This window comes from Paenibacillus abyssi, assembly GCF_014640295.1.
GTDB lineage: Bacteria > Bacillota > Bacilli > Paenibacillales > Paenibacillaceae > Paenibacillus_D > Paenibacillus_D abyssi.
The window spans coordinates 1-57,671 of the sequence record NZ_BMGR01000021.1; the positions used below are offsets into that span (position 1 = coordinate 1).

General features: G+C 50.2%; 61 protein-coding genes and 2 riboswitches (1 of these 63 running past the window's edge). Of the genes, 58 read left to right on the top strand and 3 right to left on the bottom strand.

Annotated features, from left to right (window positions below; genetic code table 11):
* Window positions 1-150: 150 nt before the first annotated feature.
* Window positions 151-681, bottom strand: coding sequence for a transposase (locus tag IEW11_RS23055; RefSeq protein WP_188533448.1), 531 nt, complete (start codon window positions 679-681; stop codon window positions 151-153).
* A gap of 235 nt (window positions 682-916) precedes the next feature.
* Here IEW11_RS23055 and IEW11_RS23060 point away from each other — a divergent pair, with 235 nt between their 5' ends.
* The 10 genes from IEW11_RS23060 (at window position 917) to rsmI (ending at window position 8,346) form a co-directional block, all read left to right on the top strand.
* A complete protein-coding gene (locus tag IEW11_RS23060; protein ID WP_188533449.1) occupies window positions 917-1,102 on the top strand; it encodes a sigma factor G inhibitor Gin in 186 nt (61 codons plus the stop codon).
* A gap of 96 nt (window positions 1,103-1,198) precedes the next feature.
* Window positions 1,199-2,677 carry an aminotransferase class I/II-fold pyridoxal phosphate-dependent enzyme gene (locus tag IEW11_RS23065; RefSeq protein WP_188533450.1) on the top strand — a complete coding sequence of 493 codons (1,479 nt, stop codon included), beginning with the start codon at window positions 1,199-1,201 and terminating at the stop codon, window positions 2,675-2,677.
* A gap of 95 nt (window positions 2,678-2,772) precedes the next feature.
* A complete protein-coding gene (gene tmk, locus IEW11_RS23070) occupies window positions 2,773-3,429 on the top strand; it encodes a dTMP kinase (protein WP_188533451.1) in 657 nt (218 codons plus the stop codon).
* 41 nt (window positions 3,430-3,470) lie between these two features.
* The gene (darA, locus tag IEW11_RS23075; RefSeq protein WP_188533452.1) at window positions 3,471-3,800 is read left to right on the top strand and encodes a cyclic di-AMP receptor DarA; all 330 of its coding nucleotides are present in this window, start codon (window positions 3,471-3,473) and stop codon (window positions 3,798-3,800) included.
* A 16-nt stretch (window positions 3,801-3,816) separates the two neighbouring features.
* Window positions 3,817-4,260 (top strand): YaaR family protein, encoded by a 444-nt coding sequence (locus tag IEW11_RS23080; RefSeq protein WP_188533453.1) that lies wholly within the window; start codon window positions 3,817-3,819, stop codon window positions 4,258-4,260.
* A gap of 63 nt (window positions 4,261-4,323) precedes the next feature.
* Complete coding sequence (gene holB, locus IEW11_RS23085) at window positions 4,324-5,301, top strand: DNA polymerase III subunit delta' (protein ID WP_188533512.1); 978 nt, start codon at window positions 4,324-4,326, stop codon at window positions 5,299-5,301.
* A 4-nt stretch (window positions 5,302-5,305) separates the two neighbouring features.
* Window positions 5,306-6,109 (top strand): PSP1 domain-containing protein, encoded by an 804-nt coding sequence (locus IEW11_RS23090; RefSeq protein WP_188533454.1) that lies wholly within the window; start codon window positions 5,306-5,308, stop codon window positions 6,107-6,109.
* A gap of 35 nt (window positions 6,110-6,144) precedes the next feature.
* Window positions 6,145-6,525 carry a DNA replication initiation control protein YabA gene (gene yabA, locus IEW11_RS23095; protein WP_188533455.1) on the top strand — a complete coding sequence of 127 codons (381 nt, stop codon included), beginning with the start codon at window positions 6,145-6,147 and terminating at the stop codon, window positions 6,523-6,525.
* Between the two features lie 121 nt (window positions 6,526-6,646).
* On the top strand, window positions 6,647-7,420 hold the full coding sequence (locus IEW11_RS23100; RefSeq protein ID WP_373289384.1) for a tRNA1(Val) (adenine(37)-N6)-methyltransferase: 774 nt from the start codon (window positions 6,647-6,649) through the stop codon (window positions 7,418-7,420).
* Window positions 7,417-8,346 carry a 16S rRNA (cytidine(1402)-2'-O)-methyltransferase gene (gene rsmI, locus IEW11_RS23105; protein ID WP_188533457.1) on the top strand — a complete coding sequence of 310 codons (930 nt, stop codon included), beginning with the start codon at window positions 7,417-7,419 and terminating at the stop codon, window positions 8,344-8,346. The genes IEW11_RS23100 and rsmI overlap by 4 nt, the downstream gene beginning before the upstream one ends.
* Before the next feature lie 134 nt (window positions 8,347-8,480).
* On the opposite strand, the gene IEW11_RS23110 is transcribed toward rsmI, so the two are convergent.
* Window positions 8,481-8,735 carry an AbrB/MazE/SpoVT family DNA-binding domain-containing protein gene (locus IEW11_RS23110; RefSeq protein WP_188533458.1) on the bottom strand — a complete coding sequence of 85 codons (255 nt, stop codon included), beginning with the start codon at window positions 8,733-8,735 and terminating at the stop codon, window positions 8,481-8,483.
* Window positions 8,736-9,025: 290 nt separating this feature from the next.
* On the opposite strand from IEW11_RS23110, the gene IEW11_RS23115 reads away from it, so the two are divergent.
* The 14 genes from IEW11_RS23115 to IEW11_RS23180 all read left to right on the top strand — a co-directional run bounded on the left by IEW11_RS23115 (window position 9,026) and on the right by IEW11_RS23180 (window position 21,453).
* Window positions 9,026-10,318 (top strand): HD domain-containing protein, encoded by a 1,293-nt coding sequence (locus tag IEW11_RS23115; protein ID WP_188533459.1) that lies wholly within the window; start codon window positions 9,026-9,028, stop codon window positions 10,316-10,318.
* A gap of 38 nt (window positions 10,319-10,356) precedes the next feature.
* Window positions 10,357-11,136 (top strand): TatD family hydrolase, encoded by a 780-nt coding sequence (locus IEW11_RS23120; RefSeq protein WP_188533460.1) that lies wholly within the window; start codon window positions 10,357-10,359, stop codon window positions 11,134-11,136.
* A 166-nt stretch (window positions 11,137-11,302) separates the two neighbouring features.
* A riboswitch (cyclic di-AMP (ydaO/yuaA leader) is annotated at window positions 11,303-11,501 on the top strand.
* A gap of 246 nt (window positions 11,502-11,747) precedes the next feature.
* Window positions 11,748-12,896, top strand: a complete 1,149-nt coding sequence (locus IEW11_RS23125) for a resuscitation-promoting factor (protein ID WP_188533461.1) — start codon at window positions 11,748-11,750, stop codon at window positions 12,894-12,896.
* 160 nt (window positions 12,897-13,056) lie between these two features.
* Window positions 13,057-13,647, top strand: a complete 591-nt coding sequence (rnmV, locus tag IEW11_RS23130) for a ribonuclease M5 (RefSeq protein WP_188533462.1) — start codon at window positions 13,057-13,059, stop codon at window positions 13,645-13,647.
* The gene (gene rsmA / locus IEW11_RS23135; protein WP_188533463.1) at window positions 13,640-14,542 is read left to right on the top strand and encodes a 16S rRNA (adenine(1518)-N(6)/adenine(1519)-N(6))-dimethyltransferase RsmA; all 903 of its coding nucleotides are present in this window, start codon (window positions 13,640-13,642) and stop codon (window positions 14,540-14,542) included. The genes rnmV and rsmA overlap by 8 nt, the downstream gene beginning before the upstream one ends.
* 83 nt (window positions 14,543-14,625) lie before the next feature.
* On the top strand, window positions 14,626-15,513 hold the full coding sequence (gene yabG / locus IEW11_RS23140; RefSeq protein ID WP_188533464.1) for a sporulation peptidase YabG: 888 nt from the start codon (window positions 14,626-14,628) through the stop codon (window positions 15,511-15,513).
* 183 nt (window positions 15,514-15,696) lie between these two features.
* Entirely contained in the window at window positions 15,697-15,969 is a 273-nt protein-coding gene (gene veg, locus IEW11_RS23145; RefSeq protein ID WP_188533465.1) for a biofilm formation stimulator Veg, read from the top strand.
* 181 nt (window positions 15,970-16,150) lie between these two features.
* Window positions 16,151-16,330 carry an alpha/beta-type small acid-soluble spore protein gene (locus tag IEW11_RS23150; RefSeq protein WP_188533466.1) on the top strand — a complete coding sequence of 60 codons (180 nt, stop codon included), beginning with the start codon at window positions 16,151-16,153 and terminating at the stop codon, window positions 16,328-16,330.
* A 187-nt stretch (window positions 16,331-16,517) separates the two neighbouring features.
* Entirely contained in the window at window positions 16,518-17,372 is an 855-nt protein-coding gene (gene ispE / locus IEW11_RS23155; protein ID WP_188533467.1) for a 4-(cytidine 5'-diphospho)-2-C-methyl-D-erythritol kinase, read from the top strand.
* A gap of 82 nt (window positions 17,373-17,454) precedes the next feature.
* Window positions 17,455-18,282, top strand: coding sequence for a pur operon repressor (purR, locus tag IEW11_RS23160; protein WP_188533468.1), 828 nt, complete (start codon window positions 17,455-17,457; stop codon window positions 18,280-18,282).
* A gap of 60 nt (window positions 18,283-18,342) precedes the next feature.
* Window positions 18,343-18,735: a RidA family protein gene (locus tag IEW11_RS23165; RefSeq protein ID WP_188533469.1), complete on the top strand. Its 393-nt coding sequence runs from the start codon at window positions 18,343-18,345 to the stop codon at window positions 18,733-18,735.
* A 129-nt stretch (window positions 18,736-18,864) separates the two neighbouring features.
* A complete protein-coding gene (gene spoVG / locus IEW11_RS23170; protein WP_188533470.1) occupies window positions 18,865-19,152 on the top strand; it encodes a septation regulator SpoVG in 288 nt (95 codons plus the stop codon).
* Window positions 19,153-19,296: 144 nt separating this feature from the next.
* Complete coding sequence (gene glmU, locus IEW11_RS23175) at window positions 19,297-20,691, top strand: bifunctional UDP-N-acetylglucosamine diphosphorylase/glucosamine-1-phosphate N-acetyltransferase GlmU (RefSeq protein ID WP_308422761.1); 1,395 nt, start codon at window positions 19,297-19,299, stop codon at window positions 20,689-20,691.
* A gap of 108 nt (window positions 20,692-20,799) precedes the next feature.
* A complete protein-coding gene (locus IEW11_RS23180; protein ID WP_188533471.1) occupies window positions 20,800-21,453 on the top strand; it encodes a 50S ribosomal protein L25/general stress protein Ctc in 654 nt (217 codons plus the stop codon).
* Between the two features lie 115 nt (window positions 21,454-21,568).
* Here the strand turns inward: IEW11_RS23180 and IEW11_RS23185 are convergent, their stop codons facing one another.
* Complete coding sequence (locus tag IEW11_RS23185; protein WP_229725613.1) at window positions 21,569-21,811, bottom strand: hypothetical protein; 243 nt, start codon at window positions 21,809-21,811, stop codon at window positions 21,569-21,571.
* Between the two features lie 94 nt (window positions 21,812-21,905).
* Between IEW11_RS23185 and pth the strand changes: the two genes are divergently transcribed.
* The 34 genes from pth to IEW11_RS23355 form a co-directional block, all read left to right on the top strand.
* Entirely contained in the window at window positions 21,906-22,466 is a 561-nt protein-coding gene (gene pth, locus IEW11_RS23190) for an aminoacyl-tRNA hydrolase (RefSeq protein WP_188533472.1), read from the top strand.
* Window positions 22,467-22,520: 54 nt separating this feature from the next.
* Window positions 22,521-22,751: an anti-sigma-F factor Fin gene (gene fin / locus IEW11_RS23195; RefSeq protein ID WP_188533473.1), complete on the top strand. Its 231-nt coding sequence runs from the start codon at window positions 22,521-22,523 to the stop codon at window positions 22,749-22,751.
* 189 nt (window positions 22,752-22,940) lie between these two features.
* Window positions 22,941-26,471: a transcription-repair coupling factor gene (gene mfd, locus IEW11_RS23200; protein ID WP_188533474.1), complete on the top strand. Its 3,531-nt coding sequence runs from the start codon at window positions 22,941-22,943 to the stop codon at window positions 26,469-26,471.
* Complete coding sequence (locus tag IEW11_RS23205; protein ID WP_188533475.1) at window positions 26,458-27,594, top strand: peptidylprolyl isomerase; 1,137 nt, start codon at window positions 26,458-26,460, stop codon at window positions 27,592-27,594. The genes mfd and IEW11_RS23205 overlap by 14 nt, the downstream gene beginning before the upstream one ends.
* 371 nt (window positions 27,595-27,965) lie before the next feature.
* Window positions 27,966-29,240 carry an urea ABC transporter substrate-binding protein gene (gene urtA / locus IEW11_RS23210; protein ID WP_188533476.1) on the top strand — a complete coding sequence of 425 codons (1,275 nt, stop codon included), beginning with the start codon at window positions 27,966-27,968 and terminating at the stop codon, window positions 29,238-29,240.
* A gap of 146 nt (window positions 29,241-29,386) precedes the next feature.
* Window positions 29,387-30,292, top strand: coding sequence for an urea ABC transporter permease subunit UrtB (gene urtB / locus IEW11_RS23215; RefSeq protein ID WP_188533477.1), 906 nt, complete (start codon window positions 29,387-29,389; stop codon window positions 30,290-30,292).
* Between the two features lie 29 nt (window positions 30,293-30,321).
* Window positions 30,322-31,395 carry an urea ABC transporter permease subunit UrtC gene (gene urtC / locus IEW11_RS23220; protein WP_373289385.1) on the top strand — a complete coding sequence of 358 codons (1,074 nt, stop codon included), beginning with the start codon at window positions 30,322-30,324 and terminating at the stop codon, window positions 31,393-31,395.
* Complete coding sequence (gene urtD / locus IEW11_RS23225) at window positions 31,367-32,143, top strand: urea ABC transporter ATP-binding protein UrtD (RefSeq protein ID WP_188533478.1); 777 nt, start codon at window positions 31,367-31,369, stop codon at window positions 32,141-32,143. Before urtC ends, urtD begins: the two co-directional genes overlap by 29 nt.
* Window positions 32,121-32,816, top strand: a complete 696-nt coding sequence (urtE, locus tag IEW11_RS23230; RefSeq protein WP_188533479.1) for an urea ABC transporter ATP-binding subunit UrtE — start codon at window positions 32,121-32,123, stop codon at window positions 32,814-32,816. The genes urtD and urtE overlap by 23 nt, the downstream gene beginning before the upstream one ends.
* A gap of 198 nt (window positions 32,817-33,014) precedes the next feature.
* Window positions 33,015-33,152, top strand: a riboswitch (guanidine-I (ykkC/yxkD leader).
* Between the two features lie 45 nt (window positions 33,153-33,197).
* Window positions 33,198-34,214, top strand: coding sequence for an ABC transporter substrate-binding protein (locus tag IEW11_RS23235; protein WP_229725615.1), 1,017 nt, complete (start codon window positions 33,198-33,200; stop codon window positions 34,212-34,214).
* Between the two features lie 6 nt (window positions 34,215-34,220).
* On the top strand, window positions 34,221-35,021 hold the full coding sequence (locus tag IEW11_RS23240; protein ID WP_188533480.1) for an ABC transporter permease: 801 nt from the start codon (window positions 34,221-34,223) through the stop codon (window positions 35,019-35,021).
* A 30-nt stretch (window positions 35,022-35,051) separates the two neighbouring features.
* Complete coding sequence (locus IEW11_RS23245) at window positions 35,052-35,837, top strand: ABC transporter ATP-binding protein (protein ID WP_188533481.1); 786 nt, start codon at window positions 35,052-35,054, stop codon at window positions 35,835-35,837.
* A 19-nt stretch (window positions 35,838-35,856) separates the two neighbouring features.
* Window positions 35,857-36,012: a hypothetical protein gene (locus IEW11_RS23250; protein WP_188533482.1), complete on the top strand. Its 156-nt coding sequence runs from the start codon at window positions 35,857-35,859 to the stop codon at window positions 36,010-36,012.
* Between the two features lie 384 nt (window positions 36,013-36,396).
* Complete coding sequence (gene spoVT, locus IEW11_RS23255) at window positions 36,397-36,939, top strand: stage V sporulation protein T (RefSeq protein ID WP_188533483.1); 543 nt, start codon at window positions 36,397-36,399, stop codon at window positions 36,937-36,939.
* Between the two features lie 116 nt (window positions 36,940-37,055).
* Window positions 37,056-38,708 carry a polysaccharide biosynthesis protein gene (locus tag IEW11_RS23260; RefSeq protein ID WP_188533484.1) on the top strand — a complete coding sequence of 551 codons (1,653 nt, stop codon included), beginning with the start codon at window positions 37,056-37,058 and terminating at the stop codon, window positions 38,706-38,708.
* 21 nt (window positions 38,709-38,729) lie between these two features.
* Window positions 38,730-40,220 (top strand): bifunctional methyltransferase/pyrophosphohydrolase YabN, encoded by a 1,491-nt coding sequence (yabN, locus tag IEW11_RS23265; protein ID WP_188533485.1) that lies wholly within the window; start codon window positions 38,730-38,732, stop codon window positions 40,218-40,220.
* 181 nt (window positions 40,221-40,401) lie between these two features.
* Window positions 40,402-40,674: an HU family DNA-binding protein gene (locus tag IEW11_RS23270; protein WP_188533486.1), complete on the top strand. Its 273-nt coding sequence runs from the start codon at window positions 40,402-40,404 to the stop codon at window positions 40,672-40,674.
* 3 nt (window positions 40,675-40,677) lie between these two features.
* Window positions 40,678-40,956 (top strand): RNA-binding S4 domain-containing protein, encoded by a 279-nt coding sequence (locus IEW11_RS23275; protein WP_188533487.1) that lies wholly within the window; start codon window positions 40,678-40,680, stop codon window positions 40,954-40,956.
* A gap of 136 nt (window positions 40,957-41,092) precedes the next feature.
* Window positions 41,093-41,374 (top strand): sporulation protein YabP, encoded by a 282-nt coding sequence (gene yabP, locus IEW11_RS23280; protein WP_188533488.1) that lies wholly within the window; start codon window positions 41,093-41,095, stop codon window positions 41,372-41,374.
* On the top strand, window positions 41,371-41,973 hold the full coding sequence (gene yabQ / locus IEW11_RS23285) for a spore cortex biosynthesis protein YabQ (RefSeq protein ID WP_188533489.1): 603 nt from the start codon (window positions 41,371-41,373) through the stop codon (window positions 41,971-41,973). The genes yabP and yabQ overlap by 4 nt, the downstream gene beginning before the upstream one ends.
* A 15-nt stretch (window positions 41,974-41,988) precedes the next feature.
* Window positions 41,989-42,309, top strand: coding sequence for an FtsB family cell division protein (locus IEW11_RS23290; RefSeq protein WP_188533490.1), 321 nt, complete (start codon window positions 41,989-41,991; stop codon window positions 42,307-42,309).
* A gap of 220 nt (window positions 42,310-42,529) precedes the next feature.
* The gene (locus tag IEW11_RS23295) at window positions 42,530-43,024 is read left to right on the top strand and encodes a S1 domain-containing RNA-binding protein (protein WP_188533491.1); all 495 of its coding nucleotides are present in this window, start codon (window positions 42,530-42,532) and stop codon (window positions 43,022-43,024) included.
* 421 nt (window positions 43,025-43,445) lie between these two features.
* Window positions 43,446-45,944, top strand: a complete 2,499-nt coding sequence (gene spoIIE, locus IEW11_RS23300; protein ID WP_188533517.1) for a stage II sporulation protein E — start codon at window positions 43,446-43,448, stop codon at window positions 45,942-45,944.
* Between the two features lie 219 nt (window positions 45,945-46,163).
* Entirely contained in the window at window positions 46,164-46,889 is a 726-nt protein-coding gene (locus tag IEW11_RS23305; protein WP_188533492.1) for a vWA domain-containing protein, read from the top strand.
* Entirely contained in the window at window positions 46,873-47,799 is a 927-nt protein-coding gene (locus IEW11_RS23310; protein ID WP_188533493.1) for a serine/threonine protein kinase, read from the top strand. Before IEW11_RS23305 ends, IEW11_RS23310 begins: the two co-directional genes overlap by 17 nt.
* 19 nt (window positions 47,800-47,818) lie before the next feature.
* A complete protein-coding gene (gene tilS / locus IEW11_RS23315) occupies window positions 47,819-49,240 on the top strand; it encodes a tRNA lysidine(34) synthetase TilS (RefSeq protein WP_188533494.1) in 1,422 nt (473 codons plus the stop codon).
* Between the two features lie 66 nt (window positions 49,241-49,306).
* Window positions 49,307-49,849, top strand: a complete 543-nt coding sequence (gene hpt, locus IEW11_RS23320; RefSeq protein ID WP_188533495.1) for a hypoxanthine phosphoribosyltransferase — start codon at window positions 49,307-49,309, stop codon at window positions 49,847-49,849.
* A 108-nt stretch (window positions 49,850-49,957) separates the two neighbouring features.
* Window positions 49,958-51,973, top strand: coding sequence for an ATP-dependent zinc metalloprotease FtsH (ftsH, locus tag IEW11_RS23325; RefSeq protein WP_188533496.1), 2,016 nt, complete (start codon window positions 49,958-49,960; stop codon window positions 51,971-51,973).
* 303 nt (window positions 51,974-52,276) lie between these two features.
* On the top strand, window positions 52,277-53,215 hold the full coding sequence (nadA, locus tag IEW11_RS23330; RefSeq protein WP_188533497.1) for a quinolinate synthase NadA: 939 nt from the start codon (window positions 52,277-52,279) through the stop codon (window positions 53,213-53,215).
* Between the two features lie 69 nt (window positions 53,216-53,284).
* Complete coding sequence (nadB, locus tag IEW11_RS23335; RefSeq protein WP_188533498.1) at window positions 53,285-54,904, top strand: L-aspartate oxidase; 1,620 nt, start codon at window positions 53,285-53,287, stop codon at window positions 54,902-54,904.
* A complete protein-coding gene (gene nadC, locus IEW11_RS23340; protein ID WP_188533499.1) occupies window positions 54,897-55,775 on the top strand; it encodes a carboxylating nicotinate-nucleotide diphosphorylase in 879 nt (292 codons plus the stop codon). The genes nadB and nadC overlap by 8 nt, the downstream gene beginning before the upstream one ends.
* Window positions 55,772-56,539, top strand: coding sequence for a type III pantothenate kinase (locus IEW11_RS23345; RefSeq protein WP_188533500.1), 768 nt, complete (start codon window positions 55,772-55,774; stop codon window positions 56,537-56,539). Before nadC ends, IEW11_RS23345 begins: the two co-directional genes overlap by 4 nt.
* 45 nt (window positions 56,540-56,584) lie before the next feature.
* Window positions 56,585-57,475, top strand: coding sequence for an Hsp33 family molecular chaperone HslO (hslO, locus tag IEW11_RS23350; protein WP_188533518.1), 891 nt, complete (start codon window positions 56,585-56,587; stop codon window positions 57,473-57,475).
* Window positions 57,476-57,489: 14 nt separating this feature from the next.
* A protein-coding gene (locus IEW11_RS23355; protein WP_188533501.1) for a peptidylprolyl isomerase crosses the window boundary here: on the top strand, window positions 57,490-57,671 show its beginning. Its footprint extends 766 nt past the window's final position; 182 of the gene's 948 nt are visible here — the first part of the coding sequence; it begins with the start codon at window positions 57,490-57,492; its stop codon lies off the right edge, out of view.

Sequence of the window (57,671 nt, forward strand, 5' to 3'; positions counted from 1 at the left end):
GTAGGACGTTGCCAAGCACGATGAACCCACTGAGTTTTCTCAGTGGGTTTTTTGTTGTTTTAAACCAATAATACGACCCATAATGGCCGTTTTATCGACATAAATTACAGTACTGGAGTTGGGCTAAGTTTCATGCGCTTATCAGCGATATTAGCGATGGTAGAATAATACCTCTTGTTCATCAAGTCGTAAAACTCCGTCACGTCGTGCCTTGCGCAGTTGTCTGAGAAGGATGAGACGAGGAGCTAGCAGCCAAGCATGCCAGCTGATCATGCTGATCATTAGCGATTCGGATGCCCAGGGGTAGATAACTGCGACTGCACAAAGTCCAAGCCATAACAGATGACGATGCAGCTTACGGAATAGTTGATGCTCAACCAATTGAACCGGCAAGTAGCCGCTCCATGGCAGTTTAAACCGCCAACCCCATCGCCTGTCCTCCGGTTCGTCAACTCGTAACATCGTAAGGCGAAGAATCGCCCAATGGATCACGATAATCATAACCAGGCCCAATATCCATGTCAGCAGCCCGTCATTGTTATAAAAAATGTATTGAAAAGCTGCAAATAATAATGCAATCACTGCGTAACTCACCAGCATTTCCGTTCTTATCCGCAGCTTTCGGATTAATTGGTAGTGGTAGATCGTGGATTCTTTATTTAGCTTTATCTCACGCTGCATGCTGTTCCTCCGTTGTAAGGAAATAAATTGTATATCAATCTAAATATCGGAAGGAAGACAGTAGAACTTTACGGTAATTTTTTTCTGGATAATCATCTTGTTTTCATCACGAATTCAATATCTTGCGCATAGGATATAAAAATATTTGAAATCGGCTATGAAACAAGTATATCTCGCTAGTAAATGTGGCATAATGGTAGGTATAGAAGATTTCCGTAAAAAGGTGGGATGCATAATGATTGAAGCACACCGTCATACCTGTATTATATGTGGTATTGAGAAAGTTGAAGGCATCCATATCGTGTCGGAGTTTATTTGTGAGAGCTGCGAGAACGAGATGATTCAAACCGATGTGAAGGATGCAAAGTATCCTTTTTTCATTCATCAATTAAAGCAAATTTGGGTTCAAAAAAATGCATAATAAGAGCCGCCTCTAATAAACTGGGGAACAGGCTCTTTTTTTTGTATTGTACTCCGCTACAATAGATACATACAGATAAAGAGAGGATTTTCTGTCATGTCCATTTTCCATGCACCATTATATGAGGCGCTAAAGCGGCACATTGCTTTGTCGCCGCGAAGCTTCCATGTCCCTGGCCATCAATATGGACGAGCTTTGCATAACAAAGCTCCGGATACAATATATCGTGATTATGAAGCATTGCTGAAGTTAGATGTAACCGAGCTATCGGGTACCGATGACCTACATCATCCGGAAGGCGTTATTCAGGAAGCGCAGCAGTTAGCAGCACGAACCTTTGGAGCTGAGGAGACCTTCTTCCTGGTAGGAGGCAGTACCGCGGGAAACCTTGCATTAATACTGGCCCATTGTGCGCCCGGAGACATACTGATCGTTCAACGTAACGTGCACAAATCCATCTTGAATGGACTCCAGCTTGCCGGTGCTCAGGCTGTTTTCATTACGCCCTCTGTAGAACCGGATACCGGTCTGCCGACCGTGCCTTCAATTCAGCAGATTGAAGAGGCCCTAAGGCGTTATCCAAATGCAAAAGCTGTCATGCTTACCAATCCTAATTATTATGGCATGGGTGTGGAGCTTCATCGTTACGTGGAATTGATCCACCGTTATGGCAAGCCCGTCTTTGTGGATGAAGCGCATGGCGCGCATTACGGGATCCATCCGGATCTCCCGGGCAGCGCATTGAACGCTGGTGCAGATGGTGTGGTCCAATCGACACATAAGACACTTTCCGCGATGACGATGGGAGCGATGTTACATGTCCAAGGTAGCAGAATCGACCGCTTTGCCATTCGCCGCACACTAGCGATGATACAAAGCTCAAGCCCTTCTTATCCGATTATGGCATCGCTTGATCTTGCCCGGGCAATTGTACACCAAGAAGGCGCAGGCCTGTTCGAGCAAGCCATTCGCATGGCAAACCTGTTCAGGCAGCAAATGCAAGAGCGACTGCCAATTTTCCTTGTCATGGGGACTGAGGCAAGACAGCCTTATTATGATTATATGGATCCTCTACGAATCGTCATTTCGGACAGTACGGGAGCGCTAAGCGGCTATGAATTGCAGAAACAGCTTGAGGCATATGGATGTTGGGCTGAAATGGCGGATCCGCGGCATGTTGTACTTTTATTTGGCATATCGACGTCCCTTGAAGATATGGAAGCACTAATTCATGCGTGCGAAGTAATTGCAGCAACGATCAGCATGAATGCTGATCGGCAGCATAGCTTTCAATTTTTGCTGGATTCAGGGGTTTCGGAGCCGGTATCCTTCTCCAGAACACTTAGTGATGTGGATGACGTTGAGACCATTCCATTATCGGAGTCGGCACAAAGAATTGCTGCGGAGATGATCATTCCGTATCCTCCCGGCATACCTATATTATATCCGGGAGAACGAATTCATCCGCTCACGGTTACCACGCTTCAACAGTTAGCCCGTCATGGCGCCAAATGCCAGGGTGCTTCCGATCCGACGCTTACAGCAATTCGAGTTTACAGGGGAGCAAAAGCATAAAGCAGGAAGAAGATAATGGTTTATGTTTATGGGGTGCTTTGTTAGAATAATAAGATAAGACAGGTTTATTCTAAACGATATGAGGAGCACATCCATTGAAAACAGGACGGTTCATTACGATTGAAGGCGGCGAAGGAGCCGGCAAGACAACATTAATAGATGGTTTGGCGAAGCGGATATCAAAGCTTGGAAGATCTGTATTGATCACTCGGGAGCCTGGAGGCATTCCGATTGCAGAAGACATTCGCGGTGTCATCCTCGACGCGGGAAATACCAATATGGATGCACGGACAGAGGCGCTGTTATATGCGGCGGCGAGAAGGCAGCATTTGGTGGAGAAAGTAATTCCTGCTTTGAACAAAGGCGAGATCGTTATTTGTGACCGATTCATTGACAGCAGCCTTGCTTATCAAGGCTATGCACGGGGAATTGGCATGGATGCGATATGGGAAATCAACCGTTTTGCAGTAGAAGAGACGATGCCTGATCTGACCCTGTGGATGGATGTAAGGCCGGAGACAGGATTAGCCCGTATTAATAAAGCATCCAGCAGGGAGATTAACCGTCTGGATCTTGAAGGATTGGTCTTTCACCAAAAGGTACAGGACGGTTATCGGATCCTGCAGCAGCGCTATCCGGAGCGAATTATCAGGATCGATGCCGAACAGCCTTCAGAGCTTGTTCTAGAACAGGTATTTATGGAGTTGGACCAACGATTTAAAGGGTTTTTCGCGACGGATGTCAAATTATAATAGAACAATAAAGATCGTTTTAAAACATGGGAGGGTTAATTATGAAATTGGTCATCGCGATCGTGCAGGACAAAGATAGCAATCGATTATCGAATGCGCTTGTTAGGGAAGGCTTCCGTGCGACAAAGCTTGCAAGTACGGGTGGGTTTTTAAAAGCGGGCAATACGACATTCATGATCGGGATTGAAGACGAGCGGGTATCCGATGTGATGCAGGTCATTCGATCAAATTGTAAAGTCCGAGATCAACTGGTGACCCCGGTAACACCTATGGGTGGAACAACCGATTCATACATTCCATTCCCGGTAGAAGTCCAAGTGGGAGGCGCGGCCGTGTTTGTCGTACCGGTAGAGCGCTTTGAACACTATTGATTGGGTGTGACGTAGAATGAAGATCAATCCCGGATGGCGGCCGACGGGTCAAGATATATCCCGTACAGATGTGGGAACAAGACCTGTTCAAACGAAAAACTTTTCCGATATCATGGGACAGCAGGACCAAGAGCGGACGAAGGAAGAGCTGCAAAAGAAGCTGCAGGATATTCATCTTCAAGGCGAACGTCTAGCTAAATCCATGACTGTAAGGGAATTAAAATTATACCGCCAGATGGTCAAACAATTCCTGGAGGATACCGTACGGCGCGGTATCGGCCTTAAGGAGACAAAGGGTTGGGATCGGCGCGGCCGCACGAAACGATATAAGCTGTTGGAAGAAGTCGATGCAGCGCTGATTTTGTTGGGAGAGGAGCTGCTGGATACGGAGCAAGGGCGCATCGACCTGTTGAACCGGGTCGGTGAAATCCGCGGCATACTCATCAATCTATCTTTTTAGAAATCCAGGAAAGGCCCCTGTGTGAGAAGGCCAGGGACGGCGGAGGCGAAAGGAACGAATACGATGACTTTTCAAACGATCGCCGGACAAGAGAAGGCAAAGCGGATTCTGCAGCACGCGCTGCAGCGGAATAATGTATCTCATGCCTACTTATTCAACGGGCCCCCAGGTACGGGAAGAATGGCAGCTGCGCGTGCTTTTGCCAAAGCGCTGTTCTGTGAAGCACAAGGAGATGATGCTTGCGGAAGCTGTTTATCCTGCCGAAAATTCGAACATGGCAATCAACCCGATTTGCTCCATGTCGTGCCTGATGGGGCAACGATCAAAATTGACCAAATTCGTGAGTTACAGCGGGAGCTCGCTTATCGCAATAGCAGTGCAACTCGTAAGGTATACATTATGGAGCATGCGGAGAAAATGACGGTCCAGGCGGCGAACAGCTTATTGAAATTTTTAGAGGAGCCTTTATCACCGCTCGTTGCGATCTTAATTACAGATAATGGACAAGCGGTACTGCCGACCATACGTTCCCGGTCGCAGTGGGTTCCCTTCTTGCCGATGGCTCCTGCGCAGATGTTGGATGCGCTCATAACAGACGGACAACCCCCTCTGCTTGCCCGTGTAGCAGTCCATTTAGCATCCGGTTTTGATGCCTGCAAAGAAATCATCCAACAAGAGGGGTTTGCAGAAACAAGAAACGTAGTGATACAATTAGGGAAGGAGAGTCTGACCCGATTCACCGCGGCTATGATTACCTCCCAACAGAAAGTGTTTAAGACCGGATTAGCGGAACGTTCAGAATTAGTGATGGACATGCTGATGTTATGGTACAAAGACATGATTCATTTTCAGGCCGGTAGGCAAGAAAGCATGGTTTTTATAGATCAAGTAGATTGGATTGGTAAACATGCATTCACTCGTACACCCGAAGGGTGGGTGAACTGCATGGAGCATACGCTTGCGGCTGGCAAACGGATACGCGCCCATGTGGCGCCCCAGCTGGCATTTGAGCAATTTTTGGTGAAACTACAGGAGGGCTAAACCTTTGTATAATGTGGTTGGTGTTCGCTTTAAGAAGGCGGGCAAGATATATTACTTTGATCCGGTCGAGCACCCTATTGCCACAGATCATCACGTTATCGTAGAGACAGCAAGGGGAATCGAATACGGTAAAGTAGTGGTGGGACAGAAGCAAGTCGGTGAGTCAGATGTCGTTCTCCCGCTTAAGAAAGTCATTCGCATTGCAGGTGATGCCGATGCAAGAATTGTCGAGGAGAACAAAACGGCGGCCAAGAACGCATTTGCTACCTGCATGGAAAAAATCCGGGATCATCAGTTGAAGATGAAGCTGGTAGATGTGGAGTTTACTTTTGACCGGAACAAGATTATCTTTTATTTTACGGCCGAAGGCCGTGTCGACTTTCGCGAGCTGGTAAAGGATTTGGCCAGTGTATTCCGTACCCGGATTGAACTGCGTCAGATCGGTGTTCGCGATGAGGCGAAGATGCTTGGCGGAATCGGGCCTTGCGGACGCGTATTATGCTGTTCATCCTGGCTGGGTGACTTTGAGCCGGTGTCCATCAAGATGGCGAAGGATCAGAATTTGTCTTTGAATCCGACGAAAATTTCCGGACTTTGCGGTCGATTGATGTGCTGCTTGAAGTATGAGCATGACAATTACGAAAGCATTCGGGAAGAGATGCCTGCGATCGGCAAGATTGTCGTCACATCGTTTGGCGAAGGGAAGGTCACAGGAATCAATGCATCTTCTAGATCTGTGTATGTTCAGCTTTTCGAAACAGGAGGCAAGCCCAAAGAGCTGCCTTTTGATGATGTTGTTGTTAAATAGTCGGACGATTTTGCGCTGTACTCTGGGGTGGGAACTTGGAGAAAAACAATTTGTTTAAGCGAATGGATCAATTGGAAAGTCATTTCAGCGGACTGCATTCCGAGCTTGGCGACATGAAGTTAAAGATCAAAGAGCTACTGGAGGAAAACAAACGACTCAGTATTGAAAATCAACAGCTCCGAAAAATTTTAAAAAGAGAATCAGCCGCTGTGCCAGTTGATATTGCTCAGCAAGAAACACAAGAGGATGGAGAAGACCCAATCGTAACGCCGGACCATCCGGCCTCAGCTGTTGGTGAAGGGTATGACAACCTGGCAAGGCTTTACCATGAGGGATTTCATATCTGTAATGTTTATTATGGTCATTTGCGCACGGAAGGCGACTGTTTATTTTGTCTGTCTTTTCTTAATAAATAGAATAGAACACGAAGAGAAGACCCCGTGCGGGTCTTCTTTTGGAATCCAATAAAGATTGCGTTTATTATATAGATAAGAAAGTATGATTGCCTGGATGCGATAAGGAGAATGGAATGACGTGATAGAAGGATTGAAAGCACTTTTGCCGAATGAACGATTGGATGACTTGTTGACGCATGATTTACGAATTATTCAAAGCCCGGAGGTATTCAGCTTTTCCATGGATGCGGTCCTGCTGGCGAGATTCGCCTCCGTCCCTGTACGAGGGCGTATCCTTGATTTTTGTACAGGCAACGGGGTCATTCCACTGCTGCTTACAACACGAACAAAGGCCAGGATTGACGGTGTCGAAATTCAACCAAGATTAGCGGATATGGCGAGCCGCAGCGTCCGGATCAATAACTTGCAGGAACAGGTATATATAATAGAAGGAGATTTACGAAACTATCATGAGCAGAGGGGGTATGGCGTTTATGATTTAGTTACCGTTAATCCTCCTTATATGCCCGCTAATACTGGAGACAGAAATGAAAATGAGCATGTTGCGATTGCGCGTCATGAGATTCACTGTACACTGGAGGAGGTCGTAACCGCCTGTTCAAGATTGGTACGGACCGGAGGGCGGGTCGCTATGGTTCACCGGCCATCAAGACTGGTGGATATTATGGAAGCAATGCGAAGCGTAAGACTGGAGCCGAAGCGAATACGTATGGTCCATCCGCATGCAGAAGGAGAAGCCAATATGGTGCTGATTGAGGCCATTCGTGACGGTAAACCGGACGTCCGCTTACTCCCTCCTCTGATCGTATATAATAGTAGAAAAGAGTACAACGATGAGCTGGTGAACATCTATTATGGTCCGAAACAGGGGAAAGAAGAGGAAAACACAAAATGAATGTCCAAAAAAGCTTCATAAGTCATAACAACGCAAATGAAAACAGCGAAACTGCAGGGACACTTTTCTTGGTCGGTACACCAATCGGCAATTTGGAGGATATGACCTATCGTGCGATCCGCACATTGCGGGAGGCGGATCTCATCGCAGCAGAGGATACGCGGCAGACTCGGAAGCTGCTTACCCATTTTGAAATTTCGACACGCTTGGTTAGCTATCACGAACATAACAAGCAAGCAAGCGGCAGTGAGCTCATCCGCCTATTAGAGGAAGGCCAGCAGATCGCGCTTGTCAGCGATGCCGGGCTGCCGGCAATTTCCGATCCGGGAGCAGATTTGGTTCGCGCTGCGGTGGAGCGGGATATTAATGTTGTTCCTATTCCTGGCGCCAATGCTGCGTTATCGGCGCTGATTGTATCTGGACTATCAACCGAGCGGTTTTTCTTCGCCGGGTTTCCGCCAAGAGACAAGAAGTCGCTAAATGATTGGCTGGATCAAATGAACAATCAAGAAGGAACCATACTATGTTATGAATCCCCGCATCGGATTCAAAAAACATTAAGTGCTATTCTGCAGGCATGGGGGAACCGCAGAATCGTGATGGCGCGCGAGCTGACCAAACGTCATGAAGAAATTGCCCGGGGAACAGTCGAAGAATGCATAGCATGGTTAGAGAAGCAGCCTCCGCTTGGTGAATATTGTTTGCTTATTGAAGGGATTGATGCAGTGGAATCCGGCGTATATGGTGAGTCGGGTGCTGGACGTCATTCCGATGCCGCCTGGTGGTCGAATTTGGAGCTTGAAGCCCATGTGAATCACTATGAGTCGATAACGGGCAATCGTAAAGAAGCGATGAAGCGGGCGGCTTCAGACCGGGGAATGTCCAAACGCGATGTGTACAACATTATAATGAAGAAAGACGATTAGAAGATAATAAAGAAAGACGATTACATCATGAAAAAAAGACCTTCCTGGCCGGGTTCTAGCGCAGGAAGGCAACAAGGAGTATGAAAAAGGTTAGAATTAACAAATTGATTTTTTCTTATTATAACCTATAAATCTTATTTTGTCACAGGTGTAGGCAATTCTGTTACACATTCATTGCAAACAATTTTACCTTTGAAGTAGGTGACGTTCTCTGCGTTACCGCAGAAGATGCATGCTGGCTCATATTTCTTCAACATAATCCGCTCGCCATCAACGTAAATCTCAAGCGCATCCTTTTCACCGATTCCTAAAGTGCGGCGGAGCTCGATTGGAATAACGACACGGCCCAGCTCATCTACCTTGCGGACAATTCCTGTGGATTTCATCATATCTATTGTTTCCCCTCTCAGTATGGTTCTCGTCACCATTCGACAATTTTCATCGTTTTCTGTAATCTATAATACCAACCATTCCCATAATAGTCAACCTAAATTTTGATTGAAAAATGTGTAAAATTCGCTATTTTTACTATAAAAACAGGCTAAAACAGCTTTATATAAGTCTATTTTGTGTACTTTTAGTTGGAATTAGTTAAACGACACAATTCGACATTAAATCGACAATTTTCTCGAGCAAATGAACATTAATCGACAATTTCATTGGGAAGAGGTGGTAAGTGATGGGATATATATTGGAAGAAGAGAAGGTGTTTAAAGATCCGGTACATAAATATATCTATGTGCAAGACGAGACGATCTGGAATTTAATTAACACAAAGGAATTCCAACGACTTAGAAGAATCCGCCAGCTTGGCACCACCTATTTAACCTTTCATGGTGCAGAGCACAGCCGATTCTCACATTCTCTTGGTGTGTATGAGATTACGCGCAAAATTATATCCCAATTCGAACGAAGCCATTATCCGGATTGGCCGAAGGAAGAGAAGCTGGTTTCTCTTTGCGCAGCGCTGCTGCACGATCTGGGACACGGGCCATTCTCTCATTCAATAGAAGAAGTATTTGAAACCCATCATGAGGAATGGACTTGCCGGATCCTGCTCGAAGATACCGATGTCAACCGTGTTCTTAGAACCGTTTCAGACGATTTTCCGCAGCGTGTTGCATCAGTTATTTGCAAAACGTACGACAAGCCGATTGTCATTAGCCTGGTGTCCAGTCAGATGGATGCTGACCGGATGGATTATTTGCTGCGGGATGCGTATTATACCGGAGTTAATTACGGTACGTTTGATCTGGATCGCATCCTTCGCGTCTTGCGTCCTTATCAGGGAAGGATTGTGGTGAAGGAGAGCGGCATGCATGCCGTGGAAGATTACTTAATGTCCCGGTATCAAATGTATTGGCAGGTTTATTTTCATCCGGTGACACGCAGTTCCGAAATTATTTTACGGCAAATTTTTCGCAGAGCAAAAGAAATATATATGAAGGGATATAATTTCCAAATGTTAAGCAAACCCTTCCGGATGATGTTTGAAGGGTCATTAACCGTGGATGATTACTTTCAATTGGATGAAGCGCTGGCACAAACGGTGTTTATGCAATGGGCGGAGGAACAGGATGAAATCTTGTCCGATCTGTGCAAACGGTTTATGCATCGCAGACTATACAAATATATAACCATGGACGAAAAGGATGAAACACTTTGGGCAACCATAAGACAACAGTTTGAAACGGCAGGGCTTCATCCCGACTACCATTTGGAGATTGATTTTCCATTTGATCTTCCTTATGATGTTTACCGGCCGGGAAAAATCGGGAGTGAGGAGAAACCGCCAATCCTCCTCCTTTGCGATCAAGATCAGTTGGTGGAAATTTCGGAAAAGTCCGACATTATTCGATCTATTACCGGCTTGCATTTGGGTAAATACCATCTATACTATCCGGAAGAGAAGCTTAGCGAAAAAGCGCATCTCATTGATCCGGAAATCCGCAAATTATTTGGAATGGCATAGAAATCTGTAATGTAAAGAAGAAAGGGGATTTTTCGACCTTGTTTATCGACACGCATACGCATTTGGACTCCCATAATTTCGACGAGGACCGCGCAGAAGTGATTGAACGGGCACGCGCGGCCGGTGTCGACCGATTGATAAATATTGGCTTTAACCGGGAGACGATTCCGACAACAATCGCATTAGCCGAGCAGTACGAATTTATCTATGCAGTCGTTGGCTGGCACCCGGTGGACAGCATTCATATGGAACCTAAAGATCTGGATTGGATTGCCGGTTTATGCAAGCACGAGAAGGTGGTTGCGATCGGCGAAATCGGGTTGGACTATCATTGGGACACGTCGCCGAAAGAAATTCAGCAGCGGGTTTTCCGCGAACAGATCAGACTCGCCAGATCACTGAATATGCCCATTGTTATCCATAACCGTGACGCACACGAGGATGTCGTCCGCATCCTGAAGGAGGAGAAAGCGGAGGAGGTCGGAGGTGTGATGCATTGCTTCTCAGGAAGCTGGGAAACTGCCCAAAAGTGCCTCGATATGAACTTTTATATTTCGCTTGGCGGACCGGTTACGTTCAAAAATGCAAGGGTTCCCAAAGAGGTAATGGAAAGGGTTCCACTTGATCGTTTACTCATCGAAACGGATGCTCCTTATCTGGCCCCTCATCCGCATCGGGGAAAAAGAAATGAATCGGCATATGTAACCTTAGTGGCGGAGGCAGCAGCGGAAATTAAAGGAAAATCCTTGGAAGAAATTGCAAAAATCACAACGAGCAATGCTGAGAAATGTTTTCGATTAGGCCAAAAACGGCTATGAAAGTAAGGAAATTGGACTTATTTTGTGAAAAAACTGACTTTCACTTGAAAAATCACATGATTTTTGCGGGTTTTTCCTGAAAATTCGTTAAAATCGCATTTTAAGCGGTCTTTACAATCGGATACGAAAGAAGGTATGATTTTTCTCAGAGCTTGAATGTATTGGATTTCCAGTTTCGCTTAATCTCCGGAAATGGAGAACGGGGGAACCAAATACGGCAATTTGTGACTCACGCACAATGAGCAGTATTGAATTCTTTTAGGGGTGAATTTTGGGACCTTGGCGCCTACGCCAAAAGTACCGAATAGGGCGACTCTCTTGCCCGAACCCGTCAGCTAACCTCGTCAGCGTGCCATAGAGAGATCAACCTCGTGCATCCACATTTTCCATGAGACAAATGTCCCATTAGGAAGCCACGAAACAGATCCTCTGTCGACGGCTTCTTTTTATTTTTGAATAAAGAGTAAACAGGCGACATAGGGTGTATCATGGAGGTGGGGAATCGGCGAGTGTACTGGAAGAAGCGTGCTCGCACGCTATTTCACAATAGTCGCGTCAAATGTACTCATGCGTCATACTTGGCGGCGGGGCTATGAAGGAGGACCGAGGAAGTGGGCATGTTCCAACAAAAGGCTACCCATGTAAAACGATCATCCAGCATGTCTTTCGCATTGCGATGGAAGCATGAAAACTTGCGTTTGGTTCTTTTAAGTGCCATAATCTCAATCGCTATGACTTTCATGTTATTGGTGTTGTTGTACGGAACGGCTGACAAAAGCGTATCCGTAGTGTTGAATGGACAAGAAAACGTTGTTTCCACGAAACAATGGGTCCTGCAACGCCTACTGGATGAACAAGCCATTACGGTCGGTGAACACGATGAAATCTCTGTGCCGCTTAATGCGACGATCAAGGACGGGGATCGAATCGTTATCGATCAAGCATTACCGATTACCGTAAAGGCTGACGGCAAGACGACAACGTTCTACACGACGGAAAAAACTGTGCAGGCAGCGATCGAGGAATTAAATATTTCTGTCAATGATTCGGATAAAGTACAACCGAGTTTATCCGCTCAGCTGGAACCGCAGATGACGGTTAACGTTGTGCGTGTGAACAAAGAAATCAGAACGACGGAGCACTCTGTTCCGTTTAAAGTCGTAAAAAAGAACGATCCTAACCTTGAAGTAGGAAAAGAGAAGATTGTTCAATCAGGCAAGGAAGGCGTTCTCGTGAAAAAATTCGAGAGGGTCTATGAGAACGGCTCGCTGGTCTCCCAACGTTTGGTTACCAAATCGGTGGAAGAATCGAGTGTTGAGCAGGTTATTGCGGTCGGCACGAAGAAGCCTGAACCTGAGGTAACCGTCCTCTCTGCATCTTCGGCAACATCGAAGGCCGTGTCTAGCAGCGGTCGCTCCTTTAATGCGAAGAAAGTGTTAACTAATGTGACATTGACTGCTTATACAGCAGGTGTCGAGTCAACAGGCAAGGACAAAGATCATCCTCATTACGGCATTACGGCTTCTGGCGCAAAGGTTCAGGAAGGACGTACAATTGCTGTAGACCCGAAGGTTATACCGATCGGTTGGTGGGTATACATTGAGGGTATAGGCTTCCGTCGTGCGGAGGATACGGGCGGCGCGATTAAAGGCAACAAAATCGACGTCTACTTTGAGGATGTAAACTATGCGAAAAAGTTCGGCCGCAAAAAGGGCTATAAAGTATACGTGCTCGGGCCGAATAAGCCAAAGGCTAGTTAACTGTTGCAGTCCGGGGTTCAATTTACGTTCGGTGATTTAATCATATCGTAATTTGAGCTTAAATATGCCATCATAAGAAGAGGCCCAGCCTCTTCTTTTTGCATGTTTGTCCAGAGCTTGGAATTACATGTTCTTTGGCGGAAAGGAATTTAGGAATCGTATGATAAAAGAGATTATTGTGGTGGAAGGTAAGGATGATACAGTTGCGATCAAACGAGCTGTTGAAGCGGAAACAATAGAAACCGGCGGATCGGCTATCGGGGAATCCGTTCTGAAGCGGATCGCTTTGGCTCAGGAACGCAGAGGAGTCATTATCTTCACCGATCCGGACCATGCAGGAGAGCGTATCCGGAAAATCGTCTCCGCGCGCGTACCGGGATGTAAGCATGCTTTCTTGGCGCAGGCCGAAGCGATATACAAAGACGATATCGGAGTAGAGAATGCAAGTCCTGAGGCGATTCGGCGGGCGCTAAGCCAGGTACGTACCGAATATGCAGGTGAAGGTGCAGACAGAGAGGATACCGTCACTTGGGAAGATATGATTGAAGCGGGTCTGATTGTACACCCGAACGCCTCCGAGCGCCGTCTGGCGATGGGTAATCGGCTGGGGATCGGTTATGCCAACGGCAAGCAGTTTCATAAACGGTGTACGATGTTTCGCATTTCCCGGCAGGAGTTTTTAGAGGCGCTCAGCACATTAGAAGAACCAACAGCAACAGCAAGCATAGAGGAGGACAAGCCCCATGGATAAGCAGGAGCGGACTGCAGCAGCGAGTGAAGTAGCTACGCCCAAACGGACGAAGGAAATCATTGGGCGCTATGGATTCTCATTTAAGAAAAGCTTGGGGCAAAACTTTCTAATCGACCAGAACATTCTGAACAAGATTGTAGCGGCTGCTGAGTTAGACCCGTCCAAAGGCGCGTTAGAGATCGGACCCGGCATCGGAGCGTTAACACAGCAGCTTGCGCAGGCAGCAGGACGGGTAACGGCTGTGGAAATTGATAATCGGTTGATTCCAATCCTCAAAGATGTGTTATCGGAGAATGACAATGTTGAAGTGGTACATGGTGATGTATTAAAACTGGACCTGGCAGAACTGATTGAACGGCAGTTTAAAGAAATGTCGGGTGTGAGCGTCGTTGCGAATCTGCCTTATTATGTGACTACGCCGATTCTGATGAAACTGCTCGAAGAAAAGCTGCCGCTTGAGCACATCGTCGTCATGATCCAGAAGGAAGTGGCGGAGCGTATGGCGGCCAAGCCTGGCGGCAAAGCGTATGGCAGCCTCAGTGTCGCTGTGCAGTATTACTGTGAACCAAAGCTGATATGCACCGTACCGCATACGGTGTTTATTCCACAGCCCAATGTGGATTCGGCTGTCATTAAGCTCTCGCTGCGAGACAAGCCGCCTGTCGACGTGAAGAGTGAATCTTACTTCTTTCGTGTAGTGCAGGCTTCGTTTGCGCAGCGGCGTAAGACGATTACCAACAATTTGGGTGCTTTCGTCGGCAAAGAGCATCGTGAGGCGCTGATCGAATTGCTGCAGGGTTGTGGGATAGATCCTGCGAGGCGGGGAGAGACGCTGTCGCTTAGCGAATTTGCCGCGGTTAGCGATGCTCTGCTTGCAACCGGATGGTCCGACTAATGGTCGGACTTTTTTGTTTTATTTATCTATTTCTCACCAATGTCCTCGTCCGCCCATAGGATAGACGAAGAGGTGATATGCTTATGAAGCAAGGGGATTTGGTTGTCCGTAACTCTTATGGCGGGGATGTGCTCTTTCGCATTGAATCGTTCCGACACGCTGCAGCAGTTTTAAAAGGTACGGACTATCGGTTGCTTGCGGATTCCCCGATTGACGATTTATCTATTGTTCGTGACCCGGAAGTTACGAACGCTACAAAACAGGTGCGAGTCAGGGTGTCGGAATCGATGCAGCGGATGGTGCAGCACCAACAGCGCCAACAGCAAGCGCATAAGATCGAATTGGCTGAGCGCTTTAACGTACATCATAATCAATCCTATTTCGAGGTGCCTGGGAAAGTGCTTCATCTGGATGGAGACGGCAACTACATGAAAAAGAGCATGCAGCTGTACGCTCAGATGCGTGTTCCAGCCTATGGCGTTCATGCAAATGAAGCACAGATGCCTGAATTATTATACCGGCTGCTGCCGCAAGTAAAACCGGATATCGTAGTGATCACAGGCCATGACGGTGTACTGAAGAATCGGCCGAAAGAGGAGATCTATAATCTGAGCAGCTACAAAAATTCACAAAATTTTGTGAATGCCGTGCAAGTCGCCAGAGAATATGAGAAAACACGAGATGGGCTGATCATTGTCGCTGGCGCATGTCAATCTCACTTTGAGGCTTTGCTTCATGCAGGCGCAAATTTTGCGAGCTCACCCGGCAGAATATTAATTCATGCCTTAGACCCCGTTTATATTGCCATTAAAGCAAGCTATACATCAGTCCGGGAAACGATCAATTTAGTTGAAGTCATCAATGGAACGATCAGCGGCGTAGATGGAGTGGGAGGTATTGAGACGCTGGGCCGTCACCGGATCGGGCTGCCCAGGCCGAAGGTACAAATGAGTCAACCGGTTAGAATTTGATGCAGAAAAACGTGAAAAATGGAAGGTTATTACTTTGTGTACCGTGAAATCACATTCCTTGGTAATAAAAAAGGCAAAAAGCCCGTTGACAACAAGTTTGCTTGACTGATATAATATTTTGCTTTGTTTGACAAGCCTCTTCTTTTTGGTTATAATGGATAAGGAAAGAGGTGGTTGTGAACAATGGCAAAAAATGCGCTGTTGGAGATCAAACGTAGTTTGGAAGCCCATGTTGGAGCCAAAATTAGTCTTCGAGCTAACGGTGGTCGAAGGAAGACCATCGAACGTACCGGTGTATTAGAAGAAATCTACCCCTCTGTGTTTATTGTTAAGCTGGATCAGGATCAACACGCATTCAAGCGTGTCTCTTACAGTTATGCAGATATATTAACTGAGTCTGTCGAAGTGACCGTATGTAACGACGAGGGTCAGGTTAAGATTAATTACATTCAATAGATGCCGCAAGCCATGAACAGTACAGAGCGTTTCTCTGTACTGTTTTTTTTGCTAAGCGGTCCCCAGAGAACGGAACCGGCCGCTTCTGAATGCTCCGGAATAACATTCGCAAGGCGAAGCATACTACTTTTATGGCAGGTCTAAAAAGCATGATTTGCTTAGGAAGGAGGGCTTGGCGCTTATGAGCAGAAGACGGCGCAGTATGATGTCAGAGGGCTTGAAGAACGAGCTGGCCAAGGATCTTGGCTTCTATGATACGGTGCAGCGGGAAGGCTGGGGAGGCATCCGCGCGAAGGATGCCGGCAACATGGTCAAGCGTGCGATCCAGTTAGCAGAGCAAGCTGCAGCGAAAAAAACTTGAGCGCGATCTATAAGGATAGCCGGCCTATACAAGCTAAGACGAATCGGGGATCCATCTCTCCCGGTATCATCGTCTTAGCTTTTCTTGTGTCCATTTGTTATAATATGTGAAGTTATAGGCAGAAATGGTGATGTCGTGTCTTGACTGCGGCAGCACCGTTTTAACGAAGACGAGCGGGTGACAAGATATGAAGGTGTATGAGAAAGCGCCGGCCAAGATTAATTTATTGCTTGATGTGCTCCATAAACGGGATGACGGTTATCATGAGGTCGAGATGATTATGACCATGGTCGATCTTGCTGATCGACTGGAGATGGAAGAGCTATCACGGGATACCATCATTATATCGAGTCAGGCGGGTTATATTCCGCTTGATGAGAAGAATCTGGCCTTTCAGGCGGCTAAGTTGATCAAAGACCGTTACGATGTGCGCAAGGGCGTCTATATCCATCTCGACAAGAAAATCCCGGTTGCAGCGGGACTGGCGGGAGGCAGCAGCGATGCCGCCGCTACGCTGCGCGGTTTGAACCGTCTCTGGGGACTGGGCATTCCGCTGGACGAGCTGAGCCGGCTTGGAGCCGAGCTGGGCTCGGATGTGCCTTACTGTGTGACAGGAGGCACAGCGATCGCAAGAGGACGTGGAGAACTGCTCGAACCGATCGGAAATCCGCCGCAGTGCTGGGTCATTTTGGCTAAGCCTCCCATCAATGTATCGACAGCGGATGTTTATGGACGGTTTCGGGCTTCGCAGCTATCGGAACATCCTTCTACGGCTGCTATGGTATCGGCCATTGAGCGAGGATCGTTCACATACATGTGCGCAGGGCTTGGCAATGTGCTGGAGTCTGTCACGATGAAGCTGTATCCCGAGGTGGAGCAGCTCAAGGAAAGCATGCAGAAGCTGGGTGCTGAAGGGGTTCTCATGTCTGGCAGCGGGCCTACAGTATTCGGTCTTGTATCCAAAGAAGCGAAGGTTGCGCGCATCTATAACGGGCTCCGCGGTTTTTGCAAAGAAGTATACGTGGTAAGAATGCTAACATGAAAAACTCGTTCTTCTTGAAAAAAACCGTATAAAAATGTTATATTGACAATATAATATTCGGATTTTCCCGGGGGGAGATGTCATGAAGAAATTGAAGAGAAGCGCTAGACTAGTGGAAATGACCCAATATCTATTGGCTCGCCCCCACACGTTAATTTCGCTCACAGCATTTGCTGACCGTTATCAATCGGCCAAATCGTCCATTAGTGAAGATCTGGCAATCATTAAAGAGGTCTTCGAAGAGGAAGGCTTAGGTGAGCTGCATACGCTTGCCGGAGCTGCAGGCGGAGTGAAATACATTCCGAAGATGCATAAAGGCGAGTCCCTATCGATCATCAAGAACATTTGCCGTCAGCTGGAACAGCCGGAAAGAGTGCTTCCTGGCGGTTATTTGTATATGACCGATATGCTTGGTATACCGAATCTTATGAACGATGTCGGGCGGATGTTTGCTACAGTATTTGCCGATCGGGATATTGATGTCATTATGACCGTCGAAACAAAAGGCATCCCGCTTGCTTACGCAACAGCGATGTTTTTGAATTTGCCGGTTGTTATTGTGCGGCGTGACAATAAAGTGACTGAGGGTTCTGCGGTAAGCATCAATTATGTATCGGGATCCAACAAACGCATTCAGACGATGTCGCTGGCCAGACGGGCTTTGAAGGAGCAGGCTCGCGTGCTGATCATCGATGATTTTATGAAGGCGGGCGGAACAGTCCAAGGCATGATGGATTTGCTCCATGAGTTTGATGCAACGGTAGCCGGTGTCGGTGTATTCGTCGAATCTGGTGAAGTGGGCATGGATGAGAGGCTGCTGGAGGATTACGTCTCTTTGGCGAAGCTTACGGCGGTAGATTTAAAGACGAAGCAAACGACCGTTATTCCCGGCAATTATTTTACACCCTAAACGAAGAACATAGTAAGGTTCAAGTTCGAAAAGACCTGAAGAGGAGGCATGAAGTTACTTATGAAAGAAACATTGAAAATGGTATCGACAGATCAGGCGCCTGCTGCGATCGGCCCGTATTCACAAGCAATTAGACTGGGGTCATTGCTGTTCACCTCCGGACAAATTCCGCTCGGCCTGGACGGCCAAGTGGTAGAAGGTGGTGTTGAGGAACAGACGCATCAGGTGTTCCGTAATTTGCAAGCGGTATTGGCTGCGGAAGGCGCAACCTTGTCTGATGTTGTTAAGGCAACGGTATTCATTAAAGATATGAATCAATTTGGCGTCATCAATTCCATTTACGCTGCTTATTTTGGTGATCACAAGCCAGCCCGTTCGACTGTTGAGGTCGCGCGTCTACCAAAGGATGTGCTTGTCGAAATCGAGCTTATTGCATCGATAGCTGTCGAATAAGATCGAATCTTAACTTTTGCTAAATTTTTTTTAAAATTAGAGTATCATTTTTCCAAAAAAAAGAAGGAATTTGCATCGCAATGTGGAAGTATACACCAAGTCTTCGAGAGGCAAAGGTGGTGAACACAAGTGCAGATTACCGATGTCAGACTCCGCCGTGTGAATTCTGAAGGGAGAATGAAGGCCATCGCTTCCATTACCATTGACAATGAATTTGTTGTTCATGATATTCGCGTCATTGACGGGAACAATGGAATGTTTGTTGCGATGCCGAGTAAACGGACTCCAGATGGAGAGTTCCGGGATATAGCCCATCCCATTTCTTCGACCACCCGGGAAAAGATTCAAGCAGCAGTATTAGCAGAGTACGAAAGAGCGGCAACTGAGGAAGAAGAAGCAATTGAAGAAGGCGCTTAATTAGTATGGAACTTAAGAAGGAGAGCCGGCCGGCTCTCTTTTCTTTTTGTATAAGATAAGATATAGTAATGGCGACAAAGGTAGGCGGGATTACGCTTACGAAGCAGATTATCTTTTAGGAACATCTTTGAGGAGGAATCTTACGTGAAAAAGATGGCGATTGTGCTTGCCGCCGGCCAAGGCAAGCGGATGAAATCGAAATTGTATAAGGTGCTGCATCCGGTATGCGGTAAACCGATGGTTGGCCATGTGCTTGAAGTTGTAAAGGAAGCCGATTGTGAGCGGGTCGTCGTTATCGTAGGGCATGGCGCGGAAGCGGTACAGGATTATCTCGGCAATCAGGCCGAATTCGTGCTGCAAGCGCAGCAATTGGGTACAGGCCATGCCGTATTGCAGGCCGAAGGTTTGCTCGCTGATGAGGATGGCACGGCGATCGTCATTTGCGGCGATACGCCTCTGGTGACAGCGGAGACGCTGCAGGCGATGCTCGATCACCATGCGTCAAGCGGCGCGTCGGCAACTGTGTTAACGGCGCAGATGCCGGATCCGACCGGCTATGGCCGTGTCATCCGCAGTGATGATGGTATCGTACAACGCATCGTCGAACACAAAGACTGCTCCCCTGAAGAAGCAGCTGTTAAGGAGATTAATACGGGAACGTACTGCTTCGATAATCGCAAGCTGTTCGCCGCCCTTTCCCAAGTAACCAACAATAATGCACAAGGCGAATACTATCTGCCCGATGTCATCGGCATCCTGCAGCAGCAGGGCGACGAGATTCAGGCTTACTGCACGTCAGATACGGCAGAAGCGATGGGGGTTAACGATCGGGTGGCACTGGCTGAAGCCGAGCGTGCAATGAGAGAGCGGATCATCCGCCGCCATCTGATCGGCGGGGTGACGGTTATCGACCCGGCTGCGACTTATATTGAAGCAGGCGTTACGATCGGTGCGGATACCATCATTTATCCGGGCAGCGTGATCCGCGGCAATACAGTAATCGGCGAAGACTGTGTGATTGGTCCGCATGCCGACATCACAGATACCATCATCGCAGATCGGGTGACGGTGAAGCAGTCTGTGGCGGTTAGCTCACAGATCGGCAGCGGCAGCTACGTAGGACCTTATGCGAATCTGCGTCCGGGCTCGAAGCTGGGCAATAACTGTAAAGTCGGTGACTTCGTCGAGCTGAAAAATGCCGAGCTTGGAGACGGCAGCAAGGTTTCCCACCTAAGCTATGTTGGCGATGCCAAAGTAGGCAAGGACGTAAATATCGGCTGCGGCGCCATTACCGTCAATTATGATGGCTACAATAAATCCGTAACCGAAATCGGCGACGGCGCATTTGTTGGGAGCAATGTCAATCTGATCGCCCCGGTCAAAATCGGTGAAGGCGCCTATGTTGTGGCCGGATCTACCATTACCCAAGATGTTCCGGCCAATGATCTTGCGATCGCGCGTGAGCGCCAGGTGAATAAACCGGGGTATGCGGAACGAATTCGCGGCCGCGCCAAAGCAAAGAAAGACGGCGGGAAATAAACCTGCGGCATAGCTCATACGTGTAAACTGTCTTCAACTGATTAAATAATGGCTTGTATGGGTAAGAATATAGGAAATCCATTGTTGTATTACAAGGAGGTTTCCTAGATGAGTGTATCTTTACAAGTTGAGGAACGTAAGAATCAAACGAAGGGAAGCTTGCGCCAGCTAAGAAAAGCGGGTAAAGTTCCAGGCGTTGTATATGGCAAACAAATTGATAACGCAACAGCACTATCTGTAGATGAGAAGCAGCTTCAAACATTATTGAGATCGAATCCGAATGCGGTTGTTGAAATCGAGGTGCCATCCGCAGGCAAGCAGCCGGTTATGCTCGGAGAGATCCAGCGTGATTCGTTGTCCAGGCAACTGCTTCATGTCGATTTCCACCAAATCAATATGAATGAGGAAGTGAGAGCTTCTGTTCGTGTCGATGTAATTGGTGAATCAGAAGGCGTGAAGGAGGGCGGGGTATTGCAGATCTTGCAGCATGAGATTGAGATTCAATGCTTGCCTAACCGCATTCCTGAATCCATAGAAGTCGATATCTCAAAGCTGCAGATCGGCGAGAATTTGCTCGTGAGCGAGCTGAAGCTTCCGGAAGGCGTTGAAGTGAAAACTGAAGCCGAGGCTGCTGTAGTGACGGTGCTCGCGCCGCAGAAGGAAATTTCGGAGGAAGAAGCCGCTAAAGCGGACGAGGTTGCTGAAGAAGCGGAAGCAAGATCAGAGGAAGCGAAGATGGAGGACATCAGTACCTCTGAGTAACGGAATGAATAACGAAAAAGCAATGAGGAGCTGGCCCGCGGGTAAGTGGTGGGTACAGCTCCTTTTTTCGAAGCTTCCGCTGCTGCAGCTGCAAAAAACGCAGTCAGTACATTGGCTAGTATCCAGGCCTCGAAATAAAATGAAATAATGAGCGGTGGTAGGTGGCTTGATTAACCTTGACATATTCCCGGCAATATTGTTCAATGAACCCGATGTCTCGATGTTCTCCAGCCAAATAAATCTGAATCGGTACTTGATGCTCGATATGGTCCTCAAAATGCCGGTCATCATGTAACAGCTGCCCATTCAAATACATGATTTCTCCTGTTTCCGTTTCACGAATTGAAATATTGGCCATTGATATCACCTCATATAGAAGACAACTATCGAGCTCAATTCGTTGCATATTCTAAAAATTTTATAAAATTTTATTAAAAAAGGAGAATTTCATCATGAAATGGATTGTGGGTCTTGGCAATCCCGGTTCGAATTATCAAGGTACTCGCCATAATGTAGGGTTTATGGCCATCGATGAACTGGCGAGGCGTTTAGGCATTCAAGTTACGCAGAGCAAATGTAAAGCATTGATGGGGGAAGGCAATTTTCAAGGCACGAAGGTTGTGCTGCTCAAACCGATGACGTATATGAATTTGTCGGGAGAGTCGGTTCGGGCCTTTCTCGATTACTATAAAGCGGATTTACAAGACGGCATCGTCGTTTATGATGATTTGGATACGGAATTGGGAAAAATTCGGCTTCGCTATCAGGGCAGTTCGGGTGGGCACAATGGCATTAAATCGATCATTGCGCACACAGGCACGCAGACATTTAACCGGGTTAGAATGGGAATCTCCAGACCTCAGCCGGGCATGGCCATTTCAGACTATGTACTTTCAAACTTCCCTAAGAGCGAGCAGGAGAAGCTGCGGGAGATGATCGGCTATACATGTGATGCGATTGAATACGCAATAAAGTATCCCTTTGAGGAAACGATGGGCAAATATAACCGTTAAATTTTGAAGAAACCGGGCATACTGAGGGTATAACGCACACTCAGGAGGCATAAGATGGCTGTAAATTATGTTTGTCGGCATTGTAAAACCGGGATTGGCTCTTTATCAGGCGATGCCGCATCGGAAGCGAGACTCGGGTTCCATTTCTTGACCCCTGAGGAACGCAGCGATATAATAGCGTATAACCCGAATGGAGACGTTACGGTTAAAGTGGTCTGTGATTACTGCCGTGAGGCAATCGAAGCAAATCCCGAGCTGCTGTTGGTGATGAGTCCGTTACAGTAACCGGCGCTCGGCTGCTGCACGGCCTGGTCCTAGCCTTAGTGCAACAGCCGAGGCTTCTTTTTTGAATTCTAACAAAGTATAAGTATACGGCGTAAGCCGATTCTGCTTGATATACGAACAAAACGATGCTTGCCCGATCGAAAGGTGCAAGCCGTTTCTGCTTGTCCATAGAAATGAGGTGCCGCAAGATTGAAGGCGTTAATTGATGCTTTTTCAGCGGATCATGACTTTCAGACAGTCATATCCGGAGTTCGCAAGGGGATGCGGGAACAAATGATATCCGGCTTGGCCGGATCGTCGCGTCAAGTTATGGCTGCGGCGCTTAAACAGGAGCTTGACCGTCCGATCTTAATTGTGACCCATAATATGTTCGCAGCACAGAAGATTGCAGAGGATCTGCAGGAATGCCTATCCGCAGAGCAAGTGATGTTATATCCCGCCAATGAGCTGGTGGCAGCCGAAGCAGCGATCTCGAGCCCGGAGACGCTTGCCCAACGGATTGACGTACTCGTCAGGCTGTCGCAAGGTTTCCGCGGGATTGTTGTTGTGCCTTTTTCTGGGGTCAGGCGTTATCTGCCGACCAAGGAAGCGATCGCCGAGGCGCGAATAGCGGTAGAGGTGGGGTCGACGCTGCCGATGGAAGCCTTTCTCAGACGCATGGTGGAGCTTGGCTATGAACGGGTCGACCGGGTCGAGTCAAAAGGGGAGATGAGCGTCCGCGGCGGCATTGTCGATTTCTATCCGCTTACGGAGCCCCATGCCTATCGGATCGAATGGTTCGATGATGAGGTGGATTCGATCCGCACGTTTGATCCGTCTGATCAACGCTCCATCGATAAAGTCGATGCGTATACGATTCCGCTCTGCAAAGAGGTGCTGGCTGATGAGCGCCGCCAGCATGCGGCAGCCCAGCACGCGTTCGAGCTGCTTGAGAAGCAGCTGGAGAAAATGAGCGACCGGCTGGCCAAGGACCGCATGCGCGAAGAGATCGGCTCGGAGATCGAGAAGCTGCGTCAGCAGGTGTATTTTTCGGAAATCTATAAATATATTTCTTTATTGTACCCGGAGAGACAGACCATTATCGATTATATGCAGGAAGATACGCTGCTTATCATTGACGAGCCAACCAGGCTCATTGAGACCGCGCGGCAATTGGAGCGGGATGAAGCGGAATGGGCGACTCACCTGCTGCAGAATGGCAAGTCCTTGCCGGGCTTTGTCCTGTCGCGTGAGTCGGATGAAATATTGTACCAACGGCCTTTCCCTACGTTGTTTCTATCGCTGTTTTTACGCCAAATTCCGCATACGCAGCCGCAGAATATTCTCAACTTCATGTGCCGGGCGATGCAAAATTTTCATGGTCAGATGAATGTGCTGAAGTCGGAAATGGACCGCTGGCGTAAATCAGGTGCAAACGTTATCATGCTGGCTGGCAATGGCGAGCGAATGGAACGAATGCGCCGTGTGTTACAAGATTACAATATTGAGCCGCCTACGATGCTGGAGGGCAATCTTCAGACAGGCTTTGAGCTGCCTTCCGCGCATCTGGTCGTCATTACAGAAGGCGAGATGTTCTCGCAAAAGCAGCGTAAAGTGCGGCGGTTGGATAAAAAAATCGATAATGCCGAGCGAATCAAAAGCTACACTGAACTTAAAGTTGGCGATTATGTCGTCCATCAGAATCATGGGATCGGTAAATATTTGGGCATTGGAACGTTGGAGATCGGCGGAATCCATAAGGATTACATTCATATTATGTATGCGGCCGGCGACAAGCTCTCCGTGCCAATCGATCAGATTGACCTGATTCAGAAGTATGTCGGTTCGGAGGAAAAGGAGCCTAAGGTATACAAGCTTGGCGGCAGCGAATGGACAAGGGTGAAGAATAAGGTCCGCACCTCTGTTCAGGATATCGCCGATGATCTGATTAAGCTTTATGCTGACCGGCAGGCATCTGCGGGTTTTGGATTCGGTAAGGATACGCCTTACCAACAGGAATTCGAGGCGATGTTTCCGTACGATGAGACGCGCGATCAATTGCGGGCGATCGAAGAGATCAAGAAGGATATGGAAATGTCGCGGCCGATGGACCGGCTGTTGTGCGGAGATGTAGGTTACGGCAAGACAGAGGTGGCGATCCGCGCGGCATTTAAAGCGGCCATCGAAGGGAAGCAGGTCGCTGTGCTTGTGCCGACTACGATTCTGGCGCAACAGCACTATGAAACGTTCCGCGAGCGCTTTTCGGACTATCCGTTTAATATCCAGGTGCTCAGCCGTTTCCGTTCCCGCAAGGAGCAGAATGAGACGATGAAAGGATTGAAGGCCGGAACGGTCGACGTCGTCATCGGTACGCACCGTCTGCTGTCGCAGGATATTATCTTTAAAGATTTGGGACTGCTTATCGTCGATGAGGAGCAGCGGTTCGGCGTATCCCACAAGGAGAAGCTGAAAAAGCTCAAAACTAATGTCGATGTGTTAACGTTAACCGCGACGCCAATTCCGCGGACGCTCCATATGTCCATGCTTGGCGTGCGCGATCTGTCGGTTATCGAAACGCCGCCGGAGAATCGCTTTCCAGTGCAAACGTACGTCGTTGAGCACAACGCGGCGCTCGTGCGGGAAGCGGTGGAACGCGAGCTGGCCCGGGGCGGACAGGTCTATTATCTGTATAACCGGGTGCAGGGAATCTATCAGATGGCCGAGCAAATTAATGCGCTTGTGCCAAATGCCAGAGTGGCGGTAGGCCATGGGCAAATGTCGGAGCAGGAGCTGGAGAAAACGATTCTGGACTTCCTCGACGGCGAATCGGACGTTCTGGTCAGCACCAGCATTATCGAGACCGGCGTGGACATCCCGAATGTGAACACCTTGATCGTCCATGATGCGGATAAGATGGGCTTATCCCAGCTGTATCAGCTGCGGGGAAGGGTAGGGCGTTCCAATCGGATTGCCTATGCCTATTTCACCTATCAGCGTGACAAGGTATTAACGGAGGTTGCGGAGAAACGGCTGCAGTCGATCAAGGAGTTCACCGAGCTTGGTTCCGGCTTCAAGATCGCCATGCGGGATTTGTCCATTCGCGGCGCGGGCAACCTGCTTGGCGCGGAACAGCACGGCTTTATCGCATCGGTCGGGTTCGACCTCTACTCGCAGATGCTGGCTGATGAGATCGCCAAACGCAAAGCTGAAATGGGCGGCGAAACTACGCAGGAAGAGCAGGAGATTACGACGCAGATTGATATCAGCATGGATGCTTACCTGCCGTCCGACTATATCTATGATAGTATTCAGAAGATTGAAATTTATAAGAAGGTGGCGGCGATCCGCTCCTTGGAAGAGAGCGAGGATCTGCGGGAAGAGATGGTCGACCGGTTCGGCGATCTGCCTGCAGCAGTCGATAATTTGTTAACCGTTGCGCGGTTGAAAATCTATGGCAGGGAATATGGCATAGAGCTGATCAGCCAACGCGGAGAAGATGTTACGCTCCGGTTCGCACAGCAGGAAAGCGATCGGGTGGACAAGAAGAAAATCGACCTGTTATGCCTGCAATTCGAAAACCGGTTCAAGCGTTCGGTTTCAACGCAGGAGCCGCATGTCATCTTGCAGCTGCGCGGCAAGGGGCTGTCTGACGAGGAGAAATTGGCGCTCCTGGAGCAATTTCTGTTACAATGTAAAGAAGCAATAAAATCGAAAGGGGAACTACAGGATGTTGCACAATAAACGCAAGTCGGTATGGCGTCAAAAATGGCTGCTGATCGTAGCGGCTGTTCTTGTCGTAGCGATCGTGGCCGGCTGTGGCGCGAAGAATGAGGAAGGTAACGAAGGCGCTGCAGGAACAGGAACAGACAGCGGAAACGTTGTTGCAACTTACAAGGATGGACAAGTAACCGAAACGGAATTCAATAAGTATACGACTTTTTTCGGGTTTATGAATCCGCAGTACGAGATGATTCTTAGCATTCCGCAATATAAGGAGCAATTCCTGAAGGAGTATGTAGGCTACAAGGTTTTGTATGACCGCGCTTCGGACGAGCTGAAGGAAGAAACAAATGCCGAGGCAGACACCTTTGAGGAGCAGTTCAAAACGGCTGTCGAAAGCCAACCGGAGATGAAAGCCAAGTTGGATGCGGCCGGCCTGACCATTGAGGAAGCGAAGCAATACTATCACCTTATCATCACGGTTATGAAGGATGCAGAGTCCAAAGTAACCGATGAACAAGTGAAGGCTGAATATGATAAAAATCCGGAGAACTATACGAAAGCTTCGGTTCGCCATATTCTAGTAGGGATATCCGATCCTACGACAGGCGAAGAGACCCGTAAGATGGAAGAAGCGCTCGCACGTGCCAATGAAGTAAAGGACAAGCTTGAGAATGGCGGCGACTGGAATGCGCTTGCGAAAGAATACTCGGATGATCCAGGTTCCAAGGAGAATGGTGGATTGTACGAGGATGTGGCAGTAGGCGGATGGGCCGCCGGATTTAAAGAGGCTGCGTTAAGCCAGCCGATTGGTGAGATCGGCGAGCCGGTGGAGACGGAGTTTGGTTACCATGTCATGAAAGTGGAGAAGCGCGAGGAGCAAACGTTCGAGCAGCTTCCGGAAGAGACAAAGACGTCTCTGAAGCAGACTGTGGCAGGTACTGTTTTGAATGAGTTTATGACAAATGAACTGCCTGATCTTGAGGTGGTTGTTACATTGCCGAAAGAAGAAGTGACTGAGCCTGCTCCGACTGAAGGGGAAGGAAACGCACCTGCAGAAGGTGAAGGGAATGCACCTGCTGAGGGAGAAGGCAATGCTTCTACCGGTAATAATGCAGCGGGCAGCGATGCTGCTGCTGAGTAAATGCAGTCCTATTGTTAGCTTAAAATAGAAAATGCTCCGAACTTCCTGGTTGGCAGGGGGGTTCGGAGCTTTTTTTATGCAGTTAGAACTATTTCATCTAAAGTTTATGTAAAGTAAAATAACACATATTAAACTTGAACTTGATATACTCTCTAAAAACAAGCATAGACCATTAAATCCACGTCATAAAATTGAATAAACCCCTCCAAAAACCTTCCTTATTCACAAAAATCAGATTATTTTAATAAATTAATGTTAACTATATTGACACAAAGATAACCCGGACCTATAATAAAAAACACGAACAATAACCTAATCATTGTATTTATTGTTTGTGAATAGATAAATTAGAAAAATTGGGGAGTGGGAGAATGAAGAGAACCAGACTTTATCATGCATTGTTGTTGATCATTGCAATTAGCTTGGTGATTGCGGGTTGTGGAAACAATGGCGGAAATAGTCCCGCAGCGCCTGTTTCAACAAATGGTGAAACAACAGCAGCTGCTGGAGGCGGGGAAGATAGCGATGAAATCAAGGTAGGCATTCTGCACTCGCTCAGCGGAACGATGGCGATCAGTGAAGTATCTGTTCATGATGCCGAGTTAATGGCTATCGAAGAAATCAATGCGGCAGGTGGCGTACTTGGCAAGCAGCTAGTACCGGTAATCGAGGACGGAGCGTCGGATTGGCCGACCTTTGCGGAGAAAGCGCGCAAGCTGATCTCGGAAGATCAAGTGGCGACCGTATTTGGCGGATGGACGTCTTCAAGCCGCAAAGCGATGCTGCCCGTATTCGAGGAGCTGAATGGATTGCTGTGGTACCCGGTGCAGTACGAAGGGCTGGAAGCTTCACCGAATATTTTCTATACGGGTGCGACAACGAACCAACAGATCGTGCCGGCGGTATCCTGGCTGCTCGAGAACCGCGGCAAGAAGTTTTATCTGCTTGGATCTGACTATGTATTCCCTCGTACCGCTAACCAAATTATCAAAGAACAGCTGAAGGCTGAGGGCGGCGAAATGGTCGGTGAGGAATATACACCGCTGGGCCATACGGATTACAGCACGATTATCGCCAAGATTCAAGCTGCACAGCCTGAGGTTATCTTCAACACACTTAATGGCGATAGCAACGTTGCATTCTTCAAGCAGCTTAAAGATGCCGGCATCACTGCGCAGGATATCACGACGCTTTCCGTATCTGTTGCCGAGGAAGAAATCCGCGGCATCGGCGTCGATGTGCTGGAAGGGCATCTGGCAGCATGGAACTACTATCAAACAACGGACACCGAGGCGAACAAAACATTCGTTGCAAATTATAAAGCGGCGTACGGAGACGAGCGTGTAACTGCGGATCCGATCGAAGCGGGGTACATTGCAGTTTACCTGTGGGCAGCAGCTGTAGAGAAAGCCGGCACCACCGATGTCGATGCGGTGAAGGAAGCGGCTAAAGGCCTGGAGTTCGACGGCCCTGGCGGTAAGGTGACGATAGACGGCGACAACCAGCATATTTACAAAACGGTACGGATCGGCGAAGTGCAAGCAGATGGCCAGTTCAAGGAGCTGTGGGCGACAAGTGAACCGGTCAAGCCGGACCCTTACTTAACGGGTTATGAGTGGGCGGCAAGCTTGAATTCCGGCAATTAATGAACCCGTAATAGCGATTGATTCGAACAAGAGGAAGGGAAGTATTCGGATGCGCCCGGATGCTTCCCTTTCTCAAATCCTGGAAGGTATTGTGCTTGTTCGATCGAAAAGCTTATACACAGCAGGTCCACAAAAGGGGTGAATTCATGGAGCTTATCATCGGCCAACTGTTTAACGGAATGAGTGTCAGTTCGATTTTATTGCTCATTGCTCTTGGTCTGGCGATCACGTTCGGATTGATGAATGTGATCAATATGGCGCACGGCGAATTAATTATGATCGGCGCTTATTCGACCTATTTGACACAAAATTTGTTCATCGACTATCTGCCCTCCTCCATGTTTAATTGGTACTTTGTATTGGCGATTCCGGCCAGCTTTCTGATCGCCTTTGCCATCGGACTGATTCTTGAATTTTCACTGATCCGGTTCCTCTATGGCCGGCCGCTCGATAGCTTGCTTGCTACTTGGGGGGTGGCGCTCATGCTGCAGCAGCTGGCGCGAACCATCTTCGGAGCGCCGAATGTCGGCGTCAAGAGCCCGACATGGCTTGATGGGGGCTGGATGCTGATGCAGGGCGTAGTGCTGCCCTATAAACGGCTGTTTATTATCGGGCTTGTGATCGTTACTTTATTTGCAATGTATCTGTATATTTACCGCAGCCATGCCGGCAGGCGCATGCGCGCGGTAATGCAAAACCGGGAAATGGCCGCTTGTCTTGGCATCTCCACGCGGAGGGTGGATGCGACGACCTTTGCGATCGGTTCCGGTATCGCGGGTATTGCGGGATGTGCTTTAACGCTGATGGGGCCGATTGGCCCTGCGCTTGGTACGTACTACATTGTGGATGCCTTCATGGTTGTCGTGTTAGGCGGTGTCGGGAAGCTGGTGGGTACTATCATCGGCGCGCTTGGCATCGGTTTGACCAATACGCTGTTCGAATTTTGGACGACGGCTTCATTGGGTAAGGTGCTGGTCTTCCTGTGCATCGTTGCCTTCCTGCAATGGAAACCGAAAGGATTAGTGGCGATGAGGACGAGATCGCTGGATTAATAACAAGAGAGAGGTGATCAACCGTGCAATTGCGAACACTTACACCCCAGCGAATCTACATCTTGATCGGTTATGCCGTCGCGTCAGCTGCGCTGTTCAGTGCACCGCTCTTTATGAGTGATTTTCGTCTGAATCTGCTTGCGAAGTTTTTGGCCTTTGCAATTGTGGCGCTTGGCCTGGATTTAATATGGGGGTATACCGGCATTCTGAGCCTTGGCCATGGCGTGTTTTTTGGATTGGGAGCCTACGCGATGGCGATGTACTTAAAATTGGAGGCCAGCGGTGACAGGCTGCCTGATTTTATGGGCTGGAGCGGCTTGACGCAGCTTCCGTGGTTCTGGAAGCCGTTTGAAAGCTTTGCTTTTGCAGCGGCAATGGGGATTGCGCTGCCGGCTGTTCTGGCGCTGGTGCTTGGATACTTTACCTTTCGCAATCGGATTCGGGGAGTTTATTTTACGATTCTGACCCAAGCGCTCGTTATTATTACCGTTACGTTATTTATTGGCCAGCAGGCATTCACGGGCGGGACGAACGGCTTGACCGGATTCAGCTCTGTACTGGGCGTCCCTTTAAGCTCGCCCGATACGAAGAGAATGCTGTATTGGATCACTGTTATCGCGCTGCTTGGCGCCTTCGTGTTGTGCCGTTATTTGGTGAAAAGCCGATTCGGCAAAGTGCTTCGGGCGATTCGCGACGGGGAGAACCGGGCGCGGTTTATCGGATACAATCCGGCGGTGTACCAAATGCTGGTATTCAGCATTTCGGCTGGATTGGCAGGGCTTGCGGGGATGCTGTTTGTACTTCATGTCGGCATTATTTCTCCTTTTATGATGGCCATTGTTCCTTCGATCGAAATGGTGCTGTGGGTTGCGATTGGCGGACGGGGAACATTGATCGGTGCGGCGCTCGGAGCGATTCTCCTCAATTATGCGAAGAGTGAATTCAGTACTTCTTATCCGGATGCGTGGTTATTTTTTCTTGGCGCGCTGTTTGTCATTGTCGTTGTCTTCCTGCCTAAAGGTGCAGTCGGGTTGTTCGGCAGGCTGAAATTTCCGAAAAGGAAGGGGCAAAAACATGAACAGGTCAGTCATTCTGCAGTGTGAAGCGGTAACGGTGGAGTTTGATGGGTTCAAGGCGGTGCAGGGTATGGATCTGCGTCTGGAAAAAGGGGAGCTGCGGTTTCTGATTGGCCCCAATGGCGCAGGCAAAACAACGATTCTTGATGTCATCTGCGGCAAAGTGAAGCCGGCTTCGGGCAAGGTATTATTCCAAGGCAAAGTGGATATTACGCGCAGGAAAGAACATCAAATTGCAGAGCTTGGCATCGGCAGGAAGTTTCAAGCGCCGTCCATCTTCCCGACGTTGACGGTATTTGAGAATCTGGAGATTGCAATGCGGCAAAACCGCGGGGTATTCGCAACGCTGCGGGCAAAGATGAGCGCGGAGGAGCGGGATCGGATCGAAGCGCAGCTGGCCATGATCGGCTTGGAGGCGAAGGCGGACTGGCGGGCAGGCGGTTTATCCCATGGCGAGAAGCAGTGGCTGGAGATCGGCATGATGCTGCTGCAGGAGCCGGAGGTGCTGCTGCTGGATGAGCCGGTGGCCGGTATGACTGATAAGGAAACGGACAAAACAGGAGAACTGCTGCATCAGATCGCGCGCAAGCGATCGATCGTTGTCGTTGAGCATGATATGGAATTTGTCCGTAATTTTGCCAGCAAGGTTACCGTCATGCATGAAGGCAAGCTGCTCAAAGAAGGTTCGATGGATGAGATTCAGCAAGATGATCGGGTGGCGGAAGTGTACCTTGGAAAAAGGCGGGATGTCGATGTTAGCCGTTCAACAGCTTGAAGCCGGATATGGAGAAAGCGTCATTTTGCGGGATGTTTCGCTGCAGGTAAGGCCTGGCCAGATCGTCTGTCTGCTCGGACGCAATGGGGTGGGAAAAACGACGCTGATGAAGGGTGTAATGGGCTTGTTGAAGGCGCGTAAGGGAGCTGTCTCCTACAACGGAGCCGATCTGACGAAGACGGCTCCGGGCGGCCGTGCGAAGAGCGGTATTGGTTATGTGCCGCAGGGAAGGGAGATCTTTCCGCAGCTGACCGTTTTTGAAAATGTGCTGCTCGGGCTGGAAGCAGCCAAAGTGAAGACGCGGACGATCCCGGATGAAGCGCTTGAGAAGTTCCCGGTGATCCGGGAGATGTACGGGCGCCGGGGCGGCGATCTGAGCGGCGGGCAGCAGCAGCAGCTAGCCTTTGCCAGAGCACTCGCTTCCAAGCCGGAGCTGCTGCTGCTTGACGAGCCGTGCGAAGGTATCCAGCCCTCCATTGTCGATGATATCCGCGACGTCATAAGATCGATCAAAGCGGACGGAAAGACGGCGATATTGCTCGTGGAACAAAGCCTGGAGTTTGTTAAAAGCGTAGGCGACTACTTTTATATTCTGGAAAAAGGATCAATCGCTTGGGAGGGTGGATTGGAGTCGCTTAGCGATGATGTGATAAGGAAATATCTTACGGTATAAGAATATATGTAATAAAACATGACACAAGTGTTGACACATCCGAACGATATCATATAAACTACTATTAAACGTAAGGAAATATAACAAGCTGATCCTGAATGTGTATAGGCTGCTGAAAGCTTACACGGCTTCAACAGGTGAGGATGATTCGCTTAACAGAATCATAATAAAGGTTCCTGATCAGATGTGAATGGGAACGAAAAAGCTGTCTAGGGTTCCGTTGACTTTCCGGATCGCATTCGGGTAAGGTCAAGCTGGTCCAAGAGACGGCGTACAGAGCTATTCAAGCGATTGAGCAGCTTCTGTATAACACGGAAGGATAAAAGCCTGGGAGATTACTCCCCGGCTTTTGCTATTTTTTAGCGACAGGAGAGGGTATTTGTGAAGAGAAAATGGCAAGTTTCGTTGGCAGTCTTAATGATCGCGGTCCTTCTTATCGTTACGGCCTGCGGCAGCGGTGGCTCAAGTGAAACGTCGGCAAGTGAGGAGGGGGAGCCGATTACGATTGCGCTTAGTCCATGGCCGGGTTGGTATTTATGGTTCCTCGTGGAGGAGAAAGGGTTTTTTGAGAAGCATGGTGTCGATGTCAAGCTGGAATGGTTCCCGGTGTACAGTGATTCGCTGCAGGCGCTTGCGACCGGCAAGGTCGACGCGAACAGCCAGACCCTCAGCGACACGCTCGCTCCCATTTCCAAGGGCATTAACTTGAAGGCGGTGCTCGTCAATGATAATTCCTTCGGCGGGGACGCCATCGTCAGCAAGCCGGAAATTCAGAGCATTCAGGATTTGAAAGGCAAAACAGTCGCCACTGAGCTCGGCACGGTCGATCACCTGCTGCTGCTGACGGCACTTAGAGAGAACGGAATGGAAGAATCGGATATCAATTATGTCAATATGACGGTGAATGATGCCGGCCCGGCATTTATCTCCGGAAAAACGGACGCATCGGTGCTGTGGGAGCCGTTCCAAACGAAAGCGGTCAAGGAAGGCAAGGGCAAAATATTATACTCTTCCAAAGATACGCCGGGCTTGATTCCCGACCTGCTAGTATTCCGCGAGGATATCGTCAACAATCGTCCGGAGGATGTGCAAAAGATTGTGGATGCTTGGTTTGACGGGGTTGCGTATTACAATGAAAATCCGGAAGAATCGATTGCTTTGCTGGCAGAGAAGGCGGAAACGACACCGGATGATTTCAAGCTTGGGATGGACAGCATCAAGCTGTTCTCGGTGGAAGACAATGTCCATGCATTCGGCAAGCGGGAAGATTACACTTCGCTTAGCTACACGGCCGCCAGAACCGCAGAGTTTCTCCAAAGTCTGGATATGGTCGATGAGATTGATGATTTCGATTCCATGCTGGATTCGCAATTTGTAACTAAAACAGCCGAGAGGTGATGACCGATGATACCGCCGAAACGACGCACGCCGCCTAAACTGCAAATTTTCAAAGACATCAGCTCGGTGTCGTATGCGATGATGGCGGGCATCTCGTTCTTCTTGCTGCTTGCGCTCTGGTCGCTCCTCAGTTACACCGAAGCGGTAAACCCGGTATTTCTGCCGACACCGGATGCGGTATTGCTCGAGTTTTTCCGTCAATTGGGCACAGCTGCGTACTGGGAGCACATTGGCATCAGTGTTTTCCGCGTAAGCTCCGGATTTGCGCTTGCATGTCTTGTCGGCATCCCGATCGGCATTTTCGCCGGCACATTCAGGCATGCGGAAGCGCTAATTGAACCGCCCATGGAATTTATCCGGTACATGCCTGCCGTCGCTTTTATTCCACTTATTATGGTATGGGCGGGGATTGGCGAGTGGGCAAAGATTCTGCTCATTTTCATCGGCTGCTTCTTCCAGCTTGTGCTTATGGTGGCGGACATTACACGCCGCGTGTCGCATGATCTGCTTCATGCCTCATTCACGCTTGGCGCAAGCCGCTGGAAGGCGATTGAGACCGTGCTGATTCCGGCCATTCAACCGCAACTCATGCACACGCTTCGCCTCATTCTTGGATGGGCATGGACGTACCTGGTCGTGGCCGAGCTGGTTGCGGTCAACAGCGGTTTAGGTTATGCCATCATGAGGGCCCAGCGATATCTCAACACGGACCAGATTTTCGTCGGCATTATCGTCATCGGGCTGCTCGGTCTAATAAGTGACAGAATATTTGCTTTCTTGAACAAACGGTTATTCCCGTGGGCGTAGCTCTGATCGAGTAAGCAAGGAGGGATAGAGATGCAAACAGGGAGCAAGGAGGAAGCCGCGACACGCGGGGAAATCGTCATTCATAATCTGCATAAAGTATATACGACAAAGAAAAGCCGGTTTGAAGCACTTCATAACATCCAATTAACGATTGGTGAAAACGAATTTTTGACGATCCTTGGGCCTTCGGGATGCGGGAAATCAACGCTGCTGCGGATTGTTGCGGGGCTGGAGGATCATACGGAAGGAAGCGTCATGGTGGACGGCGAGGAAGTGATCGGCCCGGGCGCGGACCGCGGCATGGTATTCCAAGGTTACACGCTGTTTCCCTGGTTGACCGTGCGGGAGAACATCGAGTACGGGCCAAAGCTGAAGGGTATTCCTACGCTGGAGCGCAGATCGCTGTCGAACTATTTGCTGAAAATGATTCGTCTGGAATCATTTGACAAATCCTATCCAAAACAGCTGTCAGGCGGAATGAAACAACGAGTAGCGATTGCGCGGGCGCTGGCGAATCGGCCGAAGGTGCTGTTGATGGATGAGCCGTTTGGGGCCCTTGACGCGCAAACCAAGCTTGAGATGCAGGAAATGCTGCTGGATGTGTGGGAGAAGGAAAAGACGACGGTCCTGTTTATCACGCATGATATCGATGAGGCCATTTTCTTATCGCAGCGGATCGTGGTCATGGGCGCCGGACCCGGACGCATTTTAAAGGAATTTAACGTGGAGCTGCCCGCCGAGCGCACACCGGAGGTTAGGGAGCACCCTGAGTTTTTGTCGCTCAAGCGCGAGCTTGCCGGACTTTTAAAACATTAGGCGCAAAGGAGCGATGCAGATGGCAAACGATAATAAGCGGCCGGGAATAACCACGATAATATCCCGCGAAACGATGTTTACGGATAAGAAACGGCGGCTGTCTGTTTTGCTCACCGTGCTAGGTCTTATCATAAAGGCGATGTTCTTTCGGCATCCTGCTGCCCTTAAGGGTTAGCGGGATTTTTTTTATTTCCGGGGAAATAGGGGAGCGGTGGAAACTAATGGAGCGTGATGAGCGGCGGCAAACAGGAGGAACGGCGCGGTTCATGAAGCAGCATGTTAGGGACGGCGGCGCGCCATGAAGGCATGTATAAGATAATGGGAGGGGATGAATACTATGGTCAGATTCGAATAACATCGTCGATGCGAAATCGGGGTGTCCGCAGTGGACCGACAAGCTCGTTTTCGCCCACATGAATCTGATGGTTTAACACTAAACGGATCGTCCGGAAGAGGATGATACATATAACGTTTAGATTAGGTACCGTATCTTTCCTATGCAATTAAGAAGCCAACATCCAGTCGAGTTACATTTTCAAGGAAAGTGGGGCAACATGACATGAAAGCAACAGGAATCGTTCGTCGTATCGATGATCTAGGCCGGGTGGTAATCCCCAAGGAAATCCGCCGTACGCTGCGCATTCGAGAAGGCGACCCGCTTGAAATTTTTGTGGACCGTGACGGTGAGGTCATTCTCAAGAAATATTCCCCGATCGGTGAATTAGGAGATTTCGCTAAAGAATATGCCGAATCTTTATTCGAAAGCACGAATCATATTACGATGATTTCCGACCGGGATACGATTATTGCTCTTGCGGGGGCTTCAAAGAAGGAGTATCTGGAGAAACAGGTCGGCCCCCTGTTAGAGAGCTGTATGGAGAACCGTAAAACGATCATGGAAACGAACGGCGGCTCCTTTGAGCTTGTTAAAGATGTGAGCGAAACGTACAGCTCCTTTGTTGCTGCGCCGATTGTTGCGGGCGGCGACCCGATCGGCACAGTCGTTCTGGTCAGCAAGGATGAAAACATCAAGATGGCGCAAATGGAAACCAAAATGGCGGAGACCGCGGCAGGCTTCCTGGCGAAACAGATGGAGCAATAAATAGGATCGGCAGCTTCCACAGCAAGGAGGAGCTTCAACCTCTTGATGCGGAAGCTCTTTTTTTTGCTGTATAATGGAGACACTTAGGGTTAGATGGGCAGGTGCAGGAATCGGATATGGGGGAAATAAAGAGAGAGGCGGGCAAGGAAACGTCGTGGCTGCGCGGGGCGATGGTGCTGGGGGTGTCGGCGCTCTTCAGCAAGGTGCTCGGGACCATTCAAAAAATCCCGCTGCAAAATGTAGCAGGTGATCGCGTATTCGGCATTTACAATGCGGTCTACCCGTTTTATCAGCTGTTGTTATTTTTGGCGACATCGGGCATCCCGGTTGCCGTTTCTCTGCTTGTGGCGCAGCGCATGGAAGCCGATGATCAGGAAGGGATGCGGCGTGTGCTGCGGACCGGCATGCTGTTGCTTGGATTGACCGGCGCGGCAAGCTTTGTCCTGATGTGGACGGGAGCGGAGCTGGCGGCCGATTGGATCGGGGATCGCGATACCGCGGCAGCGATCCGGATGGCCGCCTTGGCACTTTGGTTCGTCCCGGTAACCGGAGCGCTGCGCGGGTATTTCCAAGGGCAGCAGCAGATGGTGCCATCGGCAGTGTCGCAAATTGCCGAGCAGACGTTCCGCGTGGCAGCGATGCTTGTGCTGCTTATGGTCGGGATGTCGGCCGGTTGGCCGCAGAGCCATGTTGCAGCCGGTGCGATGGCAGGCTCGGCTGCCGGTGGGGCGGCGGGACTGCTGGTTATGCTGGTATTCTGGCGCCGATCGGACAAGCTGGGCCGCACGAAGGCGGATCCGTGCGGGGGAAAAGGACCGGCGCAGCATTCGGATCGGCGGCTGCTGCGAAACATGGCAAAGCTGGCGCTGCCGGTCGCGCTCGGTTCAGTGGCCGTGCCGATCGTCGGGCTCGTCGATGCGGTGACCGTCCCCCGATTGCTGAGGCCGGGAAGCGCTGCGGAAGCCGATGTGATGACGCTGTTCGGCTTGTACAGCCGCGGCCAGCCGCTTGTGCAGCTGGTTGTCATGGTGGCGGGCGCCGCGGCTGCGGCGCTTGTACCTGCTTTGGCAGTCGCGCGCGCTCGCGGCGATATGGCCAGCTTGAGCCAGCGTACGGAGCTGGCGCTGCGTTTCGCGTGGTGGATTGGTGCTGCGGCTGCGGTCGGGCTCGTGCTGCTGGCCGAGTCGATTAATGTTATGCTGTATGCGGATAATGAACAGACGCTGACGTTCATGTTGATTGGCTGCACCGCAACGGCAGGCACCTTGAACGCGGTGACAGCGGCGCTGCTGCAGGGCCACGGGGCGGTGCGCCTGCCCGTGGCGATCCTGCTTTTTGCGGCGCTGCTGAAGGTGGCGCTGAACGCCGCGCTCGTGCCGGCGCACGGCATCGTCGGCGCCGCCTACGCCGGCATCGCGGCGTTCTCGGCCGCGGCGCTGCTGGGCGTGGCCGCCACCTGCCGCGCCGCCGGCGTGCGCTTGCCCGCCAGACGCTACGCGGCGTGCAGCGGTCTTGCGCTCGCGTGCATGGCCGCGGCGCTCATGCTGGCCGAGCGCGGCACTGCTGCGCTGCTCGGCCCATTGTCGCTGCCCCCTAGGGCTGCAGCGACCGTGCTCGCGCTGACGGGCGCAGCCGTCGGCGCAGCCGTGTTTGCCGCCGCGCTGCTGCGTTGCGGCGGTATCAGCGCGCGCGAATTGCGCGCGCTCCCGGGCGGCGCGGCGCTTGCCGCCCGCCTGCGCCGGTGGCGGCTGCTGCCGGCGGATGAATAATACATACGAGGAGGAATGGCGATGGCACAAGCAATACTCGTTGTCGGGCTTGGATCCGGTGATGCCGATCAATTGACCTTGGGCGTTTGGCGCAAGCTGCAGCAAGCAGGGCGGCGCTTTGTCCGGACGGACAAACACCCGATGATGAAGCTGTTCGCGGAACAGGATTGGAGCTATACATCGTTTGATAATATATATGAACAGGCGGACTCGTTTCCCGATGTTTACGAGGCGATTGTAGAGGAATTGATCGGGCAAGCACTTGCACTCGGCGGAGAAGATGGTAATATCGTATATGCTGTTCCCGGCCACCCGATGGTAGCGGAGCGTACGGTACAGCTGCTGCGTGAACGATGCCCGCAGCATGGCATCTCCCTTGACATTTTCGGAGGGGAGAGCTTTTTGGATCAAGCCTTTGTGCGGCTCGGGTTTGATCCGATCGAAGGCTTTCAGCTGTTGGATGCCGGAGGATTAAATCCCGCATTTCTGCAGCCGCAGCTGCATACGGTCATCGGCCAGGTATACGATCAGTACACGGCGTCGGAAGTGAAGCTGACGCTTATGGAGCGTTATCCGGATGATTTTCCGGTTGTAGTCGGACACGCGCTTGGTGTGGCAAATGAAGAACAGATCAGTACGGTTCCGTTATATGAACTTGATCGCATAGACGGTTACGGCAACCTGTCGCTCATCTGGATTCCCCGTTCCGATGACGCTTCGCTGCGCAACCGATCCTTCGAACGGCTGCATGAGATCGTCCAAATCCTGCGCAGCCCGGAAGGCTGTCCTTGGGACCGCGAGCAGACGCATCAGTCGATCCGCAAAAACTTTATCGAAGAAACGTATGAAGCGCTCGAAGCGCTCGACAACGATGATCCGGAGGGCATGCGGGAAGAATTCGGGGATGTTATCCTGCAGGTGATGCTTCACAGCCAGATGGAGGAAGAGCTTGGAAGCTTCACTGTATATGATGTCATCGAGTCATTGAACGAGAAGCTGCTGTTCCGGCATCCGCATGTGTTCGGGGATGTTGACGCAGGCGATGCCAAGGCGGCGCTGAGCAGTTGGGAGCGCATGAAGGCGGAGGAGAAACGCAGGAAGGGAATCGATCCGCAGCGTCAATCCGTATTGGACGGGATTCCGCCTGACCTGCCCGCACTGATGAAAGCCTACAAGCTCCAGAAGAAGGCGTCCAAGGTCGGATTTGATTGGGATCATATCGATGCCGTATTCGCCAAGGTAAAGGAGGAGCTCGCAGAGCTTCGCGAAGCGGCTTCCTCGGGTAATCCGGAGGAGCAAGCGGCAGAGCTTGGCGACCTTTTGTTTGCTGTGATAAATGTTTCCCGTTTTCTGGATGCGGATCCGGAAGAGGCGCTTGCCCGGACGAACCGGAAATTTTTGAAGCGTTTTGCTTATATTGAAGAGCAGCTCCGTATAAGCGGCAAAACTTTTGACCAGACTGATTTAACAGAAATGGATGCTTGGTGGGAAGAGGCAAAGCGCTTTTCATGATCTTTTTCTACAAATTTCGGCCTAATCCCCCAGCATTCGCAAAAAAATTTAAAGGTCCAGCAGGATTTTTCCAGCATCGGGAAGAATAGTATTCATCGAACGGAAACATCATATCCGATTGCGAGGCGGCCTTAAGTCGCCGTCCCAAAAGAAAAAGGATTGAACTAGGAGGCTTATTAACATGAACAAAACAGATCTGATCAACAACATTTCCGAGAAAAGCGGACTGACAAAACGTGACGTAGAAGCAGTATTGAACGGTTTCTTAGGCGAAGTAACCGACGCACTCTCCAACGGAGATAAAGTACAGCTGATCGGTTTCGGCACATTCGAGACCCGCAAACGTAACGGTCGTGTGGGCCGTAACCCGCAAACCGGCAAAACAATCGAAATCCCTGAGTCCAACGTACCTGCGTTCAAAGCCGGCAATAAACTGAAAGAAGCTGTAAAGTAATTCATGCGTTTGGATAAATTTCTCAAAGTATCGAGACTGATCAAACGGCGCACAGTTGCTAAGGACGTGTCCGAGCAAGGACGTGTCTGGATCAATGGCCGCGAAGCCAAGCCGAGCAGCACAGTCAAGGTCGGTGATGAGCTAACGATCCAATTCGGGCAGAAGACAATTACCGTCCGTATTGAACGCACGGCGGAATCGACCCGTAAGGACGAGGCCAGCGAGCTCTATACTTTGCTGAAAGAAGAATCCAAGCCTCCGAGTGATACACTCGGTTGGTAACCAGCCGCCCGTCTAGGGCGGCTTTTTTTCTGTGTTTATCAATCATCGAGGAACTCCAAGCGGAGTTTTTCTCGTTCTTATTGGTCTAAACCTTGTCCCTCCCACATAGGATAGGGAAGGAAGGAGGGGCCAAGCCATGATAGATCAAGGGAAAGCGAAACGCCAGGAAGTAAAAATGCTTAACCGCAAGGTGCTTGAAATTTCAGGGGTCAGCAATCTGGAAAGCTTCGACAGTGAGGAGTTTTTATTGGAAACCGATTGCGGCTTCCTGACCATCAAAGGGCAGAATCTGCACATTAAACATCTCAGCCTTGAGCAAGGTCTTGTCGCGATTGAAGGACTCGTCCACTCGCTCGCCTATTTGGACGGACAAGCGCCGGAAAAATCCAAAGGATTGTTCGGCAAGCTGTTCAAGTGAACCTGAGTGTACAGTTATGGACCCTGGCGATGATGGTGATGTCGGGTATCGGCATGGGCGTGGCGTTTGACGGCTACCGTGTCGTGTCAGGCCGTTTGCAGATCGGACGGTTATGGATACCGGTACTGGATTTGCTGTACTGGCTGCTAGCAACACTCATCGTATTTCGCGTTTTGTCGGCGAGCAATGAAGGCGAAGTTCGGGTCTATGTGTTTTTAGGACTACTTCTAGGTATTGCGCTCTATTTTTGGTTGTTTAGTTCATCCGTAATTGCTTTTGTGGTATGGTTAATACAGACCATCGAAAAAACATTTCGTTTTCTCGTTTTATGCTTTGATTGGCTTGTGCTGCGGCCGTTGTTGCTTATTTATCGCCTGGTACGCGTCATTTTGGGCTTTTTGGTCGTTTTCTCTATTTTCCTCTTCAAAATTGTGGTACAATTGGTAAGTCCTTTATGGCGGCTTTTGAGATGGCTTTTACGTCCGCTTACCGGTCTCATGATGCAGAAGCTTGAACCGGCATGGAAGCGTTGGCGTATCGAGGAGCGTTTCAAGAATAGCTGGAATGGGTTAATTAAACTTTGGAAGAGACTCTTCTAGGAGGTAATCGATCAGATGAAGACATCGGCAACAGCCCAGACAACTTCACATTCAGGCTCAAGACGTCGGCTGAAGCTATGGATTCTTTTCGTTGTCCTCTTTATGGGCTGGGCCCTATACACAATGGTGAATCAGATGGAGCGGCAGGGAAACACGGAGCAGCGTCTCCTTGCGGCGGAGCAGAAGCTTAAAACCGGAGAGCAGGTAAGCGGCGAGCTTCAGCAGAAGATTGATCGACTCAATGACGCCGAATTTATCCAAGAGATTGCCCGTAAAGAATACGGAATGATCATGCCTGGGGAGAAGCCGATCCAGATCACTCGTCCGAATGAATAAAGATCAGGTGAACGTCTGTTGACCTTACTTCCGGGCTTCGGGTATAATCACGATAAAGGCAGCATCTTTCAAGCTGATCGAGGGTTGCCATTTTTTTGATGTACGTTAGGAAGTATATGGCTGTTCAAGCCATTTTTTGCTGCCCGCTGTCTGTTTTCAATAACGGTTAGCTGCCGCAGCACTAGCTTCGCAAAAATTTTAGGGAGGAACATTTTATTCTATGGCAATTGAAGTGGGAGCCAAACTAGAGGGCAAAGTGACAGGCATTACGCATTTCGGAGCATTCGTCGATTTGTCGGGAGGTGTCACAGGGCTCGTTCACATTTCGGAAATTGCCGATAATTACGTCAAGGACGTGAAAGATCATCTGAAGATTGACGATATCGTCAAAGTGAAAGTGATCAACGTGGACAAAGACGGAAAGATCGGACTTTCCATCAAACAGGCGATTGACCGTCCAGAGGGTCATCAGCCGCCGCCGCCGCGCGAACGCACAGGTGGAGGTGGAAGTGGTGGAGGTGGAGACCGTTTTCCACGCGGAGGTAATGATCGCGGAGGACGTCCATTCAAATCAGGCCAAGGAAAACCGTCTTTCGGCAAACCTTCATTCGAGGATAAAATGTCGCGCTTCCTGAAGGATAGCGAAGAACGCATCTCTTCCCTGAAGAAAAACACGGAGTCTAAACGCGGAGGCCGTGGCGCCAAAAGGGTATAACCATATATCACATCGAAGCAGAACCTGCGAGGTTCTGTTTTTTTGTGCTTTCACCTTCGCCAAAATGGGAGTTTGTCCTCCAACCCTACAGTGGTGAACGCTATATTTGGCAATTATTGACTTATGCCAAATAGTTTCCCCGCTCTATCCTTCCGCTCCGACAGGTTCGGACGAAGAATCACAATGGATTTCTAAAGTCGAAGCACGGTTTTTGTAGAAGCATTCTTTGAAAGCGGTATCACTTCGGGACGCTCAAATACAGACGGGGGCTGAATTCGCAGCCTTAGCGACAATCATCCGCCAGGCACTTTTATTTGTCGGAAAAAACTTTTGCGGGCACAACGCTTTCTGACAAACTTCATACAAACCTGCTCCTATAATAAGAGGCACTACTCAAAAATCGGAATGGTGGTGCCTAATGATGGACAAGCAAAATCTGGTGATGTTTCCTGGTGTGAAGAGGACAAGCTTCGTGCAGACGGCGGTGAGGAAGGGGATGGATTGGGCGGCGGCCCGCAGATGGGTGCAGGTCATCGCCGCCAAACGGTGGACCTTCTTGGCTGTGGCTGTTGGGTTCTTGCTGGGACGGGCTGTGATCCTCGAATCGTTATCCCCGTTTGCGGTCGCTTACTTTGCAGTCATTTATTTTTTGCGCAAGGATGCTTACCGCGTGGTGGCGATATCGCTTGTTGCAGGAAGCTGGTTTGCAGTCACACCGGCGCCGGCTTGGATTGCCATGCAGCTTGCGATATTCTTCTTGCTCATCAAGGGACTGGAAGCTTATGAACGGGCTGAGATTACGTATGCGCCGCTGTTGGTGTTCATCTCTACGCTGCTGGTGAGGTTATTCGGCGTCGTCATTTCGGATTCGCTTGGCTGGTATGAACTGACGATGGTCGGCGTGGAGGCGGGCCTGAGCTTTGTACTGACGCTCGTATTTATTCAAGCGGTGCCTGTATTGATGATGATGAAACGAACGGCATCGCTCAAGCATGAGGAAATCATCTGTCTCATGATTATGCTGGCTGCGATTATGACCGGCGCTGTCGGATGGATGCTTTACGGCATGTCGGCGGAGCATGTGATGTCAAGGTATCTGCTGCTGCTGTTCGCATTGGCAGGCGGAGCTCCGCTCGGCGCGTCTGTCGGTGTCGTGGCGGGACTGATCCTTAGCTTGGCGGATATGAATGCGATCGTTCAAATGAGCCTGCTCGCATTTTCGGGCTTGCTTGCCGGTTTGCTGCGGGAAGGAGGAAAGGCGGCGGTTGCCTTCGGCATGCTGCTCGGCACCTCCATTCTATCGATCTATATCGGCTCGCAAGCGGATGTCATGGCCTCCACATGGGAGTCAGTGGCCGCCGCGGCGCTGTTCCTGCTGACACCTAAAAGCGTTATCCGCACGATCTCAAGATTCGTGCCCGGCACTCTGGAGCACACGAAATCGCAGCATGAATACGCCAAGCGGGTGAGAGAGGTTACCGCGCAGCGCGTCACGCAGTTTTCAGAGGTATTCCGCCAGCTCTCGCGCAGCTTTGGCCAGATCGGCCAGCGCACGGAAGAGATGGCCGTGAAGAAGGAGGAGGAGATTGAGCATTTCATGAATGCGGTGGCGGAGCGCACCTGCGCCAATTGCCATCGCAAGGAGCTGTGCTGGGATGGAAAATTTCATCAAACCTATAAAGTGATGACGGAGATGATGCTGTCTATTGAAGAAAATCGCAAGCCAGGCACTAAGGAGGTGCCAAGAGAATGGTCGACACATTGCGTGAGGCCGCATCAGGTGCTGAATGTGATGAAGCATCAGTATCAGCTGCACCGGCATGACCAGTACTATAAGAAGCAGATTCAAGATTCAAGGCAGCTGGTGGCCGAGCAGTTGTCCGGCGTATCCCAGGTGATGGAGGACTTGGCCAAAGAAATTAGACGGGAGGGAGTGGAGCTTCACTTACAGGAAGAGCAAATCCGCGAGGCGTTGGAGGGCCTGGGATTATCGATTCAGAGCGTAGATATTATCAGCTTGGAGGAGGGAAATGTCGAGATTGAGGTTGCACATACATTCGGAAAGGGGTATGACGAATGCCGTAAAATCATTGCGCCGCTGCTCAGCGATATTCTAGGCGAGCATATTGCGGTGAAGTCCGAGCGTTATCCGGAGCAGAACGGCCATCCTGCGACGGTATTATTCAGTTCGGCCAAAGAATACGAGGTGGAGACAGGGATTGCCGGAGCGGCCAAGGGAGGCGATTTGTTATCCGGAGACAGCTTCAGCACAGTGGAGCTTGGCAACGGGAAATTCGCGGTAGCGATCAGCGACGGGATGGGCAACGGCGAGCGTGCCCGCATGGAAAGCAGCACGGCGCTGTCTATTTTGCAGCAGCTGCTGCAATCGGGAATGGATGAAAAGCTGGCGATCAAGTCTGTGAACTCCGTACTCCTGCTGCGCTCATCGGATGAGATTTTTGCGACCGTCGATGTCGCTTTGATCGACATGTACACGGCGAAGACCACCTTTATGAAAATCGGATCCACTCCAAGCTTTATCAAGCGGGGCAATGAAGTCGTTGTCATTACCGCTAATAATTTGCCTGTCGGCATATTGCAGGATATCGACGTTGATCTTATCCGGATTCAGCTGTTGCCTGGAGATACATTGATCATGATGACAGACGGGATTTACGATGCGCCCGGACATGCTGTTAACAAAGAGATGTGGATGAAGCGGGTGATCCAGGAGATTCATGAGAGCGATCCGCAGGAAATCGCAGAGCGTTTGCTCGAGACCGTTGTGCGCCATCATCAAGGCGATATTAATGACGATATGACTGTAGTCGTAGCGAAGGTGGACAAGCACCAGCCCGAGTGGGCGACATTCCGCTGGCCGGGCTTATCCAAAATTGAGCGCCCAAGGACGGTGAGTTAATCCCGCATTGAAAACGTATGGGTTTGGACACGATACGCCTGGCGGAAATTTTTCCGTCAGGCTTTTTATAATTTCAAGGGAGTATCACTTTATTTTGCAGAACATCCGATGATAGCGATATAGAGCCAGCTAAAAGCGCCTATGCCGGTTTAACCCTCTCAAATCGGGGAATAATGGTAGAGTATAAGCCATAGATTTTTGGATTGGGAGGCGAAGGCAATGAAGCAGATTATATTGATCACCGATGGGTGCTCCAATGTTGGCGTGAGTCCGGTAGTAGCCGCGGCGCATGCACAGGCCGAAGGGATTACAGTTAACGTAGTAGGCGTGCTGGACGATGGCGACATCGGGGAGTTCGGGGCGGCTGAAATCAATGAAATTGCAGCGGCCGGCGGCGGACTTAGCCGTCTTGTGCACATGCGGGAGCTGGCCAGGACCGTGCAGATGATGACGAGAAAAACGGTCATGCATACGATCCAAAACGCCGTACATAAGGAATTGCAGCAGGTACTCGGCACATCGTCGATCGAGTCCCTCCCGCCTGGCAAAAGGGGTGATGTGGTTCGCATGATGGACGAGTTGGGAGAAACGGCGCCGCTGCGGGTAGCGCTGCTGATCGATGCCAGTGCGAGCATGAAGCCAAAGCTGCAGGCGGTAGAGGAAGCGATCAGGGATCTGATGATCAGCTTGCAGGCGCGCCAAGGCAAGAGTGAGATCAGTGTGTTTCATTTTCCGGGCCCCCGTTACGGGGATGATTGTTGTATGGATCTGGGATGGACAAGTACGTTATCCGGCATCCCTGCCTTGTTCGCCAAGCTTCAGATGCAGGGCACGACACCGACTGGACCGGCGCTCTTGGAAGTCATTGATTTTTATCGCAAAGACGATTATGGTAGAAAGAATAGAGATGGAACGGACGGGATGAAGAGTGGCTACGTCGTTTGATCCGGGGCTCTCCCCGGGAATGGTCATAACGGGAAAATGGAAACAGGGCAGCTATCGTATCGATCGGCTGTTAGGTGAAGGGGCGAACGGCAAGGTTTATCTGGTCGAGCATCACCGGGGCCAATATGCGCTGAAGGTAGGGAGCGACGCGGTCGATTTGCAGTCCGAGGTGAATGTGCTGCAGTCGCTTGCGCTGCAAACGAAAGGATCTGCGGAATCCTTTTTGGTGGAAGTGGATGATTTCCAGCATCCGGACGGCCGGACTTACCCCTTTTATGTCATGCGTTATGTCCGCGGCATGCTGCTGGCGGATTATTTGGAGCGGGAAGGATCGGATTGGTTTCCACTGGTAGGCTTCCATCTCTTAGGCAAGCTTGCAAATCTGCATGAAGCGGGATGGGTATTCGGAGATTTGAAGATGGAGAACGTGCTGGTGGCAGACTACGGGCGTTCCCAGTTAGTCGATTATGGCGGAGTTACGGCGGTCGGCAAGAGCGTGCGGCAGTTTACGGAAATTTACGACCGTGGATATTGGTCGGCCGGTTCACGGAAGGCGGATGCCGGATATGACTTGTTTTCCTTTGCCGTGTTATTTATTCAGCTTTTTGAGAGACGGCGGTTTTCCCAGCTCGTGCATACGCTGCTGCCCCAAAATCGCGTGCCGGAGGAACTGCTGAAGCTGGTGCGGACGAATACGACCTTGAGTCCTCTTGAAGAGTGGTTCAGCAGGGCCTTTGCCGGAGAGTTCGCTTCCACTCGGGAAGCGGCCGCGGCATGGCAGCTTCAACTGCATCAATCAGGCATCAAGCGCAGGAGCGCGCCTGCACCGCGATGGATGAAACGCCTGTTTATCGCCTCTGCGCTGTTATTGACAATAACGATTATATTAATGATCCGTGTAGGGATGTAAAGAGAAGGAGAGTAGAGTTATGGAGGAACTGATGAAGCGGGTGCTGCAAACGGCCGGCGAACACCGGTTATGGCAGCCGGGTGATACGGTGATCGTCGCTTTATCGGGTGGGCCGGATTCAACAGCATTGCTCCATGTGCTCTACCGAATAGCGGCAGAGCAGCGCCTTACGCTCGTCGCAGCCCATGTAAATCATGGATTTCGTGTCGAGGAGTCGGAAGTGGAGGCGCAGCTTGTGCAGCGTTATTGCGAACAACTTGGCGTACCCTGCGAGATCGCCCGCTTGAATGTGCCTGCTTATATGGAAGAAACAAAGCTGAATGCCCAGCTTGCTGCCAGAGAGCTCCGTTATGCGTACCTTGAACAAGTGGCGCAGCGGTACAATGCTTCGCGCATCGCGCTGGGCCATCATGCCGACGATCAGGCGGAGACTGTGCTGATGCGCCTTATCCGCGGCACGGGTACCGGCGGCCTGGCAGGAATCATGATCAAACGGCAGGAAAAAAACGTGGAACTTATTCGTCCCTTACTCCGTATAAACAAATCAGATATCCTTAGCTATTGCCAGGAGCATGAACTTCCCTATAGTACGGACAGCAGCAACCTGCAGCGGTATTACTTCCGCAATGTCGTCCGGCTGGATATCCTCCCGTTTCTTGAGAACTACAATCCCCAATTAACGGAATCGCTCAATCGGTTATCTGAATTAGCCGGTGCTGACGACGATTTTATGGAGCAGCAGACGGCCGATCTTTTTGGACGGCTGGTCCGCCAAGTTCCCGGCGGATTCCGGGTGCAGCGGGGGGCGCTTCTCAAGCTTCATGTCGCTTTACAAAGGAGATTGATTAAACTAATATTAAACTATCTCGCCTTGGAAATGGAGTCCGCTTCATTTGACCGCGTGGAATCGGTAAGATACGCTGCAATGGATGACAAAAATACGATTTGGAGAACTGATCTGGGTGACGGAATCCGCTTTATCCGCGAATATGACACCCTGCAGTGGCTTAACGGCCAGCCATTAAGCGGTGGCGACTACGAATATCCGATCGTGAAGGAAACGCAGCGGGTCGTTGTTGCCGAAGCGGGCGTTGAGTTTATTGTTGATTTTATTAATCCGGACCATGAGGCGGCTGGAGCGAAGCCGCATCACCTGACTGAAGTTTGGTTTGATCCGGACGAGATCCGTTTTCCGCTGATTATCCGCAACCGCAGGCCGGGTGACCGGATGGCAGTGCTCGGGTTAAACGGAACGAAAAAGGTGCAAGATATGTTCGTTGATGACAAAGTGCCTGCCACACAGCGTGAGCTCATGCCTATCTTGTGCGATGCGGAGGGAAGGCTGCTTTGGATACCGGGCATAAGACGCTCTTCCTATGCGCTGCCGCGATCTGCAGGTGCAGCGGTGCTGCGAGTTAGGAAGATCACAAGGGCTGAATAATCGGAATCGGTTATGGATGCACTGTTATGATCATAAATATAAGTGAAGATGTAGGAGGTTCCAGAATTGCTGAACGACATTCAAGAGACTTTATACGATGCAGAACAAATCCAGCAAAAAGTAAGGGAACTGGCAGAAAATATCAGCCGCGATTTCGAAGGGCGTAATCCGTTAGTCATTTGTGTCCTTAAGGGTGCGTTTATTTTTATGGCTGATTTGGTTAAAAACGTAAGCATCCCTCTCGAAATCGATTTTATGGCGGTATCCAGTTATGGACAATCAACCAAATCATCCGGCGTGGTTAAAATCATCAAAGATCTGGATGTATCGGTTGAGGGAAGAGATGTCCTCATCGTTGAAGATATCATCGATAGCGGACTGACGCTCAGTTATCTGATCGACGTTTTGGAACGCCGTAATGCCAAGTCGGTGACGGTCGTCACGTTGTTCGATAAGCCGGCGCGCAGAACAGTGGAGCTCGATGCTGATTATACCGGGTTTACCCTGCCGGACGAGTTTGTTGTCGGATACGGTCTCGATTATGCCGAGAAGTACCGGAATTTGCCGTACATCGGTATCCTTAAACCGGAAGTCTATACGAAATCGTAACATTTCGCGATAGGGATCAGCCGTACATATCTCTCCCAATGCGGTTCTATTGTGGTGGAAAGACATGCTATGGTAAAATATTTAAAGCGCCTTGAGAGGAGGTAGGGGATGAATCGGATCATCCGTAACACTGGATTTTATTTGCTCATCTTTTTGGTGACCGTAGGGATCGTCCAATTTATCAGTAACTCGAACGATACTACCGTCGAACTTCGATACGACCAGCTGCGCCAACAGATCGCAGACAACAATGTTTCTAAGCTGACGTTACAATTTGACGGATATTCTTACAATGTAACGGGTGAATTTAGGACGAGACCGGCTGATGCGGAATCGGATCAGTTCTTCTCGCGTACGAACGTGGAAGAATTCGCGGTCAAAGAGATTACGGATGCGCAGCAGCAGAACAATTTTGAATTGTCCTTTAAGAAGATGGAAGGCCAAAGCTTTTGGCTCACTTTCCTGACTTCGATCATCCCTTTTGTGATTATTTTCATCTTGTTCTTCTTCCTGATCAATCAAGCACAAGGCGGCGGCGGAAAAGTAATGAATTTCGGCAAGAGCCGCGCAAGGTTGTATAACGAAGAGAAGAAACGTGTCACGTTTGAAGATGTGGCGGGGGCAGATGAAGAGAAGCAGGAACTCGTCGAAATTGTCGACTTCCTGAAAGATCCGCGCAAGTTCGCAGCCGTTGGGGCTCGCATACCGAAAGGTGTTTTGCTTAACGGGCCTCCGGGTACCGGTAAAACCTTGCTTGCCCGTGCAGTAGCGGGAGAAGCCGGCGTGCCGTTCTTCAGCATTTCCGGTTCGGACTTTGTAGAGATGTTTGTCGGGGTCGGTGCATCCCGTGTAAGGGACTTGTTCGAAAACGCCAAGAAGAATGCGCCATGTATCATATTTATCGATGAGATTGACGCTGTTGGACGCCAACGCGGCGCCGGTTTGGGCGGCGGACATGACGAGCGTGAGCAGACGCTCAACCAATTGCTTGTCGAAATGGACGGTTTTGGAGCGAATGAGGGTATTATTATCGTCGCTGCTACGAACCGCCCGGATATCCTGGACCCGGCATTGCTTCGTCCAGGACGCTTCGACCGTCAAATTACGGTTGACCGTCCCGATGTTAAAGGCCGTGAAGCGGTGCTTAAGGTTCATGCCCGCAACAAACCGCTCCAAGACAATGTCAAGCTGGACGTTATTGCGAAGCGCACAACAGGCTTTACAGGAGCTGACCTGGAGAACCTGCTTAATGAAGCGGCTTTGATCGCCGCTCGCAGAAACAAGAAGGACATCGGCATGGTCGAGCTTGATGAAGCCATTGACCGCGTCATCGTCGGTACGGAGAAGAAGAGCCGTGTCATAAGCGATCGCGAGAAACGAATCGTCGCTTATCACGAAGCGGGACATACGATTCTCGGTTATTTCCTCGAGCACGCGGATACGGTGCACAAAGTTACGATTATTCCTAGAGGTCGTGCCGGCGGTTATGTAATCATGCTGCCGAAGGAAGACCGGATGCTTGTTACGAAACAGGAGCTGCTTGATAAAGTGACCGGCTTGCTTGGCGGGCGTGTTGCGGAGGAACTGTTTATCGGCGAGATCGGTACAGGTGCTTACAGCGACTTCAAACAAGCGACGAGCATTGTCCGCAGCATGATCATGGAATACGGAATGAGCGACAAGCTCGGACCGATGCAATTCGGCAGCTCGCAAGGGCAAGTATTCTTGGGTCGTGACATTGGCCATGAGCAGAACTACTCCGATGCGATTGCATACGAAATTGACCAAGAGATGCAAAACTTCATTACGTCTTGTTATACAAGAGCCAAAGACGTGTTGACGGAGAAGAGCAAGGAAGTTCATCTCATTGCTCAGACCCTGCTCAGCGAAGAGACGCTTGAGATCGAACAGATCAAACGCCTCATTGAGACAGGTTCGCTTACTGGCGGCGAAGGTGAAGTGACTGCCGCACCTGCGGAGTCTTCGGCAGAGCCGACGGTGGATACGCTGGGTGACGTCAAGGTGCGGATTCAAACCCGTGAACCGGGTAAAGAAACACCACCTGCAGATGGTAATGTTAACGGCAATCCGGATGGCAATGACGGAGATGGAACTAAATCTTAAGCCTGAACAAAAGTGCTGCCCGAAAGGGCGGCACTTTTTTTGAGAGATCTTGCCCCCGCCTGGAGGACCGTATCCGGCTGTATTTGGTCGTCATCAGGCTTGTTGCATGTGCAGCGTATTTCATATTCGCTGCTGCGGGAGATGGCGGCGTTTTGAAGAAGCGGCCTTTTATTGACAGTGTCACTGTGGTTGTGTAAATTAGTTGTTAACTAAATGATTTGTCCAGCTTTGGCTACACTAAGAGGAGCGGCTGTCCTAACGAGTGGATATGCCTGCCGATTGCATATAAGGAGAGGATGTTCCGTGGAAGCATTGGCATTGGAGCGCAAGGAACAACAAAATCGTGAGCTGCGCGAACGCTTAATGCAGTTGAAGAAAGAACGTAATGCCATCATACTTGCTCATTATTATCAGCGAGACGAAATTCAGGAAGTTGCCGATTTTCGGGGAGACTCTTTCCTGCTTGCCCAGAAAGCGGCGGAGACCGATGCCGATACCATCGTATTTTGTGGTGTCCATTTCATGGGGGAAAGCGCTAAGATTCTGGCACCGAACAAGACGGTTATCATTCCAGACGAGCGTGCCGGCTGTCCGATGGCCGATATGGTCAATGTCGATGGTTTGCGCAAGCTGAAAGCTCAGCATCCGAATGCGAAAGTAGTCACTTATATTAACTCTTCCGCTGAGATTAAAGCAGAGACGGATATATGCTGCACCTCGGCCAATGCAGTTAAAGTAGTCAATTCAGTGGATTCGGATGAGATTATCTGGGTGCCGGACAAAAACCTGGGTCATTATGTACAACAGAAGACCGACAAAAAAATGATTATCTGGGAAGGCTACTGCAACACCCATGATATGTTAACGGTGAAAGATGTGGAAGAGATGAGAGCCAAATATCCGAATGCGCAGTTTGTCGTTCATCCGGAATGCCGCCCTGAAGTGGTGGCGCTTGGGGACTTCGTCGGAAGCACCACTGCGATTATTAAGTATTGCAAAGAATCCGATTGCCAGGAATTCATCGTCGGAACAGAAGATGGAACCGGATATCAACTACGGCTTGACAGCCCGAACAAGACGTTCCATTTTGCTACGAAATATCTGGTTTGCCCAAATATGAAGGTTAACAACCTGAAAAAGCTCGTTAAATGTTTGGAAACGATGCAACCACAAATTTATGTACCGCCGCATATTGCGGATCAAGCTCGTTTGTCCCTGGAGCGCATGCTGCAAGTCAAGTAGCATGCGCTACTCTCTTATTTGAATATGTGTAAATAACCCGGCTGTTTACGCTAGAGAGGAATTCGACGGATGATACCAAGATATTTAGTGGATTTTTCGCTGCAAGATCTACCAGTGGTCGATAAAGATGTTATCGTAATAGGGGCCGGCATCGCCGGTCTTTTTACCGCTATTAAGGCAAGTGAGAATAATGAAGTTCTCATGATTGCAAAGAAATCGATGCTCGACAGCAATACCCGGTACGCACAGGGCGGCATTGCCGCAGTCATTTCGGATGAAGATTCGCCGGCTTACCACAGGCAGGATACGCTGATTGCAGGTGCTGGATTGTGCAAGCATGAAGCTGTAGATGTCCTTGTCCATGAAGGGCCGAAGGGCGTGAGCGATTTGGTGCGGATGGGAACGCAGTTTGATCTGGAGAACGGTGAATATGCGCTGACCAAGGAAGGCGCGCACAGCCAGCGGCGCATTCTTCATGCGAACGGTGACGCAACGGGGTATGAAATCGTCCGTGCGTTATCGGAGAAAGCTAAGGCGCATCCGAATATTGAAGTCTGGGACGACCACTTTGTCATTGATCTGGTAACGAAGGATGGGGAGTGCCGGGGTGTACTGGTGCAGAAGCCGGAGGGAGAACGGCTTTTTGTGCGGGGGAAGGCCATTATTTTGTGCTCTGGAGGCGCAGGTCAATTATATCGCTACACAACGAATCCCGATGTGGCAACAGGTGACGGTATAGCGATGGCTTACCGGGCGGGAGCATACATACAGGATGTAGAGTTTATCCAGTTTCATCCGACCTCGCTTTGTTATCCGGGCGCTCCGCGCTTTTTGATCTCCGAGGCGGTCAGGGGAGAAGGCGCGGTACTGCGTAATATTAAAGGCGAGCGATTCATGGAACGTTATCACGAGCAGCTTGAGCTTGCGCCGCGGGATGTGGTGGCAAGAGCAATCGTGAGCGAGATGGAAGCGACCAAATCAACCTTCGTCTATATTGATATCACGCATGAGTCGGCGGATATGGTGAAGCATCGTTTTCCTAATATTTATGAGTTCTGTCTAAACTATGGCCTGGATCTCACAACCGACTGGATTCCGGTGGCGCCGGCAATGCACTATATGATGGGCGGCGTTAAGACCGACCTGAACGGAGAGACGAATATCGGAAGATTGTTCGCTTGCGGGGAAGTGTCTTCCACCGGTGTGCATGGAGCGAATCGCCTGGCGAGCAACTCGCTGTCCGAAGCGATTGTTTTCGGCCGGCGGATTGTGGATAGGATCAATGAATTGGAGCCGGTTCAAGCGGCAGATCCATTCGTGTTAAGTGAGGAAGCAAGGCGCAGCGTATTACCGATCCAAGCGGTTGTCGAGAAGCGGTTAAAGCTGCAGAAAATAATGGTTCGTTATGCAGGACTGCGGCGGGATGCCAAAAGCTTGGTCAAAGGGCTGGAGGAGTTGAAACGTCAGCTGCCGATTTTTCAGACCGTGTTGACCAAGCGCGAGGAATATGAATTTGCGAACATGCTGACTTGCGCCCTGTTAACGACCCAAGCGGCATTAAAACGGGAAGAGAGCCGGGGCGCACATTACCGCGACGATTTCCCGGAGCGTGATGATTTGTTATGGCGTAAGCATACCGTACTGCATCGGGAATTCGGTGCAACAGAGGAGCGAATAGTAGATGTTTGAGCTGGGAAGCTATGATTATGCGCTGCGCGGGCAGATCCGCGCTTGGCTCGCAGAGGACGTCGGATCGGGAGATGTAACGACCGAGACGACAATTCCTGCGGGACATCGCTCAAAAGCGATCATTCATGTGAAAGAAAACGGAATTATCGCCGGATTGCCGGTGGCACGCCTGGTGTTTGAGGTTGTCGACCCGTCTTTGCGTTTCCATGCCTTTGTCCAGGACGGGGATTCCGTGACAAAAGGAGAGATCTTGGCGGAGGTGGAGGGCAGTACGCACAGTCTGCTGACGGCAGAGCGGCTGGCGCTCAACCTGATGCAGCGAATGTCGGGTGTTGCCACGAAGACGCGCAAGTATGTGGATGCGCTTGAAGGCCTTCCCGTACGGCTGGTTGATACACGCAAGACGACGCCTGGACACCGCCAGCTGGAGAAATACGCAGTTCGCGTCGGCGGCGGGGCAAACCACAGGTTTGGGCTGTATGATGCGGTCATGATTAAAGATAATCATATTAAAGGCGCCGGGGGGATACGGGAAGCGGTGGAAGCTTCGCGCAGGCAGATCCCGCATACGATGAAGATCGAAGTCGAGGCCGAATCGCTGGAGCAGGTGGAGCAAGCGCTTGCTGCCGGGGCGGACATCATTATGCTGGACAATATGCCGGCGCCGCTTATGACTGAAGCGGTAAAGCTTATCAAGGGCCGTGCGCCGCATGTGATCACCGAAGCATCGGGCGGGGTTCGCCTTGATACCGTGCGCGGTATTGCAGAATGCGGCGTAGATGTTATATCTGTAGGCGGATTGACGTATTCGTTTGATTCACTCGACATCAGCCTGGATCTAGGAGGCAAAAAAGGAGGAGATCCATCATGAATCTCGTCATAGATGTCGGGAATACAAATATTGTTCTAGGCATATACCGCGGCAAAGAGCTTCTGCATCATTGGCGGCTCAGCACCAATCGCTCGGCAACCGTAGACGAGTACGGCATTATGATCCATAATCTGTTTCATTTTGCAGATTTGAAACTGAGCGATGTGGATGGTATCATAATTTCCTCGGTTGTTCCTCCTCTGATGAGAACGTTGGAGCAGCTTTGTATGAAATATATCAGGAAAACCCCTTTGATCGTTGGCCCGGGAACGAAGACCGGGTTAAATATCCGTTATGAAAATCCTCGGGAAGTCGGAGCTGACCGCATTGTCAACGCCGTAGCCGGCATCGAGAAATACGGCACGCCGCTCATTGTCGTGGACTTCGGTACCGCTACGACCTTTGATTTTATTGACGAAGCAGGCAATTACTTGGGCGGTGCCATTGTGCCGGGCATCGGCATTTCCACGGAAGCTCTTTATCAGCGTGCAGCCAAGCTGCCGCGTATCGAGCTGGTAAAACCAAAAAGCGTGATTGGACGGAACCCTGTTTCATCCATGCAGGCTGGAATTATATTCGGTTACGCCGGTCAGGTCGACGGCATTGTCAAACGGATTTGCAATGAATTTAAGGTTAAGCCGTATGTGGTTGCCACAGGAGGTCTTGCGGAGCTCATCGCTGGTGAAGCGGAAACGGTTCACGAGGTGGATCCGCTTTTGACTTTGGATGGACTTCGCTTAATTTATGAACGGAATCAGGAATAATAAGTAAGAAGAATGGAACGTAAGGAGGCGACAAGGGTGGACACAATGAAGGACTATTTAGTTAGGGGCACCGCTTGGGGCGGCAAACTCCGGGTATTCGCAGTTCGCACGACTGAGCTCACAGGAGAGCTGTGCAGACGGCATAACACGTTGCCGACGGCCACAGCGGCTTTTGGACGGACGGCTGCTGTTGGCGCGATGATGGGCGCGATGCTGAAGGGTGAAGAGAAGCTTACGATTCAGGTGAAAGGCGACGGGCCAATCGGACAAATCGTTGTCGATGCCAACGCTAAGGGCGAGGTTCGCGGTTATGTAGATCATCCGGATGTTCATTTGGCCAGCAATAACTTGGGCAAGCTCGATGTGGCGGGAGCGGTTGGCCGTACCGGCCACATTCATATTATAAAAGATTTGGGCATGAAAGAGCCTTACCGCGGCAGTATTCCAATCATATCCGGGGAACTGGGCGAGGATTTCACCTATTACTTTGCAACCTCGGAGCAGACGCCTTCGGCAGTCGGACTCGGCGTTCTTGTAGATACCGATGGCTCCGTGCTGCAGGCTGGCGGCTTTATCGTTCAACTGATGCCAGGATTAAGCGATGATGAAATCACGCGCCTGGAACAGGTATTAGCGGGTATGCCTCCAGTTACGGCTTTGCTGGATCAGGGGGAATCGCCGGAGGAGCTGCTCCGATTCGTGGTCGGTGACGATCTGCAGGTGCATGAGACCATGCCGATTACATTTGTCTGCAAATGCTCGCTTGACCGGGTTGAAAAAACGCTCATCAGCATGGGTGAGGCTGAACTGCAGCGAATCATCGAAGAGGATGGCAAGGCCCAGGTGGAATGCCATTTCTGCAACGAAGTTTATACATTTGACCGCCCGCGACTGGAAATATTGCTTGAACAAGCCAAGCCGAAACCCATGCATTAAGTGAGGATATTGAAATGAGCAAAAAAGATCTGTTAAAAGGACTGATTGCTCTTCAAGCCATTAGCATGATTATTCTGACGGTAATTGTTGTTCTATACAGGCTGCCTTCCATCAGTCATCCAGGTCCTTCATCCGAAACGAACGAGAATATTGATACATTGGGCAGCGAAGTGGTTGCAATGGTTGGATCCGAGCA

What these genes read in the sequence shown, in the direction of transcription:
- nadC (WP_188533499.1), top strand. Translation starts at nt 54,897, where the DNA reads ATGTTTGAGCTGGGAAGCTATGATTATGCGCTGCGCGGGCAGATCCGC.
- IEW11_RS23270 (WP_188533486.1), top strand. Translation starts at nt 40,402, where the DNA reads ATGAACAAAACAGATCTGATCAACAACATTTCCGAGAAAAGCGGACTG.
- darA (WP_188533452.1), top strand. Translation starts at nt 3,471, where the DNA reads ATGAAATTGGTCATCGCGATCGTGCAGGACAAAGATAGCAATCGATTA.
- holB (WP_188533512.1), top strand. Translation starts at nt 4,324, where the DNA reads ATGACTTTTCAAACGATCGCCGGACAAGAGAAGGCAAAGCGGATTCTG.
- IEW11_RS23290 (WP_188533490.1), top strand. Translation starts at nt 41,989, where the DNA reads ATGAAGACATCGGCAACAGCCCAGACAACTTCACATTCAGGCTCAAGA.
- IEW11_RS23180 (WP_188533471.1), top strand. Translation starts at nt 20,800, where the DNA reads ATGAGTGTATCTTTACAAGTTGAGGAACGTAAGAATCAAACGAAGGGA.
- IEW11_RS23150 (WP_188533466.1), top strand. Translation starts at nt 16,151, where the DNA reads ATGAGCAGAAGACGGCGCAGTATGATGTCAGAGGGCTTGAAGAACGAG.
- urtE (WP_188533479.1), top strand. Translation starts at nt 32,121, where the DNA reads ATGTTAGCCGTTCAACAGCTTGAAGCCGGATATGGAGAAAGCGTCATT.
- spoIIE (WP_188533517.1), top strand. Translation starts at nt 43,446, where the DNA reads ATGGACAAGCAAAATCTGGTGATGTTTCCTGGTGTGAAGAGGACAAGC.
- yabG (WP_188533464.1), top strand. Translation starts at nt 14,626, where the DNA reads ATGAAGCAAGGGGATTTGGTTGTCCGTAACTCTTATGGCGGGGATGTG.
- urtB (WP_188533477.1), top strand. Translation starts at nt 29,387, where the DNA reads ATGGAGCTTATCATCGGCCAACTGTTTAACGGAATGAGTGTCAGTTCG.
- IEW11_RS23065 (WP_188533450.1), top strand. Translation starts at nt 1,199, where the DNA reads ATGTCCATTTTCCATGCACCATTATATGAGGCGCTAAAGCGGCACATT.
- nadB (WP_188533498.1), top strand. Translation starts at nt 53,285, where the DNA reads ATGATACCAAGATATTTAGTGGATTTTTCGCTGCAAGATCTACCAGTG.
- IEW11_RS23165 (WP_188533469.1), top strand. Translation starts at nt 18,343, where the DNA reads ATGAAAGAAACATTGAAAATGGTATCGACAGATCAGGCGCCTGCTGCG.
- rsmI (WP_188533457.1), top strand. Translation starts at nt 7,417, where the DNA reads ATGAATGTCCAAAAAAGCTTCATAAGTCATAACAACGCAAATGAAAAC.
- IEW11_RS23275 (WP_188533487.1), top strand. Translation starts at nt 40,678, where the DNA reads ATGCGTTTGGATAAATTTCTCAAAGTATCGAGACTGATCAAACGGCGC.
- spoVT (WP_188533483.1), top strand. Translation starts at nt 36,397, where the DNA reads ATGAAAGCAACAGGAATCGTTCGTCGTATCGATGATCTAGGCCGGGTG.
- purR (WP_188533468.1), top strand. Translation starts at nt 17,455, where the DNA reads ATGAAGAAATTGAAGAGAAGCGCTAGACTAGTGGAAATGACCCAATAT.
- urtD (WP_188533478.1), top strand. Translation starts at nt 31,367, where the DNA reads ATGAACAGGTCAGTCATTCTGCAGTGTGAAGCGGTAACGGTGGAGTTT.
- IEW11_RS23245 (WP_188533481.1), top strand. Translation starts at nt 35,052, where the DNA reads ATGCAAACAGGGAGCAAGGAGGAAGCCGCGACACGCGGGGAAATCGTC.
- ftsH (WP_188533496.1), top strand. Translation starts at nt 49,958, where the DNA reads ATGAATCGGATCATCCGTAACACTGGATTTTATTTGCTCATCTTTTTG.
- IEW11_RS23055 (WP_188533448.1), bottom strand. Translation starts at nt 681, where the DNA reads ATGCAGCGTGAGATAAAGCTAAATAAAGAATCCACGATCTACCACTAC.
- yabP (WP_188533488.1), top strand. Translation starts at nt 41,093, where the DNA reads ATGATAGATCAAGGGAAAGCGAAACGCCAGGAAGTAAAAATGCTTAAC.
- veg (WP_188533465.1), top strand. Translation starts at nt 15,697, where the DNA reads ATGGCAAAAAATGCGCTGTTGGAGATCAAACGTAGTTTGGAAGCCCAT.
- IEW11_RS23115 (WP_188533459.1), top strand. Translation starts at nt 9,026, where the DNA reads ATGGGATATATATTGGAAGAAGAGAAGGTGTTTAAAGATCCGGTACAT.
- IEW11_RS23205 (WP_188533475.1), top strand. Translation starts at nt 26,458, where the DNA reads ATGTTGCACAATAAACGCAAGTCGGTATGGCGTCAAAAATGGCTGCTG.
- fin (WP_188533473.1), top strand. Translation starts at nt 22,521, where the DNA reads ATGGCTGTAAATTATGTTTGTCGGCATTGTAAAACCGGGATTGGCTCT.
- IEW11_RS23060 (WP_188533449.1), top strand. Translation starts at nt 917, where the DNA reads ATGATTGAAGCACACCGTCATACCTGTATTATATGTGGTATTGAGAAA.
- tilS (WP_188533494.1), top strand. Translation starts at nt 47,819, where the DNA reads ATGGAGGAACTGATGAAGCGGGTGCTGCAAACGGCCGGCGAACACCGG.
- IEW11_RS23250 (WP_188533482.1), top strand. Translation starts at nt 35,857, where the DNA reads ATGGCAAACGATAATAAGCGGCCGGGAATAACCACGATAATATCCCGC.
- IEW11_RS23260 (WP_188533484.1), top strand. Translation starts at nt 37,056, where the DNA reads ATGGGGGAAATAAAGAGAGAGGCGGGCAAGGAAACGTCGTGGCTGCGC.
- IEW11_RS23110 (WP_188533458.1), bottom strand. Translation starts at nt 8,735, where the DNA reads ATGATGAAATCCACAGGAATTGTCCGCAAGGTAGATGAGCTGGGCCGT.
- IEW11_RS23305 (WP_188533492.1), top strand. Translation starts at nt 46,164, where the DNA reads ATGAAGCAGATTATATTGATCACCGATGGGTGCTCCAATGTTGGCGTG.
- ispE (WP_188533467.1), top strand. Translation starts at nt 16,518, where the DNA reads ATGAAGGTGTATGAGAAAGCGCCGGCCAAGATTAATTTATTGCTTGAT.
- rsmA (WP_188533463.1), top strand. Translation starts at nt 13,640, where the DNA reads ATGGATAAGCAGGAGCGGACTGCAGCAGCGAGTGAAGTAGCTACGCCC.
- hslO (WP_188533518.1), top strand. Translation starts at nt 56,585, where the DNA reads ATGAAGGACTATTTAGTTAGGGGCACCGCTTGGGGCGGCAAACTCCGG.
- IEW11_RS23240 (WP_188533480.1), top strand. Translation starts at nt 34,221, where the DNA reads ATGATACCGCCGAAACGACGCACGCCGCCTAAACTGCAAATTTTCAAA.
- rnmV (WP_188533462.1), top strand. Translation starts at nt 13,057, where the DNA reads ATGATAAAAGAGATTATTGTGGTGGAAGGTAAGGATGATACAGTTGCG.
- IEW11_RS23080 (WP_188533453.1), top strand. Translation starts at nt 3,817, where the DNA reads ATGAAGATCAATCCCGGATGGCGGCCGACGGGTCAAGATATATCCCGT.
- IEW11_RS23185 (WP_229725613.1), bottom strand. Translation starts at nt 21,811, where the DNA reads ATGGCCAATATTTCAATTCGTGAAACGGAAACAGGAGAAATCATGTAT.
- pth (WP_188533472.1), top strand. Translation starts at nt 21,906, where the DNA reads ATGAAATGGATTGTGGGTCTTGGCAATCCCGGTTCGAATTATCAAGGT.
- IEW11_RS23345 (WP_188533500.1), top strand. Translation starts at nt 55,772, where the DNA reads ATGAATCTCGTCATAGATGTCGGGAATACAAATATTGTTCTAGGCATA.
- yabN (WP_188533485.1), top strand. Translation starts at nt 38,730, where the DNA reads ATGGCACAAGCAATACTCGTTGTCGGGCTTGGATCCGGTGATGCCGAT.
- IEW11_RS23295 (WP_188533491.1), top strand. Translation starts at nt 42,530, where the DNA reads ATGGCAATTGAAGTGGGAGCCAAACTAGAGGGCAAAGTGACAGGCATT.
- urtA (WP_188533476.1), top strand. Translation starts at nt 27,966, where the DNA reads ATGAAGAGAACCAGACTTTATCATGCATTGTTGTTGATCATTGCAATT.